This is a genomic window from Maribacter aestuarii, from assembly GCF_027474845.2.
In the GTDB taxonomy this organism is placed as follows: domain Bacteria; phylum Bacteroidota; class Bacteroidia; order Flavobacteriales; family Flavobacteriaceae; genus Maribacter; species Maribacter aestuarii.
This window is the reverse complement of the sequence record NZ_CP107031.2, coordinates 1-57131: the sequence shown is the minus strand read 5'-3', so window position 1 is coordinate 57131 and position 57131 is coordinate 1. Positions and strand designations below refer to the sequence as shown.

The following is a 57131-nucleotide window of genomic DNA, read 5'->3' as shown; positions in this document are numbered from 1 at the left end:
CGAATATAGGCCCTCGGATAAACTAAGGATTAGTGCACTCTATTTTAATAGGAGGGAAGAGGGGCGAATCCAATTTGTAACCATTGATCCTACAACTTTTGAAAGTCAATACCGTAATACTGAGGAAACGGTAAATTTTGACGGTTTTGAATTTGAGTTACAAGCTAAGCCGTTGGAGAATTTAAGCTTGAGCGCTAATTATACTTACACAAATTCTGAAAATGGTTTAGCGCTCAGGATTCCAAAAAACAAAATTAATGCCAGCATAGGCTATGACTTAAATGACCGTACATATATATCCTTGGCGTATCAGTATGTCGCGGAACGAACCGATACGGATTTTTCTACTTTCACATCCGTCGATTTGAATCCATTTAGTCTTATGGACCTGTATATTAAGCATGACATTAGCCCAGCTGTCCGATTCTTTTTATCCATAAACAACATACTTAACGAGGAATATGTGGAGATAATCGATTTTACAAGCAAGGGTCGAAACATGCGGTTAGGAATGCGGTTGAAGCTATAGACTAAAAGTAAAAAAAGAGCGGCACTAAGCCGCTCTTTTAGAATTGTTTCTACTTATTGGTTATGTTGATAATGCGTATCGTCTATCATCCTATCTTTTAATAAGGTAAACATTTTAGAGCTAGTCATTGTCTCTACAGGGCTATTAACCGTGAAATCACTTTTCCCGGTGGCACCAGTAATTTCTTGAATTGCCCTTGCCAATAGCGGTTCGTTGGCATCCCCCAGAATTCCTAGATTACCCAAATCTTCTTTCTGCTGAATATCGGGTACTAATCCATCCGTGTAGTCTGAAAATCCCTCGGCATTTTCGTTTCGGCCCAATAAAGGTTGTATGGCCCATTGAACATCCGGATTAATCATATTTACCCTGCTAGGCGTGTATAAGTAGGAGTTGTCCCGATCATCTACCAAGGTAGTAGAAAATTCATTCTTACCCCTAGTAACATCTCCAATTTGAACTACATCGATATAAGGTTCAAGGCTGTTTATTAACAGCTCACTGGCTGATGCCGATCCGTTAGTGGTCAAGACGTACAACTTGGAAAGCCCTAATGCATCAATAGATCTGCTGCCCACCTTATCAGCAAAATAAACTTCTAACTGACTTTGCGATAATTGATCTTGAATCTTCTCGTTATAGCGTTTTCTAAGGAAAAGATCGGAAGTGTTCGTACCGTATATCATGCTTGCCAATAGACGAGTCGTATTGACAGAACCTCCAGGATTGTACCTAAGGTCCAATACCAAACTTGTGATGCCAGCAGACTTAAGGGCGATTATAGCGTCATATAGGTCGTCATCATATTCATTTGTAAATTGATTGTACATGATGTAGCCAATACTCTCACCATTTATTTCAAAAGATTTTGAAATGTAAACGGGGTTCTCTGCCAACGCTTCTTGCTTGGTAAGTTCAATCTCATTGTCGTTAGGCATTACCTCACCGTTGGAAAAATCGGCCATATTTAGGGTGTACGTGTTATTCTCTCCGAACAACAGCCCAATGTAGTTGTCCAAAGTTAATGTTTGGCCATCTACTCCTGTAAATAAATCCCCCCTATTAATTGGCTTCGTGGCTGCATCGGAATTTGGGATAATATAACGTACATATCCAAAAATCTCTTCACTATCCTGTTTTCTGATCAAACCAAATTCTAAACCGTTGCTTCTTGATATTCCAGCCAAGGAATTCGTTAGCACCCTATAATCTGAATTATAAAAGCTAAATCGATCTTCTATATATAGGAGTTTACTGTCAAAAAAATCACCTGGGTCGTCACCCGACAGAAGGAACTCAGTATAGGCTTCACTGCCTTCGGGGGTATTGGCAAATCTGTCATCGGCTAAATCGGGGACATTTCCCTGCCAGAAGTACCAAAGGTTCATCGCCTTCCACATAAAATCCTGAACTTCAACATCCGCTGAGGAATTTGGGTCTACCGTATTCGGTACATTTATGTCATCGTCCTTAGAACAGGAAAACGCAGTAGCAATCAATAAAAAAACTAAAATCTTTCTCATGAGTAAATCAACGCAATTAATAGGCAATTATTCTTGTGGCGTAAAGGCTTTAATATCAACCTCTTTGAGATTATCCATAATAAGTGCGGTGTTCCTCTCATCAAATAGTTTGGAACTTGAAACTATATTTGATGGTATTTGAACCTCAAAACTCCTTTTGGCACTAACACCGGTAATCTCTTGTATTGCCCTCGCAAGCAAAGGTTCATTGGGGTCACCAAGTACGCCTAAATTGGTAATGTCCTCTTCTAACTCTATGTCCGGAACTAAACCGTCCGTATAATCAGAAAAACCTACACTGTTTTCAAGTTGGCTAATAATCGGTTGAATCCCCCATTGATTATTTGGATTTATTTCATTCTCTCTATCTGTATTATAAACATTGCCATTTTCAAAATCATCCACAAAGAGCAAAGAACCTTGATTTTTGCCAACGGTAGTCGTGCCGATATGCACAACATTTAAATAAGGTTCTAATCCTACCATGACCAATTCACTAGCTGAGGCGGATCCCCCTGTGGCCAAAATATACACTTGATTAAGATTTAACGAGTTTAACATCTCGTTCATGCCACCATTTGCGGTACCCGTGGTACTAACAAAATTGTTATCCAGTTCGCCTGGCTCAAATTGTGCTTCAATTTTCGAATTATAAGTAGTCCTAAAAAAAGCTGATCTGTATTGGGCCCGTGGATTAGACTGGCCAAAATAGTTGCCGTAGTAACTCTACCTCCTGGATTATACCGCAGGTCTAAAACCAAATCTGTAATGTTTTGGTTCTTAAATTCAGCAAATACTTGGTTTAATGCATCACCAGAATCCAAAGAGAATAAATTATACATCAAATAGCCTATTCTTTTATCTCCAAATGTGAGTACATCATCCACCAAGATAGGGTCTTCCACAAGTCCTTCTTGTTTTGTTAAAGTTACTTCCTTGCCGTTAGGTGTAATTGTATTATTTTCAATCGTCGCCATGTCTAATGTATAGGTGTCGGCATCTCCGAACAACAAATCGATGTAATTACTTCTATTCAATCTAGTTCCATTTACACCAATAAATATATCGCCTCTCTTGATATCCTTTGAGGAAGCATCTGAATCTTTAACAATGTATTCTACGAAACCAAAGATATCTTCAGATTGACCAATCAGTGAAAGCCCAAATTCTAATCCATTACTTTTGGAAATTCCTGCGATTCGGTTAGTAAAATCCTTATAATCATCACTCCATGCAGTAAATCGGTCACCTGAAAAAACCAGTTTGTCCTGAATAAAGGTATTTGGATTAGGCGTTGCAGCCAAAAAATCTTCGTATGCCGTTTGAGTGGCAAAACGGTCATCCGCTAAATCAGGTACGTCACCCTGCCAGAAATAATAAGCATTCATGGTTTGCCACATGAAATTCTGAACAACAATATTAACCTCTTCCGGGGTTTGTTCCTCCTGCTCCTCCTGTTGTTCCTCCTCTACGATAGGGGTATCGTCATCACTATTGCACGCACTAAAACAGATTCCTATACATAGTAATAATAAAAAATAATTTTTCATAGCTTTTTTTATATTGAAATACAAGATTACTTTTCCCAAGAATCGTTCCAATTTTAATAGGAAAAGAAAACAGGGGAATTATAATTACCGAATACTTACGTTATTAATTAGTATTAGGATGTTAAATTTACTTACATATCAAATAAAAAAAATTATTTGTAACAATATTCGTTGAATCTCGTCTTCCTTGTGTAGACATCTCTTATAGTTGTAGCGAACAACCGAACCATAATGAAACAAGCGGAATTTTTAAATGCAGTGTTGCCTTTTAAGGATAAGTTGTACCGATTAGCAAAACGCTTATTGGTATCTTCTGAGGAAGCTGAGGATGCCACACAGGAAGTTCTGTTGAAACTATGGTCTAAAAAGAATGCTATAAAAGGTTACAATAGTGTTGAAGCATTTGCGATGACGATGACGAAGAATTTCTGTTTGGACAGATTAAAATCCAAGCAAGCAGGGAACCTTAAATTAGTACATAGTAATTATGGTGATGACGGTTCATCCTTACAAACTCAACTGGAGGCAAAGGATAGCGTTAATTGGGTACAAAAGATCATGGAAGAGTTGCCAGAACAGCAGAAAATGGTATTGCAGTTAAGGGATGTAGAGCAATATGAGTACGATGAAATTGAAGAGCTTATGGACATGAAACCTACCGCAATACGAGTAGCCCTTTCCAGAGCTAGGAAAACCATTAGAGAAAAATTAATTGAAAAACACAGTTATGGAATTGGATAACATAGAAAAATTATTAGAAAAGTATTTTGATGCTAGCACGACGGTAGCAGAAGAAGAAACTTTACGGGCTTATTTTTCCAAAGATGATGTAGCTGCTCATTTGGAACCTTATACCCACATGTTTCAATATTTTACCAATGCCAAAGAAGAACGTTTTACCAAGCAGGTCCCCTTAAAACCTAGCGTAAATATTTACAAGTGGGGTTCCGTAGCTGCTGTAGCTGTTCTGATGTTTGGAATTTATTTTGGTAACGAATACCAACAAAAGCAGATCGCGGATCAAGAAAAGGCTCGGTTGGCCTACAACCAAACAAAAAAAGCTTTTGCCCTTTTAGCGGAAAATTTTAGTCGGGGTACGGAAAAGGTAGCCTATCTAAATGAGTTCGAGGAGACAAGGGATAAAATTTATAACAACAATTAAAATTAAAAATTAGACAGATGAAAAAGATAATAATAACGATAGTAACCGTAATGGTGTGTTACACCGGGTTTTCACAGTCCATGTTCGATAAGTACGAAGATTTGGACAATGTAAGCGCCGTGGTCGTAAACCAGAGTATGTTCAGGCTTTTGGCCAACATAGATGTCGAAGTAGACGAGCCCGAAGCAAAAGATTTTATGGATATAGCAAAAAGTCTCAAAAATCTTAAAGTATTCATTACGGAGGATAAAGATATATCCGCGGATATGATGGTTACCATGAACAAGTATTTGAAATCAAATTCCCTTGAGGAGCTTATGCGCGTAAAGGATAAAGATGCGAATGTAAAGTTCTATATAAAACAAGGTAAGGATGCCGATCATGTGAGCGAACTTTTAATGTTCGTTACCGGAATAAAAGATTCTGGAGTAGACATTAATGTAAACGGAAGGAAATTTGAAACGGTCCTTTTGTCCTTAACGGGTGACATTGATTTAAACAAGATTGGATCGCTCACGCGTAAAATGAACCTTCCTGAAGAACTTAATAAAGCAGGAAAGAAGCAATAACAAAAATCACATCGGCCTTAGTCGTTCATAATTAATTACGATTGGTCCGATAATTTAAATTCATCAATAACAAATCAAAAAACAACAGTCATGAAAAAAGCAGTAGTAGTATTATTAATGGCCATCGTGCCGGTATTCGGGTTTTCTCAATCTATTTTCGACAAATATGAGGACATGGATAACGTGGGTTCCGTAATCGTAAACAAGGGAATGATAGATCTCTTTTCAAAGGTAGGAGCGCTATCCGATGACAAAGAGGCACAAGAATTCATGGAAGTGGCCAAGGGTTTGCAAGGTGTAAAAGTCTTTATAACCGAGGATAAGCAAGTTGCAGCGGACATGAGCGGGACGGTGCAAAAGTATTTGAAGTCTTCAAAATTGGAGGAATTGATGCGGGTAAAGGACAAAGATGTCAACGTGAAATTTTACATCAAGAATGGCAAGAAGAAGGATCATGTATCGGAGCTATTAATGTTCGTCTCCGGGATGAACAATCTGGATGTAGATGTCAATGGAAGGAAATTTGAGACCGTTCTTGTAAGTCTTACAGGGGATATCGACCTAAATAAAATTGGATCGATTACCGATAAAATGGATTTACCTAAGGATTTGAATAAGGCTAAGGGTAAATAAAATCCTTTTAAGAAGTATTTACAGTAGCTATAAAATATAGAAATAATGAAAAAAATAAGTACCGTAGTCGTAATCTTTTTTGCCCTTGTACTATCTGCATGCTCCTCTACACAGAGCTTACAGGAGTATTACGTGGATAATACAGAGAATCCTAATTTCTTGTTTTTAGATGTGCCTGCAAGTATACTTAATTTGGAAGAGGCAAATTTAACCGAGACCCAAAGAGCAGCATTGAGCTCTTTAAAGAAATTAAACATCTTGGCATTCAAAAAAACAATTGAAAATAGCGGTGAATACAAAATTGAAAAGACAAATATAAAAGCTATTTTGGACCGAGAGGAGTATACCGAGTTGATGAAAATGAACACTGAGTTCGGCCGTGCAACCATTAAATATTTGGGTGCGGAGGATGCCATTGACGAGGTAATCATTTTTGGGGACAATAAAGAAAAGGGATTTGCTTTGGTAAGGGTCTTAGGGAAGAATATGAATCCTGCTAATTTTATGCAATTAATGCAGGCCGTTCAAAAATCGAGCTATAAAGGCGAAGGTTTAAGTGAATTGGGTGAACTTTTTAAGGGTTAAAAGAACTCAATAATATTGTAGAAAGTCCTTCTGTACAATAAGTACAGGGGGACTTTTGATTTTAAGATTCTATTGCTAAAGATTTCCTTTTCGATGTTTTTAGTATATTCAAATCTTGATAACTAAAAATAGTACTATGGAAAATTTATCGGGAGAAATCATTACAGGATACTTTTTAGAATATGGCCTACCATTATTAAAAGCTATATTGATTTTTGTAATCGGTTCGTGGGTTATTTCGAAAATCGTACGAGTGCTTAAACGGGTCATGGTCAAAAAGGATTACGATCTTGCCTTGCAAAAGTTTTTGGCCAACCTTTTATCCTGGATACTCAAGATTTTCCTCGTCATTACGGTAATATCTACATTAGGTGTGGAGACCACAAGTCTTGCAGCCGTAATAGCGGCAGGAGGTCTTGCTGTTGGATTGGCGCTGCAAGGGAGTTTGGCGAATTTCGCCGGTGGGGTACTTATCATAATTTTCAAACCTTATAATATTGGCGATTTGATAGAAGCACAGGGAGTTGTTGGCGTTGTAGAGGATATTGAAATTTTCAAAACCCACTTGATAACACCGGATAATAAACACGCGATTGTGCCTAATGGTTCGTTGGCTAACGGCAATATCATTAACTACACAAGAAGAGGGAAAATTAGGGTAGATACTGTAGTAGGCGTAGGCTATGATGAGGATATAAAGAAAACCAAGGAAGTACTTTTAGAAGTTCTAACATCAAACCCTAAGGTTTTGGAGGAACCGGCACCTTCTGTAAATGTTTTGGAATTGGGTGACAGCTCGGTCAATTTCGCAGTAAGACCATATTGTAAGCCGGAAGACTATTGGGATGTCTATTTTGCGACCGTGGAAGGTACCAAGTTGGCATTGGACAAAGCTGGTATAGAAATTCCTTATCCGCACGAAGTACAGCTAAACAAGTAATATTTTCCCAATTAGATAAAAAAAGACCAATGACAGCGGTCTTTTTTTCTAAAAGTAAAAAGGTACTGAATACCCTGTATTATTATTGTTTTTCCGTGTGAACGGTCAAGTTGTTTTTGCCAAAATCCAGAGTTCTGATAGGGAATGGAATATTGATATCCTTTTGATCGAAGTGAGATTTAATCAACTTTATGGCCTTATGCCTTGCCGCATGTTCTTGCTTGGAATTTATGCAATCTGCCCAAAACCGAACCATGAAGTTAATGGAGCTATCACCAAATTCGGTAAAGAAGAATTCTACTTGTTCGCCATCATTCTGTTTAAAGGTTTCTCCGATAATTTTCACTGTCAAATCCTCGACCATCTGAAGGTCAGATTCGTAACCCACACCACAATTAACGAATATCCGATTTCTGTCGTTTAGTGAATAATTGGTAAATGAACCATCTATAAATTTTGAATTGGGAATGACCACCATATTATTATCCGGTTTTCTTAATATGATGTTCCTTAGGCTAATTTCGGTTACAAAACCAGAAATACCGTCAGCTGTAATAAAATCGTTTATCTTAAGCTGCGGCATAAAAGACAGTATGAGTCCGCCAAAGGTATTGCTTAACGTACCTTGTAAGGCCAAACCAATGGCCAAACCAACTACCCCTGCACCTGCTAATATGCTGGTAAGTACTTTATCCAGGTCTAATACTCCGAGCGCTATAAAAAAGCCTATTAAAAGTATTACGACGAAAACCACTTTGGCTATGATCTCCTGTATAGAAACCTGTCCAATTTTCTTTAATATGGTCCGTTTCAATAATTTTCGAATTCCCCTAGCTATAAAATAGAATAGGAACATGACCAGAATAGCCATAATAAAATTCGGTAACTTTAAGATGATTGCATCCAACCAACCATCTAGCTTATCCCAAAGGTTGCTAACGGAATCTTCAACGGAGAAATTTGCTTGCATGTATTTTAATTTTTGTTCCGGCGATAATATAGCCATAAAGAATTATATGTTGAAATATACGCGGCCTTATCACCCATAATTAAGTGAACGGGCAAAAGAAAAGTGTAAATGAAACAAACACCTTTTAAATCCCCGTATAATTACTTGGTGTAATTTGTTTGAGTTCTGTTTTTATACTCTCGTTTACTTCCAAGGTATCTATAAAGTTGGCAATGGAATTTTGATTGATTTTCTCGTTCGTACGGGTCAAACCTTTTAATGCCTCATATGGATTTGGGTATCCCTCCCGTCTTAAAACCGTTTGTATGGCCTCTGCAACTACCGCCCAATTGTTCTCCAGGTCTTGTTCAAACTTTTCCTTGTTCAATAGTAACTTGTTCAAACCTTTTAGAGTAGATAGAAAAGCAATGATGGTATGTGCAAAGGGTACGCCAACGTTTCTTAGCACCGTACTGTCCGTTAGGTCCCGTTGTAATCTGGACACGGGAAGCTTAGCGGAAAGGTGCTCGAACAATGCATTGGCAATGCCTAAGTTACCTTCGGAATTCTCAAAATCTATTGGATTTACTTTATGCGGCATGGCGGAGGAACCTACTTCTCCCGCTTTGATCTTTTGCTTAAAATAATCCATGGAGACGTAGGTCCAAAAATCCTTATCCAAATCTAGAATTATGGTATTAATTCGTTTTAAGGCATCAAAAAGGGCAGCCATATGGTCATAATGCTCTATCTGTGTAGTAGGAAACGAATGTTGTAACCCGAGCCTTTCCTGTACGAAGTTTTGAGCGAAGTTCTTCCAATCTATTTTTGGGTAAGCCACTTTGTGGGCATTAAAATTTCCCGTTGCTCCGCCAAATTTTGCCGCGCTGGGAATATCGTTCAGTAGATTGAACTGTTCTTTTAACCGTACCATAAAAACCTCAATTTCTTTGCCTAATCTTGTAGGTGAGGCCGGTTGTCCGTGAGTACGGGCCAACATAGGAATCTCCGACCATTCCTTGGATAGTTCCTCTAATTTCTTAACAACATCAAAATAGTGAGGCACATAAACCTCGTTCATTGCTTCCTTAATCGATAGGGGAATGGCTGTGTTATTGATGTCTTGAGAAGTTAGCCCAAAATGGATAAACTCCTTATAAGAGGACAGTCCCAACTTGTCAAAGGCCTTTTTAATGAAATATTCCACAGCTTTCACATCGTGGTTTGTGGTTTTTTCAATTTCCTTGATTTCCTGTGCATCACTAGCATCGAAATTCAGATAGATTTCCCTGAGGGCTTTGATTTTTGAAGCCTCAAAATCAGCAAGTTGTGGTAATGGTATTTCGCAAAGGGCAATAAAATACTCCACCTCGACCCTAACACGATATTTCATCAAGGCTTCCTCCGAGAAATAGTCGGCTAATTTTTCCGTTTTGTTTCTATAGCGGCCATCAATAGGGGATACGGCACTTAATTCAGATAATGACATAGGGTCAGGATTGGATTGATTACGAGCGCAAAGATATCCATAAGCAAAAGAGTTTAAAAGGAAATCTCGCTTAGTTTAGTGCTTTTGCTCCCTTCTTTATTTTGGCTAGGGTCATTCTAGCACGTGCTTTATAGGCTGCACTACCGGCAGCATAGTTTTGCTCAAGAATGAGCTGAAGTTCTGGATGAATCCAGCTATATTTTTTTCCTAGAAGCAAAAGGCAAGTCATACTGTATGCTTTCGCCGCTACTTTATGATTTCCAATAAGCCAATCAAAACAAGCAGTGGTGATTCTTTCTAGATGATTTGCAGTCATTACTTTATTGATTTCGTTCTTGACTTCTGAAAAATAGGAGATGATTAAATATTCACAAACTTTCGCAACAGGTCTTACGGAAGAATCTAGATGAACTTCCGTGATTTTTGAAGTAAACAAATCTAAATGATTATATAAATAAGATAGTTTTTCTTTCGCCATATATTCTAAAATCCAGCATGCCTTTGATGAAATAGGATCATTTATCGTAAATGCAATTTTCAATAAGGGGGCAACAAGTTGTGGGTTATTTACGATTAATTGAGCCATTTCGCTACGTTTCTCCCTAGAGTGGTCCACATAATTTAACGCTTTATAGAGTTCTTCGCTTTTCATAAAATTGTAATTTTGAGTATACATTTCCCCCAAATGAAAATACTCAAAAAAATTCTTTTTTGTTGCTTCTCGTATTCGTTGCCCTACAGTTTTACAGACCAGAAAAGAACACATCACAAGGCAATCATGCATCAGTCTTTATAGCGGAAACTAATCCACCAAAATCTGTAAAAACAATACTTACAGAAACATGCTATGATTGTCATAGCAACAATACTGCATACCCGTGGTACAATAATGTTGCTCCATTTTCCTATTGGTTATCTGACCATGTAAATGAAGGAAAGGAACACCTTAATTTTTCGGATTGGGATAACTATTCAATAAAGCAGATAGACCATAAATTAGAAGAATTGATAGAGGAAGTATCCAAAGGCGAAATGCCCTTGAATTCCTATAAATGGATGCATAAAAGTGCTAGACTTTCCCAGCAACAGATTGATAGTATTGTTTCTTGGGCAGAACAGACTAGGATTCTTTATCAATTAGGGAAGCAACCAATTTAGGAATTCCTTCAACTGCAGTCTTTGCCATTACCGATAGGTTTTTGCGACTTTCTGAAATGGAAGGTTTTGGGTCGATAAAATGAATGGGAATATCTTGTCCCACAAAATCAATAAGGCTTGCTGCAGGATATACCTGCATAGAGGTTCCTACTATGATAAGAATATCGGCCTTAGAAGTAATGGCTATGGCATCGTCCAATAATGGTACCGCCTCTCCAAACCAAACGATATGCGGGCGTAATTGATAACCGTCTGCACACAAATCCCCCAAAACTATATCCTCTTTCCACTGCATAGGACTTCCACCAGGTTTTGTACTTCTTACCTTTAGCAATTCCCCATGTAAGTGTAGAACTTTTGAACTTCCCGCGCGTTCGTGAAGATCATCTACATTTTGGGTAATGATTGTTACGTCAAACTCAGATTCCAATTTAGTTAAGGCAATATGGGCAGGGTTAGGAGTGACCTTTGAAAGTTGTCTTCTCCTTTGGTTGTAAAAATCCAGTACCAAACTTGGGTTTCGTTGAAAACCTTCTGGAGTGGCTACTTCCATTACATCGTGTCCTTCCCACAGTCCGTTGGCATCCCTAAAGGTCCTCAATCCACTTTCCGCACTGATTCCTGCGCCGCTGAGCACTACTATTTTTTTCACGGTATATCAATTTTATATAAAAATATACTTTTTATTATCTTGGTTTAATGAACGAGGAGCTTTTGTCCTACTTAGAGGATTTTATATCTGAAGAAAGGAGAGACCGATTTATTTCGGTACTTGAACAAAGAACCAAATTCATTACCGTTGCTATAGAGGATGTTTACCAAATGCACAATACCAGTGCCGTAATAAGAAGTTGCGAAGCCTTCGGCATCCAAGAAGCCCACCTAATAGAAGGTAGGTTCGGCAAAAGGCTGGACAAGAATATTGCCATGGGCGCCCAACAATGGGTAGATTTACATAGATACGATTTGTGTACTGAAGCCATAGGGAACTTAAGGGGACTGGGGTATCAAATCGTTGCAACTACACCACACACCAAAGGTGTGCCACTTGCAGAGTTCAGCGTGGATTCTAAAATAGCCTTGTTCTTTGGAACAGAAAAAGAGGGCTTAAGTGAGGAGGTATTGTCCACGGCAGATTCTTTCCTAACAATCCCGATGGTAGGTTTTACCGAAAGCCTTAATATTTCCGTTTCGGCCGCCATTATACTTCAACAACTGACCACAAAACTGAAGCAAAGCAATTTACCATGGAAATTAAAACCTGGGGAAATTTTTGAAAAACGGTTGGATTGGACCAAAAAATCCATTAAAAGCATAGAGGAAATTCTGATAAGGTATTACCAGACTAAATAATTTTTTTACTACCTTGAGAGGGCAACCAACTAATTGATAAACAAATGACTACGTTAATTTATATTTTGTTAGGCATCTTTGCTCTAATCATTTTCCTCGCCTTAATTGCTCCCAAAACGTATAATGTATTTCGTACTATTGAAATCGACAGTCCTAAGACTAAAGTGTTTCCTCACCTTCGCTATTTGAACAAACAGCAGGAATGGTCTCCCTGGGCAAAAAAGGACCCCAATATGGAACGAAAATTTACTGGCACTGATGGTGAGGTCGGCGCCGTTAGCTATTGGAAAGGTAATAAGGAAGTTGGGGAAGGCGAACAGGAAATAACCAAAATAGTTGATGGAGAAAGAGTGGAGGGACAGCTACGGTTTTTCAAACCATGGAAATCAGAGTCCGACTGTTATATGCAATTAGAGGAAACTTCCAACGGAAAAAGCAAGGTGACTTGGGGTTTCTCCGGTAAAAATAAATTTCCAATGAGTATAATGATGCTAGTTATGAGTATGGATAAAATGGTAGGAAAGGATTTTGAAGAAGGTTTACAAACATTAAAAACTAAAATGGAAAGTTGAGATGGAACGAAATATGGTTGGCTGGTTTGAAGTTCCCGTAACGAACATGGAACGTGCCAAAAAATTTTATGAAACGGTATTTGATATATCCATTGCGATACATGAATTGGGTGATTTTATCATGGGATGGTTTCCCATGAGTCCAGATAAACCCGGTGCTACGGGTTCATTGGTGCAGCACAACATGTACGTTTCAAGCGACACTCATGGAACCCTGATTTATTTTTCCTGTAAGGATGTTGCAGATGAATTGAGTAGGGTAGTAGGTGCCGGAGGGCAAGTATTACAGCAAAAAACTGAAATTGGGGGCGGTCACGGTTTTATGGGATTGATAAGGGATACCGAAGGTAACAGAATTGCTGTCCATTCCAATCAGTAGTTTAAATATAGAAAATGGACGCTTCAGCTCTAGCGCCAAATCGAATGGGTAAAATTGTAGTTCCCACTCCTTTAGAAACATACATTGTAGTTTGGTCATTTTCATACCAGCCCTTTAAATATCTTCCACTTCCTCCTGGTTTGAAAAGTTCTTTACCAAAAAAAGTAATTTGCCCACCATGGGTATGTCCGGATAAAATCAATTTAATATTTACTTTTTCCGTTTTATTTATGCTGTCTATACTATCACGGTACTCAGGACAATGGTTAAGAACAATAGTTTCCAGAGTTTTATCTATATTTTCGCAAGCTTTCTTATAATCAGAATTACCTCCCATAAAATCATCGATACCCAGCAGGTTCACCGTTCTATTGTTCTTTTCAAGCCGATAATTTTCGTTGACCAAAATATGGCCATTGTACTCTTGAAATAGTTGGGTGAAATCTGTAATTGACATTCTACTGGAATATTCTTTATTACCCAGAATTACGATTTTAAGGATGTTACGATCTAAAAGATTGAGGAGCTCTTTCAGAATAGGTAATTTATTTTTCCTGCTTACCGTATCCCCAGTAAACACAATGGCATCCGGCTTTTCTTTATTGATTTTGTTTGCGATTGATTTATGGTAGCTTTTAATTTCGTTCAGGTGTAAATCGGATAATTGAATGAGCTTAATTTTATTATTTTGCTCTTCATCAACATCAAAAGAAGTCCAATCAATAATATATCTTTCAAACCAGAAACCGTTTAAAAAAAGAAGACCGGCCATTCCAGTCAGACCCAAGAATAATTTTAGGATAAATTTTCTTCTACCTATACGCATTTATCAGAATAAAAATTGGGACAGCTGTAAGATTTTTTCTTTACAAAATTAGGTAGCGAAGTTACTGCGAAGCCAATACAATCCCAAACCTCGTTTTGATCAGATTCCTTGTCAAATGGAACATCCTTGTTACATCGAATCAATTATAGAAATTAGCAGGGCACAATAAAATTTCAAGATTATACCCCTAATTTGTTGTTTGGATGTTATTGTGGGAAAAGGTTCGCCTTAAACCCTTAAAAATTTAGGGCATCAATTCTAAGAGTGCAATATCAAAATCATTGTCCAGTAAGACCTTACCATTTGCGACCACGACCTCTGTTTGCGAATATGTGTCAAAAAGCTTGGTTCCGTCACCAAAGAAACCCTTAACCCAGAGTGATTTTTTACCTTTAGGTAAATCTAGTCCCACCACTACTTTATCTTTATAGTCCCCGTCGGTATAGGCTCTACTGAAAACATAGGGGGTTTTACCCAGCCTTTTATGCTTACCGGCACCAATTGCAGGATGGTTGTTCCTAAATTGACCTACTTTTTGCCAATGTGCCAATATATCTTTTTTTCCTGGTAAGCTATCCAATTCTTCCCAGTTCATGTAGGAACGCAGGGTAGCATCACCTTGTGTACTGTCTATTACTAAACTGCGTGCCGTCTCATCACCATAGTAGACCTGGGAGGCCCCTGGAGTTAATAAAAGGACATTTGCAGTGCGCATGGGTTGCTTTCGCTCTTGGTCAAAAGGTTGACCGTCGTCGTGCGAAGTCAGATAATTGACTACACTTTTGTCCTTCAATGAGGTGTGCAGCAGTTTACTGTATTTAGTGAATATGGTCTCATAATCATTGTCAGCATCGTTTTTGAGCTCAAAATTTATCAAACTGTGGAAACCGTTATCAAAGTAATTTACCTTCTTGTCTCCAAAATCAAATTCCCTCCCACCGGAGATTCCATAGTTATAGACCTCACCGACCATGTAGAAGGGATTGTCATCTAAAATAGTATTTGGATGTTTTTTCTTCCATGTTTCAAAGGCGTAAGAGGCTTCCTTATAGAGCTCAGCCCAAGCATTCTCATTCACATGTTTTACAGTATCTACCCTAAATCCATCTATTCCTAGTTCGTGTATATAATCCGTTAGCCATTTAATGATATAGAACCTTGGGGCCCTTGGATAACCGGTACGATCAAAAAATAGTTGTAATTCGTCCAACTCAGCGCTAAGCCTACCTTCTTTTTTCCATTTTGCCAAGAGGGCATCAGGCAACTCTACAGCACTGTTGGAAGCAGTTAAGATATCAGGGAGATTATCTACCAACGTGCAATTCGTAGTGTTTTCATAGGTGGTGAATTGGCAAGTAGGATCTGTAATCACCCATTCTTTTGGCCAAACCGGGTCTTTTGGTGTAACCGGTCCGGTATGGTTTAAAACTACATCCATTAAAATCCTTATACCTTTGCCATGGGCGGTTTCAACGAGTTCCCTAAGATTTTCTTTAGTCCCAAAATTTGGATCCAATGTGGTCCAATCCTTTGTCCAATAGCCATGGTACCCATAAGTATTTCCAGTACCTTCATTAGTAGCTCCGTGGATTTGTTCAACGACAGGAGTAAACCAAATTGCATTGATACCTAAATCACTAAAATAACCTTCTTCAATTTTTTGGGTAATACCTTGTAAATCACCACCCATAAAACCTCGAAGGACTCCCGTCGAATCCGTACGTTCAAAGTTGATGTCATTCTCTGGATTGCCGTTGTTGAACCTATCTGTTAGCAGAAAATAAATATTTGCCCCGTCCCAAACAAAAGGAACTTTCTTTTCAGGTGCTACGGCAATATTTTCTGCAATGGGGATATCCTTAACAACTTCTTTTTTTTGCGACTCGCAAGCTGCAAAAAGAAAAAATAGTAAAGCGATGGTAAGTAGGTTTTTCATGTGCATTCTATTTGGGCTAAAGCTATAAAATGCGCACCGAACAGAAAAATTTTATTTTTTTCGGTTTAGAACCTTGAACTCTTCATAACAACTGCTAATGGCATCCAATATTTGGAGGTCATTCGCCGTGGTGATAAAAGATTTGGAGTAATTACAGTTGTTCAAGATGTCCTGTATATCTACTTTTTCCAATTGTAGTAGTTCAACAAGGGTCTCCCTATCGAATTTTGATGCCAAAAGATCACGTATTTGGTCATCTTCCTTCATCTGGCGTAACTTCCGCATATTATTAGGCTGCCTTCCAAAAAGATTACGGAGTAAGTCGGCCGGATTCAATATTGCCCCTAAAACCTTGGTAACTGCACTTGGATTTTTGTTTCCACCTTCATAACCTACAGAAAGGCCTGAGATACTATATTGATATGAATTATTTATAGGCAGGTTCTTTACGTCAATTTCCAAGTATCCTGTCAGCTGGTAGGGTCTAACAATTACTTCCTCTAGTGCATAGGCCAATTCTGTAAGGGCAATTTTTGTGTCCTCAAATTTGAACATGTCATTGGTGATTCTAATTTTTTGGGACTTAAAACCTAAAAAAGAAAGAAAAATATAAGGTGTCGTTTACGGCTGCCCTAATGGAGAATTCCCCTTTTTCATTGGTAATCGTTCCTACTACTTGATTAAGATTTACGACATGTACGCTTTCCATAGGTACATCGGTCTGTGCGTTCACCACTATGGCATTTATAGTGCTATCTTCTGAAGTTTCCTGGGCAAACCCTAAATACCCTAAAAGACAACAAATACCTATAAATAACTTACCCATGAATCAATATTCTCAAAATTGAAGGTACAAACAAAACAAAAAAATACGCCGAAGCGTATTTTTTAATATACAATTAACTAAAAGAAATCTCCTTTTCTTTTCTGACTTCTTCTTTTGCCTGAATTAGGACTAGAAGAGTTTCTTCGCTCCCTTCCCTTACTACGGCTTCTATCATCGTTTCTATTTCCATCGCGATCTCCCCTGCGTTTGCCTTTATCCCTAAAACCACCGCCGCTTCTGCGTTTACCGCCACCGCCTCCGGGATTTTTAGATACCTCAACATTCACGAAACGTCCGTCTACCTTAAATTCCGTAAAGGTGGAAAGAATTTTTTCCGTAGCCTCGGCATCGGTATTAAAGAATGAAAAACTATCCTTAACATCTACTTTAAATACATCATCTTGACCTAAACCTACAGTGTCTCGAATGAAGTCCTTCAAAGACATCCAATCATAACCATCTTTTTCACCAACGTTTACAAAATAGCGGACCGAACCGGATGTTGGAATTTCTCCTCTATTCTGTCTGTCCGAATTTCTTCCTCTGTCGCTAGTGTCAACGGTATTTAAATCCTTGGATTTATTGTAATAGTTATAAAAACGGGTAAATTCTACCGATACTATTTTTTTGATAAGTTCTTCGCGATCAATACCTTGTAACACATCATTGATTGCGGGGAGATAACTGTCTACGTCTTTATTAATCTTTGTGTCCTTAATCTTATTGGCCAAATGATATAATTGAATCTCGCATATCTCCATTCCAGTAGGAATGGTCTTGGAAATAAATTTCTGCTGAATTTTATTTTCTATAGCCTTAATTTTCCTAAGCTCACTTCTGGTAATGATAACCATGGAAATACCGGATTTACCCGCTCTTCCCGTTCGTCCACTCCTGTGGGTATAAGTTTCTATTTCGTCTGGAAGCTGATAGTTGATAACATGTGTTATGTCGTCTACATCTATTCCACGTGCTGCAACATCGGTCGCCACCAACATTTGAATTTGTTTCTTACGGAAGGAATTCATGACCAGATCGCGTTGGTTCTGACTTAAATCACCGTGTAAAGCACCGGCATTGTAGCCATCTTCTATTAATTTTTCGGCTACCTTTTGGGTATCGCGTTTTGTTCTACAAAAAATGACCGAGAAAATATCAGGATTGGTATCCGCCAACCGCTTCAGGGCAGGATAGCGATCTCTTCCACCTACCACATAGTATTCGTGTTGTACCGTAGAAGTACCGGCATTTTTAGTGCCCACGGTGATTTCCTTGGGATTATGCATGAATTTCTTGGCGATTACCGACACCTCTTTGGGCATGGTCGCAGAAAACAGCCAAGTAGATTTCTCGTTTGGAGTGTTGGACAGGATATCCTTTATATCCTCAAAGAATCCCATGTTTAGCATCTCATCGGCCTCATCAAGGATACAATAATCGATCTTGGAAATATCTACCAATCTACGGCTGATCATATCTTTCATACGTCCCGGTGTGGCTACGATGATTTGTGCCCCCCGTTTAATTTGTCTGGCCTGTTCCGTTATGCTGGCACCACCATAAACGGCTACTACATTGATGTTTCTTTCGTATTTGGAATACAATTGCAGTTCGTTAGTGATCTGCAGGCAGAGTTCCCGGGTAGGGGATAATATCAAACCTTGTGTGGTCCTACTGTCCCTTTCAATTTTTGAATCAGAGGAAAACCGAATGCGGCCGTCTTACCTGTTCCGGTCTGTGCGAGCGCAACCAAATCGGTTTCACTTTCCAATAAAATTGGGATTGCTTTTTCTTGTACTTCGGATGGGGTCTCAAAACCTAAATCCGTAATAGCATCTAATAAGGACTTTTGCAGTCCCAGTGCTTCAAACTTTGTCATAATATGTTATACTTAATCGCAAATATGAATGTTGCATAGAGCGATTACCGTATATAACCCATTAGACTCCGCGCAACACCTGCTATACCAGCGGCGTTTATTAAAGCGGCAAAGGTACTGCTAATTATTGGATAGTTTGATTTTATTACAATTGTTGGCTAAGGCGCAAGAAAATAGCCGTAAGTGGCATGCCAATTCCGATTACTCGAGTTACGCACATTTAAAGAATAAAGTTTTTCCTTTATGCTTTTGGAATGATACCCCCCGGAATATTTGACTACTTTATTATAGGTGATCATCATTTCCCCTTCCGGTTATCCGTTGACCATTTGGGAAATTTCCATGAGGCCTACAAAAAAGACAATGTACACACCTCCAACTGCTTCTGCACTCCCTGAGGCTACGGATACCTTGATAGTGTCCATTTTTTTTAGATTGTAACATCCATCGTATTTAAGAATTCTATCAGTTTAGTAAAAGCTTTCCCCCTATGTCCAATTTCATTCTTGACAGAAATGGGAAGTTGGGCGAATGTTTCAGTATAGCCCGATGGTTGAAAAATAGGATCATAACCGAAGCCATCGGTTCCCTTTTTTCAGTGCATATCTCTCCATCGACCGAGCCTTCAAAGAATTGGACTTTTTCCGATAGACGTAGGGCTATTACCGTTTTGAAACTTGCGGACCTGTCTTTTAGACCGTTTAAATTTTTAAGTAGCTTGTCCATATTGGCGTTGGCATCGTTTGCTTCGCCCGCATATCTGGCCGAATATACGCCAGGTGAACCGTTTAGTGCATTTACTATTAAACCTGTATCATCAGCAAAACAGGGAAAATTGTAATTTTTAAAAACAAAGTCGGCTTTTAATTTTGCATTTCCCTCCAGTGTATCGGCCGTCTCCGGGATTGGTACTGTGCAACCTATTTCATGCAGTGAAACTACTTTTATGTGTTTTGGAACCAGTAATTGTATTTCTCTTAACTTGTTATGATTATGTGTTGCAAATACTAACTTCATTTAAGCCGATAATTGGGAAACTCCTGTGCGTTACAAATCAAAAGTACTAATTTTATGCCATGGAATTAAAGCTGCCACCTGCACTTGTTGTTTTTATTTTTGCTTTTGCAATGTACTTGCTAAGTAGATTTTTACCTTTTGGTTATTTTGATTTTTTTGGTCGTTTGTTACTGGCCAAAATCCTAACTGGAACGGCAATTGTAATTCTCTGTGTTTCCTTGATTCAGTTTTTTAAATCCAAGACCACAATTGATCCTACTGCTCCTGCTAAGTCTAAAAAATTGGTAACGAACGGTTTTTACAAGTTTTCTAGAAATCCTATGTATCTGGCCATGCTGTTGCTTCTACTGGCACTAGGTCTAAAATTTGGTAATGCCTTTAATGTATTATTAGCTGCTGGATTTGTATCGTTCATGAACCGTTTTCAAATCATACCGGAAGAAAGAATGCTGTTGGAGAAATTTGGAAGAGAGTTTAAGGATTATTGCACGATAACAAGAAGATGGTTTTAAAAGTCAAAATATTAGCTCTATAGGTAATAAATTAATATATTAGCGAAATAGCTTATTATTCATAATATTAATATTCTAGTTAATAAAAATGATTGCAATAATTACAGGTGATATAATTGATTCTGAAAAGCACGCCTCTTCGGAATGGATGGAGCTGCTTAAAAACTTCTTCGCTCAGTTTGGTCCGTCTCCCATGAACTGGGAAATATATAGGGGAGATGAGTTTCAGTTAAAAGTAAACAAAGAAAACGCGCTTCTCACGGCCATCAGGATAAAGGCCCTCATTAAGTCGGTTAAGGGCTTGGATGTAAGAATGGCAATAGGAATTGGCCTCGAAACTTTTTTGGGTGCCGGGGTAACGGAGTCCAATGGTCCAGCCTATCAACTTTCCGGTCGTACACTTGAATCTTTGAAAGATAGTAAGATAAGCTTAAGTATTGCTACGGATAATGAATTCTATGACCGTACCCTAAATCTAATGTTACGGTTATCGCTAGATTTTATGGATGATTGGAGTGTGGTCTCCGCGGAAATTATGACATTGGTTTTGGAAAATCCGGAAGCATCCCAGAAAGAAATAGCGAAGCAGCTTGGTATAAAACAATCTGCAGTAAGTCAACGATTAAAACGGGCCCGTTTAGATCTTGTTGAGGAGTTATTGGCTTATTACCAGCACGTTTGTCCTGAATTCTAAAAAATGGAAATATTCATTAAACTTTTGTTAGCCCATCTCATAGGGGATTTTATACTTCAGCCCCAAAGGTGGGTTATTCACAAAGAGGCGAATAAAATAGCCTCCAAGTTCCTGTATTTTCATATACTCATTCATCTGGGCCTTTATTTTCTCGTTTTGTGGGACATCAGCTCATGGAAACTTGTACTTTTATTGACGCTTAGCCATTTTATAATCGATTTGCTAAAGTTGTATTCCGAACGGCTTTTTACGAATAAAAGTGTTCCTTTTTTCTTGGATCAGCTATTGCATATAGGAGTAATCTATGCTTGCTCGTTTTTTGGGGAATTGCCGGCACATACAATCGACCTGATTCAAAATATGAATTGGTCCTTGCTACTGGCGATAGTTTTTGTGACTTTTCCTTCCGCTATTATAATGAGTAAAATGTTAGAGCGCATGTCCTATCAAATTGAAACGAATCACAAATCTTTGCCAAATGCAGGTAAGTACATAGGAATCATAGAACGACTTTTTGTTCTGGTTTTTATTCTAGTAGGAAGATGGGAGGCAATTGGCCTATTGATAACCGCAAAATCGGTCTTTAGGTTCAACGACTTAAAAGAAAGTAATAACAGAAAACTAACCGAATACATCCTAATAGGTACCTTGGTGAGTTTCGGATTGGCCATACTAACAGGAATCTTATATACCCAGCTTTAAATTTGTAAAGGTAATTATCATGACTAGAATAATGCTCGTAGTTTTCATCGTCGTTTTTTCTTCATGTGGGGAGGATAAGAAAAACCAAAAGTCGGAATATAATGCATATGAAATCTCCGAGCGTTGGTCCAAGGAAAAAGCTAATAAATGGTACGCCGAACAACCATGGCTAGTGGGCGCAAATTTTAATCCAAGCACGGCTATAAATCAGCTCGAATTTTGGCAGGAAGATACCTTTGATCCAGAAACCATTGAAAGGGAACTTAAATGGTCGGCAGATTTGGGAATGAATCTGCATCGGGTATACCTACATAATTTATTATGGGAACAAGATTCTGTAGGATTTTTAAATCGTTTGGAAGAATACCTAAAAATGGCGGATTCTTACCAAATAAAAACGATGTTCGTCCTACTGGATGATGTTTGGCACCCTATACCCAAATTAGGGAAACAACCCGAGCCAATACCTCACGTACACAATTCGGGTTGGGTTCAGGCACCAGGGGCAGAAATATTGGGAGATACCATAAGGCATAGGGAATTAGAGCCCTATATTAAGGGTGTTCTTAGACATTTTGCAACGGACGATAGAATGTTGGTTTGGGATGTGTATAACGAGCCGGATAATGTTGCCAGCCAACCTTCTCGGAAGGAACTAGAGTTGAAAAATAAGGCTAAGTACTCACTACTTTTACTTAAAAAGGTAATCCGGTGGTCCAGAGAAGTAAATCCGGAACAACCGATTACAGCGGGTGTTTGGAAGGGAGATGTAAAGCATTGGGGAACACCCGATAGTCTGCCACCTCTGGACAGGTTTATGCTAGAGAATTCGGATGTCATATCCTTTCATGCGTACGATGGGGATGTTGAAGATGTGCGTATGAAAATAGAAGAATTGCAAAAATATGACCGACCGCTATTTTGTACTGAATATCTGGCTAGAGGGGTTGGAAATACGTTCGAAGCTGTCTTGCCTCTTTTAAAGGAGCATAAAATTGCGGCCATCAATTGGGGATTTGTGGCCGGTAAAACGAATACCATTTATCCTTGGAAAAGTTGGGATTCTACGTTTACCGCAGAACCGAAAATTTGGCATCACGACATCCTAAGGGCGGACGGAACTCCCTTTTCAGAAAATGAGGTTAATTTCATTCAGGAAATGACAAATAGCAATGCTCAATGAAAAGGACCCTTGGAATATTGATTCTTTTATTGGTTTTTAGGTCGTATTCCCAAACCAACTATTTCAAATCTTTTGATGGAACCGAGATTACGTATACCGATGAAGGTTTTGGTAAGGCCGTACTTCTAGTTCATGGTTTTATAGGCTCAGGAGCATCTTGGGAAAAAACGCCCCTGAAGAGTGACTTACTGGAAAAGGGGTATCGTGTTGTAGTTCCAGACCTGAGGGGCAATGGAAATTCAGGTAAGCCTCAAGATGATAAAGCATATCAAGATGAAGCGGAGGTAAAGGACTTAAAGGAATTAATGAGTCACTTGAATACTAAGGAGTACTATGCCGTTGGTTATTCTCGCGGAAGTATAGTATTAGCTAATTTATTGACCAAAGAACCTCGGATAAAAAAGGCTGTCCTAGGCGGTATGGGCATCGATTTCACCAATCCTGATTGGGATAGAAGGATAATGTTCATGGAGGCCTTTGCGGGAAATGTCACGAATGAAACGAATGATGCTGTAGAATATGCCAAATCTATAGGTGCTGATTTACGTTCCCTTCATTTACAGCAAAAATACCAACCGGTCACATCAATTGAAGAATTACAAAAACTAAAGGCCAAAATTTTAGTGATTGCAAGGGACCAGGACATGGATAACGGGAACCCTAAAGAACTACATGGAGTATCCAAAAAAAGCAAATTAGTCATCATACCTGGAACTCATAATGATGCTTACAAAACCTTGGAGTTTTCAAAAGCGATTCTAAGCTTTTTTTAATGAAAATAAATTGTCTAAAAATGTTAATTTTTTTCTATGAAATTTGATTTTTTGAAAAAAAAGGGAACGTAGTCTATCATCCTAGGGGTAATTGGTATTTTTGGCACAATTTACACCATATTTAACAACCCAAAGAGAGGACTTGAATTTATAATAGAAAAACGGGCAAACCTCATTGATAAAAAGGATGATGGTGTTATATTAAAGGTTTTGTTAAATGATTCAATAGATATTTCAAAACTTAATAAAGAAATTTCAATTTATGAAGTTTTAGTAAGGAACCAGGGAGGTGAGAATGTTAGAATTCATGATTTCGATTCTAGTTTAAATTTTGGTCTTTTGATAAGCGGAGGAGAAGTTCTTAAAACTCCAAAGATTATTGAATCTTCCGATTATGACTACTATAAAAACGTACTCGAAAAATTTTCTACCAACGAACTAGTTTTCAAGAAAAAGATTATCGATTCAGACAATTATTTTAAAATAAAATTTTTTGTTCTACATGGTCAAGATGAAGTTCCAATTATTAATTCAGTTGGAAGAATATCTGGACAAGGAATTATCCCGATATTGGATAGGTCTGTAACAGACGAAGAGCTGGCGCTTCAAAAGGATGAACGGATTTCATTGGTTTTTATTTCTTTAATTTTTACATTATTGGGTTTTGTTGGCTTAGTATATGCTTATTTAAAGAGTTTGAAAAATCAAAGATTAATCGCTGAACAAAATTATTTAATTGAAAATTCTTTAGTTGAAAGAGATGAGTTGCTTAAAGAGATACGAAAGCTCCGAAAAAACACAAAATGATTCAAATGTTTGTAATACAATTTTGTCCATTAAAATAGGAAGAAAAATTAATGAAAATGCGTAGGCATTTATACAGTAGTATAACTTTTGATAAGATTACTTTACTACGGGACAAATTAATTTTTACTTTTACTGCTTGTTTAAGTTGATAGTACAACAATGGTAGAAGAGGGTAGAAAATATGTATTTGACTTTGATAGTACCTTAACAAGGGTCGAGGCCTTAGATGTACTCGCCGAAATGACCTTGAAGGACAATGCCAACAAGGAGCAAATCATTGATGAAATACAAAAGATTACTAATCTTGGTATAGACGGTGATATATCGTTTACGGAATCTTTAGAAAGACGTATAAAACTGTTAAACGCCAATAAGTCGGATTTAAAAGGGCTCGTAGAGGAATTGCGTCAGAAAATTTCAAAATCTATCGCATCGAACAAAGATTTCTTTGAAACCTATGCGGATGATATTTATGTAATTTCATGTGGTTTCAAAGAGTTTATAGACCCTATCGTAGCGGAATATAATATACCATCAGACAGGGTATACGCCAATACTTTCCGTTTTGATGACGATGGAAATATTATCGGATTTGATGAAAGCAATGTACTATCTCAACATAATGGAAAAATAGAATGCCTTAAACAGATGGATCTGGACGGTGAAGTCCAGGTCATTGGTGATGGCTATAGTGATTATGTAATGCGCGAGGCCGGTATTGCGGATAAGTTCTTCGCCTATACCGAAAATGTACACCGAGAAAAGGCCGCCAATAATGCGGACCATATTGCACCTAATTTAGATGAATTTTTATTTGTGAACGATTTGCCAAGAAATATATCTTACCCCAAGAACAGAATCAAAGTGCTTTTACTGGAAAATGTGCATACCGCAGCATTTGACAATCTATCAGAAGATGGGTTTTCAGTTGAATTGATAAAGCACAGTCTGCCCGAGGATGAATTGATAGAAAAAATCAAAGGAGTACATGTGCTGGGCATACGCTCTAAAACTCAAGTGACCAAAAAAGTTTTGGACGCGGCGGATAAACTTTTGGTTGTAGGTGCCTTTTGTATCGGAACTACTCAAATTGAATTGGAATACGCAAAGAAAAGAGGCGTTGTGGTCTTTAATGCTCCCTATAGTAACACTCGTTCGGTCGTGGAGCTTGCCATCGGGCAGATAATCATGCTCATGCGCAGTGTTTTTGCTAGAAGCACTGAAATCCATAATGGCCAATGGCAAAAGACCGCTGCCGGTTCAAGGGAGGTACGCGGTAAGAATCTTGGAATTGTTGGTTACGGTAATATCGGGAAGCAATTATCCGTTTTGGCGGAAGCCATTGGTATGCGTGTTTATTACTACGATATAGAGGACAGTTTGGCACTTGGTAACGCAAAAAAGTGTGATACCTTGGAAGATTTGCTGAATATTTCCGATGTTGTAACCCTTCACATTGATGATAACCCTGCTAACAAAAATTTTATTGGGGAACGGGAAATCAATCAAATGAAAAATGGAGCGATGCTCATAAACCTCTCCCGTGGTTTCGTAGTGGATATTGATGCCTTGTCAGCTGCTTTAAAGAGCGGAAAAATAGCTGGAGCCGCAATAGATGTTTATCCAGAGGAACCTAGGAGCAATGGTGAATTTAAAACGCCACTACAAGGTTTGCCAAACGTTATTTTAACACCGCATGTAGGAGGAAGTACAGAGGAAGCGCAAAGGGATATTGCCGATTTTGTACCCAATAAAATAATGGACTATATTAATTCCGGAAATACCGTAGATGCGGTAAACTTCCCTAATATTCGTTTGCCAAAGCAAAACAAAGCGCACCGTTTCCTTCATATCCACAAAAATGTGCCGGGAATCATGGCCAAAATAAACAAGGTGTTGGCCGAGTACGAACTAAATATTTCTAGTCAGTATTTATCCACCGACAATGAGGTAGGCTATGTAATTACCGATTTGGATAAGGAATACAACAAGGATGTGATCAAAGCATTGAAAAAAGTAGAGAATACGATTAAGTTCCGAGTGCTCTATTAGATTTAAGATTAGACTTTATTGATGGTGATAGGGCTCGTTCTTTAAGATGGTAAAGGCCCTGTACACTTGTTCTGTTACAAATAAGCGAATCATTTGATGTGAAAATGTCATTTTGGAAAGACTTATTTTTCCAGCGGCAGCGGCATAAATTTCTTGACTAAAACCATAGGGGCCACCGATTAAAAAAACCAATTGTTTAATTCCGGAATTCATTTTCTTTTGCAGATAGGATGAAAATTCAATTGAGCTTAAGAGTTTTCCTTTTTCGTCCAATAAAACCAGAACGTCAGTAGGATTTAATTTTTTTAGGATGAGTTCCCCTTCCTTGGTCTTTTGTTGGTCCTCGGAGAGATTTTTGGAATTTTTTAAATCAGGAATCACCTCTATTTCAAACTTAATATAATATTGCAGTCGCATCTCATAGACATTTATTAAGCTCTGAAGCGCCTTACTGTCCGTTTTGCCAATGGTCAATAGTTTAATTGTCATGTTCCAAAAGTAAATCAATTTCGCAAATGGATTCGTATTTTAGCAACTGCCAATAGATCACAATGATATCAGACGCGCAATTTAACAAGGAAATACAGGGAATAATCGAAAATGCCATCCGTGAGGATGTGGGTGATGGCGATCATAGCTCGTTGGCCTGTATTCCTCATGAAGCAAAAGGTAAGGCTAAGTTATTAGTAAAAGATGAAGGGGTAATTGCGGGGGTGGAGTTTGCTAAAAAAGTATTCTCTTATGTGGATGACCAATTGGAAATTGAGACCCTAATTGAAGATGGAAGTCTTGTTAAATACGGCGATATTGTTTTTTATGTGAACGGGCGTTCGCAGAGTATTCTTAAAGCAGAACGGCTGGTCCTTAATGCCATGCAGCGCATGAGCGCAATCGCCACGAAGACTAATTTTTTTGTGGAATTATTGAAGGGTACTGGGACTAAAATATTGGATACCAGAAAAACAACCCCAGGCATTCGCGCTTTGGAAAAGTGGGCGGTAAAAATTGGGGGAGGGGAGAACCATAGGTTTGCCCTGTACGACATGATAATGTTAAAGGACAATCATATTGATTTTGCAGGCGGAATTACCAATGCAATTGCCAAGACCAAGAAATATTTGAAGGATACCGACAGAGATTTGAAAATAATCGTGGAAGCTCGAAATTTGGATGAAATACGGGAAATTTTAAAGTCGGGCGGAGTGTACCGTATTTTAATCGATAATTTTAATTATGAAGATACACGCAAAGCAGTAAGCCTCATAGGAGATGCTTGCCTTACCGAATCATCAGGAGGAATAAATGAGGATACCATTCGCAAATATGCGGAATGTGGGGTGGATTATATTTCATCTGGGGCTTTAACACATTCCGTCTATAATATGGATTTAAGTCTAAAAGCAGTGTAGATGTCGACCGAAATTGAGGAAAAACTAGAAAAAATACCTGTTGTAGACTGGTTTGTCCGTATTCTTAAGAAGATAAAATTACCCGGTTTTGAAGGGCTCTCAGCATATGATTTAACGGAAATGTATGTGAGCGGCATCTTAAAAGGTGCCATTTCCACGCGTGCAAGTGCTATAGCTTTTAGTCTTTTCCTTGCATTGTTTCCGTTGTTGATATTTATGGTAACCCTAGTACCGTTTTTGGTGTCCTATATAAGTTTAGAAAATGCCGATTTTGAAATTCAATTTCAAATGTTCCTGGAATCTTTTCTACCTACTGCAACAGGTGAATATTTTGGAGAAGTTTTTCAACAGATAAAAGATCAAAAAAGGGGAGGACTCCTGTCTTCTGCCTTTCTCTTGTCCATTTTTCTGGTTGCCAACGGTGTAAACTCGATATTTGGCGGATTTGAAACTTCCTATCATATTGAACTTACACGGAATTTTTTTAGACAATATCTATTCGCGTTAATGGTAGGCTTGATTTTGGCTATTCTTATTATAGTAGGTTTTGTAGCTTTTATTTATTTTGAATTCTATGTGTTGGGCTACTTATCGGAATTTGCCGCAAGACAGGGAGGTTATGTGTTGGGCAAGGATGAGATAATAGGCGTGCAAATTGCCAAAGTATTGTTCTTTGTAATCCTTTCGTATTTTACGACCGCCACACTTTATTACTTTGGTACACGAGAAGGGAAACAAGCAAGGTTTTTCTCGGTGGGTGCGTTGATGACGACCATTCTATTTTTAATCACTTCGTATCTCTTTGGTATTTATGTGGAAAAATTTGCTAGATACAATGAGTTATATGGTGCATTGGGAGGATTATTAATTCTGATGGTCTACATTTGGCTAAATTCCAATATCTTGTTGCTTGGTTTTGAACTTAATGCTTCCTTGAACTCCTTGAGGAAGATTACTAAAAAAGAAGAATGATATACCCCCGTCTAAGTCTCTTGATTCTCTTATTTTTATGTACATCTACTTTTGTTAACGCCCAGAGCGTATTTGGGAAATGGAAAACTATAGATGACCGAACGGGTAAACCAAAAGGCATCATTCACATTTATAAAAAGGAGGGAAAGATGTATGGCTACGTTGAAGAAATATTGGAAGAAGGAAAGAAAGATGCGGTTTGTATCAAGTGCGATGGAGAATTGAAGGATGAACCAGTCGTGGGTATGGAAATCATTACTGCTGGCGAAAAAAACGAGGACGGGGAATGGAAAGGAAAAAGACTATTCGACCCGGAGCAAGCTATGTCTTTTCGCTTTAGAATATGGCTAAATCCAGATGACCCCAACGAACTTAAAGTACGCGGTTATCTCGCTTTCATTTATCGAACGCAAACGTGGTTACGTGTGGAAGGTTAATATGTATGGCGAACTTTATCAACGTTATTTTGCCTATTCCTTTGGAAAGGCACTTCACTTACAGCATAAGTGGTGAAGAAGCCCTGATTCTAAGGCAGGGCATGCGTGTCGCAGTACCATTTGGCAAATCAAAAATATATACCGGACTCATATCAAAGGTACACCAAACCCCTCCCGAAGTCTATGAGGCCAAAGAGATTCATCAAGTTCTGGACGATACTCCTATAGTAACACAAATCCAATTGCGACATTGGCAATGGATTGCGGATTACTACATGTGTACGCTAGGCGAGGTGGTCCGAAGCGCACTGCCCGGCGCTTTTTTGTTGGAGAGTGAAACATTGGTATTGCGTAATATGGAAGTGACCGTAGACGAGCTAGAACTTGGGGACAACGAGTTTCTAGTATTTGAAGCATTACAGCATCAATCTGTATTAAAAGTGCATGAGGTGGCCGCCATAGTCGATAGAAAAAATGTAATGCCCATATTGCATCGGCTTTTAGAGAAGAATATTATCAAACTCAAAGAAGAAGTTTATGAGCAGTACAAACCTAAGTTGGTGCGTTATGTTCGGTTAGGAAACGAATTCACGTCGGACCTTGCTCTGGAAAAGCTATTGGAGACCCTAAAAAGAGCCCCGAAACAGAGTCAGGTAGTATTATCTCTTTTTCAACTGCAGGGCAATACTATGAAACCAATTTCTATTGCGGATTTGGAGAAATTCAGTGGAAGTTCCAGTGCTATTATTAAAGCTTTGGTAGATAAAGGTATTCTGGAGGAATATTTTATTAGAAAGGACCGAGTGAATTATGATAACACCGAAGAAAATTTAGAAACAAAGGACCTGAACGAATATCAGGAAAAAGCCTTAGAGGATATTTCACAAGCTTTTGAAGATAAAAAAGTTACACTCCTAAAAGGTGTGACCTCCTCGGGAAAGACCGAAGTCTACGTAAAACTCATCGATGCATGTATCGCTAAAAATAAACAAGTACTCTATTTATTGCCTGAAATAGCGCTCACCACGCAACTCATCTCCCGGTTACAGGAATACTTTGGTGAAAACATTGCTGTCTATCACTCTAAATATACCGTTCAGGAAAGAGTAGAGGCCTGGAACAATGTTTTGCATGACAAGCAAAAGGCTCAAATTGTAATAGGTGCTCGGTCGGCCTTGTTCCTACCGTTTCAAAATTTGGGCTTGGTAATAGTTGACGAAGAGCACGAAAGTTCCTTTAAACAGTTTGATCCCGCTCCCCGGTATCATGCAAGAGATGCGGCTATAGTGTTAGGCAAATTTCATGATGCAGATGTCCTATTGGGTTCGGCAACGCCAAGCATCGAGAGTTACTATAATGTGCAGTTGGGAAAATACGGATATACGGAGATAAATAGACGCTTCGGAAATGTGTTAATGCCAGATATGGAACTTGTGGACATTAAGGAGGCACAACGAAAACGGAAGATGAAAGGTCATTTTTCCGAACGTTTACTTGAGGAGGTTACACAATGCCTAGATACTGGGGAGCAAATTATTCTATTTCAAAATAGACGGGGCTACGCTCCGATATTGGAGTGTTTAACCTGTGGACATACCCCTCAATGCCCAAATTGTGATGTAAGCCTCACCTATCATCAATATAGAAAACAAATTAGGTGTCATTATTGTGGACATCACGCCGCATTACCGGAATCATGTCAGGCTTGTGGAAGTCCAGATTTGGATACTAAAGGTTTCGGGACGGAGCAGATAGAGGAGGAGGTAAGGAAACTCTTTCCAGAGGCAAAAGTAGGCCGTATGGATTTGGATACGACCCGTGGTAAGCATGCGTATGAAAAAATTATCACAGCCTTTGAACGGCAGGAAATGGACATACTCATCGGAACACAAATGCTGACCAAGGGATTGGATTTTAGACATGTAAGCCTTGTCGGCGTTATGAACGCGGATGCCCTCTTAAATTTCCCAGATTATAGGGCGCATGAACGTAGTTTCCAATTATTGACGCAAGTTTCTGGAAGGGCGGGCAGGACCAAGAAAAGGGGCAAGGTCATCATACAAAGTTATAATCCGTACCATCAAATTTTAAAACAAGTTACTACAAGTGACTATGAAGCCATGTTTAATGAGCAATTGTATGAACGTGAGCAGTACAGGTATCCTCCCACCAACCGTATTATAAAGATTACGTTCAAACATAAAAATTTCAATATTCTCAACGAAGCTGCGGATTGGTTCTGCGGGGCATTGAAAAATAATTTTGGAGGCACCGTACTGGGGCCCGAGTATCCACCTGTTGCCAGAATCCGAAATCAATATCTGAAACATCTTTTGGTCAAAATTGGCAAAAAGGAATCATTAGCCACCACGAAGAATAATATTAGGAGAATAGAAAAATCATTCAATGCAATTTCTATGTACAGAAGTGTCCGTGTCATTTATAATGTAGACCATATTTAAAAAGAAAAACCGCCATAAAGGCGGTTTTCATATTGAGTAAGATTATATCATATGCTATACGTTGCTTAGTGCTTCGGCCAATTCCGTTTTTTTGTTTCTACTTAAAGGAATGGAACGTCCACTAACTTCAACATTCTTACTGTTGAATTTTTCAACTTTTTCCAAGTTAACGATATAGGATTTGTGGATTCTTAAAAACTTGTCTTCCGGCAATTGCTTTTCGAAAGATTTCATTGTTGATAAAATTACAATATTAGCTTCGTCGGTAACCAATTTTATATAGTCACCAAGCGCTTCTATCCACTTGATATCGTTTAGGATAACTTTTCTTTTCTTAAGATTACTCTTCACAAAGATGTGCTCTTCGTCTTCGGTAACCCTGTTCATTTGCTCATATTTTGCAACGGCTCTTTTAACAGATGCATCAAAGCGTGCCATGGTAATCGGCTTATGTAAATAATCCGTTACATCATAATCAAAAGCTTTAAGGGCATAATCGGGTTTACCGGTAATTAAAATTACCTGAGGGCTGTTATCCAGGGACTCGAGTAGGTCAAATCCTGTAATAATAGGCATCTCAACATCGAGAAAAATTAAATCTATCTCGTTGTTTTTAATTCCGTTCTTAGCTTCAATAGCATTGCTGTATTCCGCTACCATGGCCAAGTTGGGATGGTTGTTTACCAACTTTGCGACGGCCATCCTTTGCATGGATGAATCGTCAACGATAATACTTCGTAATTTCATAGGGCTGATTTGTGGGGTTAAATCATCGACAAATTACCGAAAAAACACGCTTAACTGCAACAAAAGATGTAAACAATGTAGTGTTGATCGTATAATTGGCAATGAACATGGGTTTTAAGATTTGGTTCAATATTTTTAATCTTGCTTCTTCCTATAACGAAGAATTTCTTCATTTCTTATAATTATTTTAAAATAATAGCTATTTTTGCACTCCTTAAAACAAATATAATATGAACCATTACGAAACTGTTTTCATCTTGAATCCCGTTCTATCTGATGTTCAGATAGAGGAAACAGTTAAGAAATTTGAAGATTTCTTAATTAAGAATGGAGCCAAAATGGTAGCCAAAGAGAATTGGGGCCTAAAAAAATTGGCTTATCCCATCCAAAACAAAAAAAGTGGGTTTTACCACTTGTTCGAATTCACTAATTCCGGTGAGGTAGTTTTGCCTTACGAACAGGAGTTTAGAAGAGACGAGCGTGTGATGCGCTTTTTGACCGTTAAATTGGACAAACATGCCATCGCATGGGCAGAAAAGAGAAGAACAAGAAACAAAACCGCTAAAGCTTAAGAATTATGGCAACATTACAACAACAAGCAAAAGGTAAAAAGGATGGGGAGATAAGATATCTAACCCCGTTGAACATTGAAACCAACACAAAGAAGAAGTATTGCAGGTTTAAAAAGTCTGGTATTAAATATGTAGACTATAAAGACCCCGATTTCTTAATGAAGTTGGTGAACGAACAGGGTAAACTATTGCCTAGAAGACTTACAGGTACTTCATTAAAGTATCAGAGGAAAGTGGCTCAGGCCGTAAAGAGAGCTCGTCATTTGGCTTTAATGCCATACGTTGGTGATTTATTAAAATAAAAGAAAAGAATCATGGAGCTTATATTAAAGAAAGACGTAGAGAACTTAGGTTTTAAAGACGATGTGGTAAACGTTAAAAACGGATACGGTAGAAATTACCTTATTCCTAACGGTTTGGCCGCTATGGCCACAGCATCGGCTAAAAAGGTGTTGGCCGAGAACCTAAAACAAAGAGCACATAAAGAAAAGAAAATTGTAGATGCTGCGAATAAGACTGCTGATGCTTTGAAAGCATTGGAGATGAAAATTACCGCAAAAACAGGAGCTGGCGATAAGTTGTTTGGTTCTGTTACTACAATTGATTTAGCTGCAGCCTTAGAAAAAGAAGGACACTCAATCGATAAGAAATTCATCAACATACAAGGTGGTTCTGTGAAAAGGACTGGACCATACAATGCACAGATTCGCTTGCATAGGGATGTTGTTGTAGATTTCCCTTTTGAGGTAATCGCAGAGCAAAAATAATTATTACAGAAAATAAGTTTATAGACCTTTCAGTTTTCTGAAGGGTCTATTTTTTTGATGTCCTATGAAATACACGAGACTCACAAAAGAGCAATTGGAAGAACTTCACCCAGAATTCATAAATTTCTTAGCTACACAATCTATTACCAGTGACGAATGGTCTAAGATCAAGACCGAAACTCCAAGGGTAGCTGAAGATGAACTTGATGTGTTCAGTGACTTGATTTGGGAAGGGGTCTTGAGTAAAGTGGCCTATCTGGAAAATATTTCTGCGCAACAGATGAACCTGTTTTTCTTAACGGATAAGGAAATGAAGTTGATTGCTGTTAAGGTAATGAACCCAAAAATTGACCTAACCACTAAAGTCGGGTTTAATTGGTTCAAGAAGAACTGGCAATCCGATTTCGTTGAATATCTAACCGCATCCAAAGCTTACACGGAGGATAAAAACTTGGATAAATTTAAGCTGATTCAACAAGGAGGCATAATTACCAAGGGAGAACTGTACCGATGGTTCGAAAAAATGATAGAAGTCTCCTAAATACTCAAATAATACGCTTTAATCCTCCAGGTTTATCTAATGAGTAATAACCTCTTTTGAGTAGACCTAAAAAGAGTTTTTAAAAAGCCCGACTTGTCCCCAACCGCTAAAGAATTATCTTTGTTTAAGAACTAAGTAACCAAATGGCACAAAAACCATCTATTCCAAAAGGAACCCGGGATTTTTCCCCTTCTGAAATCGCAAAAAGAAATTATATATCGGATGTCATAAAAAGTCATTTCGAAACTTTTGGTTTCCAGCCTATAGAAACTCCTTCCTTTGAAAACTCCGAGACTCTTATGGGAAAATACGGGGATGAAGGTGACCGTTTGATTTTCAAGATTTTGAATTCGGGCGATTTTATTAGTAAGGTGGATGATTATACCTATAGTTCCAAAGATTCCAAATCACTTGGCCCGAAGATAACCGAAAAAGCCCTGCGCTACGACCTTACCGTACCCTTTGCCCGTTATGTGGTTATGCATCAAAACGAACTGGATTTTCCATTTAAGCGTTATCAGATTCAACCGGTTTGGCGAGCAGATAGGCCACAAAAGGGCCGTTTTCGAGAGTTTTTTCAATGTGATGCGGATGTCGTAGGTTCGGATTCGCTTTTACAGGAAGTGGAACTGATACAGCTCTACGATGCGGTTTTCACCGATTTACAACTGGAAAGTGTTACGATTAAACTGAATAACCGAAAAGTCCTAGCTGGTATTTCCGAAGTCATTGGAGCCAAACATTTGCTGGTTGATTTTACCGTTGCTTTGGATAAATTGGATAAAATAGGGGAAGAGGGGGTTAAAAAGGAAATGTTGTCCAAAGGTATTTCTGAGGCTGCCATTCAAAAAGCTTCGCCCTTGTTTTCTTTAGGCGGTAGCAATACGGACCAATTACTGACCTTGGAAAATATGCTCGAGCAGTCCGAAGAAGGGAATAAGGGTGTTGAGGAGCTCCGATTTATACTGGAAACCATCACGTCATTAGGCTTACAGTCCGCAAAGTTGACTATTGATGTTACCTTGGCCAGAGGTCTAAACTATTACACGGGGGCTATCTTTGAGGTTTCGGCGCCAGATGGTGTCGCCATGGGTTCCATTGGGGGAGGCGGTCGTTATGATGATCTTACCGGAATTTTTGGCTTAAAGGATGTAAGCGGGGTTGGAATTTCCTTTGGATTGGACCGCATCTATTTGGTGTTAGAGGAACTTGGTCTCTTCCCGGAGTCCGTGGATAAATCGTTGGACGTCCTCTGTCTGAACTTTGGAACTAAAGAAGGCCTTGCAGCACTCAAACTAACCACGGTATTAAGAAAGGCTGGTATTAAGGCCGATTTGTACCCATCGGATGCCAAAATTCAAAAACAATTCAAGTATGCCAATAATAGGAACGTCCCTTATGTAATCCTTCTGGGAGAAGAGGAGTTGAAAGAACAGTCCTTTGTAGTGAAAGATATGGCCAGTGGTACGCAAAAGACCTATTCCTTGAATGCTGTTCAAGATTTTATAGCTAACCTATAGCCGTCCTAATAGTTCTTATTATAGTATTATAGTAGTGAGTATCGTGCGGTACGTATTTATCCGTTTTGATATCGGCCAAGACCTCCTTCTCGAATTTATCGATATCGATTAAAACTAAGTTCTCAACCTCGCTGTCCTGCTTCCGAAGTTTTAATAGTGGAATTTTCAGCTCAGAAATATAGGTATGATGGAATTCACGATCAATCAGATGCTGGCTATGTTGTTGAATGGATTTAAATATGCCTATTTTCTCCAGTCGTCCGATTTTTATGTCAAGTCCGATTTCTTCCTTCACCTCACGAATGGCGGCAAGTTCAATAGCTTCTCCCGCTCCTACGTGTCCGGCAACTGAAACATCCCATAATAAGGGGTGTGTGTCTTTATTTTTTCCCCGTTGCTGGATGAGTATCTCACCGTTCGCGGTGTAGAACCAAATATGGACCGTAGGATGAAAAAGTCCCATGCGATGTGCATAGGACTTGAGTTTTTTTCTCCAGTAAATTTCCCTTCGGCGTTTAGAATATCTATAATTTCATCCATCGGGTTTGCTGATTATTGTCTCCCAGAAGAAGTCTAGTCGAAATAACTAAAAGTTTCTCCCTCTTTAATGTTCAAAAGCGTTTCATAAATCAATCGAATCACATTTTCTACATCATCCTGGTGTACCATCTCCACGGTTGTATGCATATAGCGTAATGGAAGAGAAATGAGTGCAGAAGCCACACCGCCGTTGCTATAAGCAAAGGCATCTGTATCCGTACCAGTTGCCCTGGACGCCGCCATGCGCTGAAAAGGTATTTTATTATTTTCTGCGGTCTCAATAATACGTTCCCGTAGTTTATTTTGAACTGCAGGAGCGTATGAAATCACTGGTCCAGCACCTATTTCCGTATGACCCTGGGTTTTCTTCTCAATCATTGGCGTGGTGGTATCGTGGCAAACATCGGTGATAATCGCGACGTTAGGCTTAATCGTTTGTGTGATCATTTCGGCACCACGTAGTCCAATCTCTTCTTGAACGGAATTCGTTATATAAAGTCCAAAAGGTAATTTCTTTTTGTTCTCATGTAATAGCCGGGCTACCTCGGCAATCATAAATCCACCAGCTCGGTTATCTATCGCCCTACAAACAAATTTATCTTTATTGAGTACATGAAAGGTATCAGGATAAGTAATGACACAACCTACATGAACCCCTAGCTTTTCTACGGCCTTCTTATCCTTGGCCCCTACATCGATACATATGTTATCCAACTTTGGGGCTCGCTCTTCCTTATTGTCACCTTTTCGGGTATGTATTGCCGGCCACCCGAACACACCTTTTACGATTCCTTTCTTGGTGTGGATATTCACCCATTTCGAGGTAGCTATTTGATGGTCGCTACCGCCGTTACGAATTACGTAAATCAATCCATTATCCGTAATGTAATTGACATACCATGAAATTTCATCGGAATGTCCTTCTATGACTACCTTATATTTCGCATCAGGATTTATAACACCTACGGCGGTACCATAAGTATCCGTAATAAAAGTATCCACGTACGGTTTTAGATAGTTCATCCATAACTTTTGCCCTTCCCATTCATAACCGGTAGGGGCTGCATTGTTCAGGTATTTTTCAAAAAAATCCAAGGACTTTTTGGTAATAATTTTCTTCTCAGCCATTAACATAAATTTATGCTACAAACTTAGCAATAATCATGTGTATTTAAATACTATACCTTTTAATTATCCTTAATTTTGGCAGGACTTTTGCAAATTATCAGTACATGCGAGGTATATTTTCAATTTTGGCGATGCTATTGGTCCTTGTTTCGACGAGAGCCCAAGTAGAGGAACAACCTTTAGATTCGGTGTCGGAAAAGCTCATCATCATTGCGGGGGATTCCATAATGCGAGGCTCTATTGCTTTGGAGGAGGCCTATATTTTTGGGAGATTAAAATTTAACTCTTACGACGACAAATTACGCTATTATATCCTGAGGCGTAAAACCCATAAAGTGTATCCGTATGCAAAATTGGCAGCAGAGCGTTTGGTATCCTTGAACGATAGTTTAAAATATATCAAGAAAAAAGACATCGTAAAAGATATACAAAAAAGGTGCAGAAGTATATAGAAGAGGAGTTTTCCGAGGAATTAAAAAAATTAACGCGGACAGAAGGACAAATTCTTGTAAAACTAATCTACAGGCAAACGGGGACCACCGCGTTTGATTTGGTTAAAGAACTTAGAAGCGGATGGCGTGCCTTTTGGTACAATACGACCGCAAGACTCTTTAAAATAAGTATTAAGGAGGAGTTTCATCCCGACCAAATCGAGGAGGATTATTTAATCGAGGATATTCTTCAACGTGCTTTTGCTAGCGGCAAATTAGAGCGCCAAGAAACGGTACTCGACTACAACTACGACGACTTGTACAACAAATGGAAACGAACTGATAAAAAGGAATGATTATTTCTTTTTACTGAAAAGTGAATTCATAATGGTGTGGATTCCTTTAAACCCCATGCCTATGGCCGCTATGCCCAAAATAAGCCCAATTATTAGCACAGGCCAGTATAGCGGATGTTCTTCATTTTTAAAGGCCTGCCAAATGATAATGGGAGCCATAAACATAAGTGCTACCGTGTAGGCTAATTGCTTCAAACCCCTTACGAGTAAATCCTTGTCCGTATTCATTCTATAGTCAATCTATTTTTATGCTCCTGAACTATGGCAAAATAACCTAGCGCAAAAATATCGGGTTGTGCTACATTGTCAAAGGTGTCTATGTTGTCCAAGTCGGTTACATCTATGAAGTTCCCCCGGACCGTAGCAACAGGAGTTTCAAAAATTCCAAAGGTCCCTTCCGACTGTTCGATTAATAGATCCATATAATTATAAAATCTCCTGTCAGCTCCCAAGATACTAACTTCTATGGCCGTTCCTTGTTCTAATTCTTTTTCATAAAAGTAGGAAAAGCTATATACCTGATTCTTATAAAACTGGTCATCCGTGGTAAGGTATTCTCCAAAACCAAAATCAAAGACGTAAAAATTATCTTGATCTTCAATATCCTTGAAAGCGATTATTATTTCTGTCTCCTCTTCATCAAATAAAGTATTGGAACCTTGAGTAAGAGAGTCTATTGGAGGTGCTGTGGAAAAGAAAGTTTGTGCCAAATACACGGCGTCTTCATGTTCTATATACAGCGAAAAGCGGATGTTCTCTTGAAAAAGGGAATTTGGTATAGGGTCAACCGTATTGTAAACCCCAAAATTATTAGCGATATCCTCAAACTCAATAGCACCCGTTTCACGAATTAAATCGTCTTCTATCTCTTCGTAAATGATAATGATGTTATCTAATTTGGTCAACGGTACGGTACCAAAAAACCCATCTGTTAGGCTAACTTCTATGGCCACTGGCGTTGAAGTTTCATTCATGTCTACACGGATAAGCGCATCGATAATTAATCTCGGTTCTTCAGAAGGAATTTCTACCTCAATGACATCTTCGCAACCAATTAGCGCTAAAAGGAGGATAAGTAAGAAAAACCTATTTCTATGTCGTAAGTACATTTATTCAATGGTTATGGTCTCTTTAAATTCCTGCACGACCGCAAAATATCCAAGGGCGAAGTTGTCATTTTCTCCTACGTTGTCAAAAACCTCCATGTTGTCTATATCAGTAACATTGATAATATTCCCCCTTACCGTAGCGGCTGGTGTTTGAAATGGTCCTTGATCGCCGCCGGATTGCACTATCAGTTGATTCATGTAGTTATAAAATGGTTCATCCACGCCCAGAATACTGATTTCTAATGTTCTTCCTGCTTCGATTCCGTCATCATAGAAATAGGAAAATTCAAACGTCTGTCCTTGATAAAATTCGTCCTCGGTTACCAAATACTCATCAAAATCAAAATCGAATAAATAAAAATCGTCGCGATCTGCATTATCCGTAAAGGATACCTTTATTTCGGTCTCATCCCCAGTAAATAGTGTACCATCACCTTGTTCAAGATCATCAATAGGTACAGAAGGCACAAATCTCGTGGATGCAAGGTAACGTTCTTCCCCGTATTCAATATTTAAGAATAGATTGCCAGAAGTAAAAAAAGATGTGTTCTTCGAGCCTTGAAAAACTCCTGGTTCAGTTTCCCTGAAAATAATAAAGTTTTGGTCCAATGGACTCGTAGGTTCGTAATCCAAATTCTGAATAATCATTTGATCGACATCTGCAACGTCATTACTATCAAAAAAAGAACTGCTCAAACCGACTTTTATAGTTGCCGTGGTAACGGCTACAGAGGTATCTAGTCTTATTAAAGCATCTACAGTTAATCTTGGAGGTTCGGAAGGTGCATCTACTTCAATGACGTCCTCACAAGAAAAAAGTGATAACACGATTATCAGAAAAAAGTATATCCTTTTCATCTTCTAAAATTTAAAGTTGTAGGTAACAGCAGGAACTATTCCGAAAATAGAAGTCCTAATGGCTTCATTTACCCCTGTATCTTGGTTTCTCCTAAAGTTAATCGAGGCGGCATTTCTTCTATTATAGAGATTATATACGCTAAAAACCCATTCTCCCTTTACCTTTCTGGTTTCATTCTTTTTCGGGGTCAGTGTCGCAGAAATATCTATACGATGGTAATCTGGCAAACGTTGTTGGTTTCTAAGGCCATAATAAGGAACGGTTAATCCTTGGAATTCAAATTGTCCTATTGGATAGTTCGTGGGTTGTCCCGTCTGGTAAACGAAATTGGTGTTGAAGCTCCATTTGTTGTTCAGGTCATAACTTGCAAAAACAGAAACATCATGTGTTTTATCATAGGGCGTATTGTACCACTCTCCAAAGTTGATGCCGCTTTCCAAATTACTTCGGCCATTATCTACAAAAGGTGCCCTGCCTGGGGTCCTTTGTTCAGATTTAGAAAGGGTATAAGCTAACCACCCCTGAAATTTACCCTCGTTTTTTCTAAGTAGAAATTCCAATCCGTAAGCCCGTGCTTCTCCGTTGAGTATAACCTGTTCAATAGCATTGTTGGCTATTAGATTGGCACCGTCTATGTAATCTATCCGATTCTGTATATCCTTGTAAAAAACTTCACTTTCAACCGTATAATCACCTCCTTTAATATTCCTGAAATAGCCAAAAGCGTACTGGTCCAAGATTTGGGGTTTTACAAAAGGCCCGCTTGGGGTCCAGACATCTAAAGGGGTAGGGGAGCTCGTGTTGGAAAGTAGATGCAGGTATTGGGCCAAACGTGTGTAACTCGCTTTAACAGAACTATTATCGTTAATGGTATAGGCTGCCGAAACGCGTGGTTCAAAGTTATTAAAAGAGGCCAGACTACCGCCTCTTCCTGGCGTTGATACACTAATGGGGTCCGCCTCCTGATAAACTAATAGAAAAGGGTCAAATAATACTGGATTATCATTTAGATATACGTTCAGTTCATCTTGCCCTAATCGGTTGAAATAACTAAACCTAAGGCCATAACCGAGGCTTAAATTATCCGTTACTTTCTGTTCTATATCAATGTAGGCCGCAAATTCATTGGCATATTTTTGAATCAGCTGTTCTTCCAATATGCCCGAATCCGCATTTGAGGGTTCTATTTTTCCTGGGTTAAATTGATAATAGATGTTATTAATACCGTAATTGATTTGTAGCTTATCATTGAGATAATGCTTTAAATCATACTTGACGTTGAAATTTCGAATACCAGAATTCCAATTGAATCCAACAAAATCTAATTTTAAACCGTAATAGTAATCGGAATATATCAGCGACAGGTTCGAGAATAGTTTATCCGAGAACAAATGATTCCATCTAAAATTACCTACGGCATTGCCATAGGTATTCACGAAGCTTTCACTAATGCCAAAGACGTCGCGTCCAAAGTATCCGGAAAGGAAAATATTATTGTTGGGATTTATCTTATAGTTCAATTTTGTATTTAAATCGTAGAAGTATGCGGTATTATCAACATCAAATAGCGGGAGAAATAGATGGGCATAAGATGCCCTCCCACCAATTAGGAATGCAGCTTTATCTTTTTTAATGGGGCCTTCTACCAACAATCGACTCGCAACAGCCCCAATTCCACCATTGATTTTTAATTCCTTACTATTCCCTTCTTTTTGAAAGATATCCAAGACGGAAGAAACTCGTCCCCCGTAGCGGGCCGGGATTCCACCTTTGTATAATTTAATGTCCTTTATGGCATCCGGGTTGAAAACCGAGAAAAAACCGAATAGGTGTGAGGAGTTAAAAATGGTCGCCTCGTCCAGAAGAATCAGGTTTTGATCAACTGCTCCACCACGAACATTAAACCCTGATGCTCCTTCCCCTGCGTTCGTTACGCCGGGTAATAAAAGAATGGATTTTATAACGTCGGCTTCCCCAAGAATAACAGGTATTTTCTTTATGGTTTCTACGGATAAAGTATTTACGCTCATTTGCGGCTTACGTATATCCATTCGCTCTACATTTTCCGTAACCACAACTTCTTCCAGTTCCTCAGCTTCCTCGTCTAACTGAAAGTCGATTTTGATGTTTTGGTTTAGCACGACAGTCTTACTCACGTCCTTAAAACCTAAATAAGTCACCACAATTTGATATTCCCCTTCTGGAAGTGTAATGGAGTAGAAGCCGTATTCATTTGTAGTAACCCCTGTATTTAGCTCAGGGAATACAAGTGTTACACCAATTAAAGTTTCATTACTCGCCGTTTCGGTAACGGTACCGCTTATCGTATATTTTTGCTGGGCTTGACTAAAAACACTGAAACATAATAAAAAGAGTAGGGGTAATGCATTCCTAAACCCATTCATAGTAACTTTTTTTATAAAAATAATGAGAAATAGAACATATATCTAATGCTCCATGCCTTTAATAACAAAAAAAAGACCTTCTTTAAAGAAGGTCTTTTTTTATCATTGAATTATTTTATATTGAATCTAAAATTTCATTAAAAGAAGTACTTGGCCGCATTGCTTTCTCAACTAAGTGGGGCTTAGGCTTATAATACCCACCAATATCCTGCGGACTTCCCTGGGCATCCAGCAATTCAGATAGAATTTGATGTTCCTTATTTTCAATTGCCGTGCTGATTCTAGAAAAAGTATTTTTAAGGTCTTCATCCCGTGATTGCTCTGACAAGGCCTCGGCCCAATACTTAGCCAAGTAAAAATGACTTCCTCGGGTATCCAATTCCTTGACTTTTCTGGATGGGGATTTATCGTTATCCAAAAATTTCTCCGTAGCGGTGTCTAATGCATCTCCTAAAACCTTTGCTTTAGCATTATTATTTTTTTCCCCATAAAACTCAAGGGAAACCCCAAGTGCTAAAAACTCTCCTAAAGAATCCCATCTTAAATGACCTTCTTCTAAAAATTGCTCCACATGTTTAGGTGCCGAACCGCCTGCTCCAGTTTCAAACAACCCTCCGCCATTCATCAATGGAACTATGGAAAGCATTTTGGCACTGGTGCCTACTTCTAGGATTGGAAAGAGATCCGTAAGGTAATCCCTTAATACATTTCCTGAAACAGAAATGGTGTCCTCACCCTTTTTCAGACGCGCCAATGTAAAAGTAGTCGCTTCAATTGGCGACATAATATGAATATCCAAACCTGCGGTATCCTGGTTTGGCAAATAGGTATTAATTTTTTTGATCAATTCAGCGTCATGGGCTCTATTTTCATCTAACCAAAACACGGCCGGCACGTTGGTAGCTCTTGCACGGGATACGGCAAGTTTTACCCAATCCCTTATAGGAGCGTCTTTCACCTGGCACATGCGCCAAATATCTCCTTTCTCGACTTGATGCTGTAGAAGTGTTCTTCCAGTATCGATATCCATTACTTCGACACTTCCGGGTGACGAAATTTCAAAAGTCTTGTCATGAGACCCATACTCTTCGGCCTTTTGTGCCATAAGCCCAACATTTGGAACTGTACCCATGGTGGTTGGGTCAAAGGCACCGTGCTTTTTGCAAAAATCAATTGTAGCTGAGTAAATTCCGGCATAGCTACTATCTGGAATAACTGCTTTGGTATCTTGTGATTTTCCTTCAGCGTTCCACATTTGACCTGAATTCCGAATCATAGCCGGCATTGAGGCATCGATTATAATATCACTAGGAACGTGAAGGTTGGTAATACCTTTATCCGAATTTACCATGGCAAGGTCGGGACCATTATCCAATACGGTATTGATATCTTGTACGATTGGAGACTTTTTATCTTCTGATAATTTCTCCAATTTCGCATAAAGTACCTCCAGTCCGTCATTTGGATTAACACCAAGTTGCTCAAACGTGTCTGAATACTTCTCAAAGACCGGTTTCAAAAATGTTTCTACTACGTGTCCGAAAATTATGGGGTCGGATACCTTCATCATTGTGGCCTTCAGATGCACCGAAAAAAGAACATTCTTCTCCTTTGCGTCTTTTACTTGTTCCTTTAAAAATTGGAGTAAAGCGCTCTTGCTCATAACCGTAGCATCGATTATTTCACCAGCCTGAAGCACTATTTTATCTTTGAGCACAACTTCTTCGGTACCGGTACGCAACAGAATTTTAACAGAACACGGCTTATCTATGGTCAGCGACTTTTCGTTGGAATTGAAATCACCTTCTGACATCGTCGCCACGTGAGTTTTGGAATTTGAATCCCAAGCTCCCATGCTATGTGGGTTCTTTTTAGCATAGTTTTTTACTGCCCTTGGCGCCCTACGGTCAGAATTACCCTCTCTAAGAACTGGGTTTACGGCACTACCTTTTATTTTATCATACCTACCCTTAATCTCCTTTTCCTTCTCATTACTTGGTTCATCGGGATAGTTGGGCAGCTTGTAGCCTTTACCTTGAAGCTCAGTTATTGCCTCCTTTAGTTGCGGTACGGAAGCACTTATGTTGGGTAGCTTGATTATGTTCGCCTCCGGTAATTTTGCCATTTCTCCCAATTCGTCTAAATCGTTGGAGATTATTTGGTTGGATTCTAAGAAATCGGGAAACGCGGCAATGATTCTTCCCGCCAAGGATATATCTTTTGTTTCAATCTCAATTCCAGAAGTTTTGGTAAAAGCTTTTACGATAGGTAAAAACGAGGAAGTAGCCAATGCCGGTGCCTCGTCAGTCTTAGTATAAAATATTTTAGACATTAATGTTGGTTTTGTTTCAAGCGGAGCAAATATACAATTTTATCTAGGCTTGCGGAGGCGTATAGGGTCGAATATTTAGGTACTTTCTATATAACAAAAGCCATATCATTGTACGAGTACATTGATATGGCTTTTTAGAATTAGTTTACAGACATGTTGTTTTAACTTTGGGGTTAAAACTGCAACCATTGATTGCCTCTGCGTCACTATTTCAACGTTTGAGATATGTTTCGTTCTTCGGTATTGAACCAAGCAACTACTTCATATTTCTTTTTGTTGTCTTAACGAGTTCATAACTTGAAATTTCTCGTGGGAGTCCTCTCAAAAAACAAACCATCCTTAATAAAATTCAAAAGCGACAGCCTTCGAGTTTATTAATCGCTCCAATAAATTTCTAACCATTTAAGTTATAGACCTATTTTAGCTAAACAACAACATAAAGAACGTAAACTCTATGGTGATTTCGATTGACATCCTTAACGATGCTTCATCTTAAACACATTTAAATGTAGGAATAAAAACTGACACCTTCAAATTTTTGCAACAAATTTATAGTCAACAACTTATAAACCATAGTTATTCACATTTGTTCACAAAAAAGGGCTGATGTACATCAGCCCTTTTGATTTTCTTTGGAATGGTATTTGTTAAGACCTTACTTCTTTTATTCTTGCCTTCTTACCAGTTAAACCTCTAAAGTAATAGATACGTGATCTACGTACTTTACCTTTTTTATTGACTTCTATTTTTTGAAACGCGGGTAAATTAACGGGAAAGATTCTTTCTACGCCAACTGTTCCAGACATTTTTCGGATAGTGAAAGTTTCAGTGGATCCAGTGCCTCTTCGCTGGATTACAACTCCTTTAAAAAACTGTGTACGTGTTTTTTCACCTTCCTTAATTTCATAATAAACGGTAATCGTATCCCCAGCTGAAAATTTAGGAAATTCTTTTTTGGCTACGAATTCGTCCTGTACATACTTAATTAATGATTCCATGTCATTATTATATTGGAATTAAATCAAACTAACATTCACGATTATCGTCAGAGGTTAATTTAACAGAGTGCAAAAATAGTTTTAAAATTAAAACCTACAAGTATTTATAGGGGATTTTTATAGGAGTTGACTTGTTTTTTGATACTATAGTAAATCTGGACGCAATCTTTCAGTCCGCTCTTGGGCCTTTTCCTCTCTCCATGCCTCAATTTTTCCGAAATTACCGCTGAGGAGTACATCGGGCACTTTCATTCCCTTATATTCTGACGGCCTAGTATATACAGGCGGCGCTAAAAGCCCATCCTGAAAGGTGTCCGTAAGGGCGGAAGTCTCATCGTTCAGCACCCCCGGCAATAAACGTATTATGGTATCACATAATACCGCGGCGCCCAATTCCCCGCCCGAAAGTACATAGTCCCCAATTGAAATTTCCCTAGTAATAAAAGCATCCCTTACTCTTTGATCCACTCCTTTATAGTGACCACAGAGAATAATTATATTTTTTAAAAGTGATAGACTATTGGCCGTTTGTTGATTTAAGGTCTCACCATCCGGAGTCATATAGATGATTTCGTCATAATCTCTCTCCGAAGTAAGTTTTGAGATACATTTATCAATTGGTTCAATCATTAAGACCATACCGGCCCCTCCGCCAAACTGGTAATCGTCGACCTGATTGTAACTCTTGTCCGTATAATCCCTAATGTTATGGAAATGTACTTCTACGAGTTCCTTTTCAATAGCTCTCTTGAGAATGGAGGCATCAAACGGACTTTTAAGTAGCTCAGGTAGAACAGTTATGATATCAATGCGCATTTTTATAGGGCAAGAGGATTATTCTGCTGACCAAAAATAATGAAAACAATGTGAATCTTTTTTCCAATCCAACCTTTCATACAACTTCTGGGCGGGATTGTCCACCGCCGTCTCCAATGCAAGTCCTTTGTAACCGTTTGCTATACAGTAGGATTTTGATTTTTCTAACAGGGCTTGGCCAACTTTCTTTTTTCGGTATTCCTCACTTACAAAAAGGTCGTTAAGGATAAGGCTCTTTTGTAAGGAAACTGAAGAAAATGTAAAATAAAGCTGTACAAACCCCACAGGCAAGTCATTTTCATAGGCAAGAAAAATTATAGATTCTTCTTTTGATAATCTGTCTTCCAAAAATTTCAGCGCTTTCTCCAAATTTGACTCTTGACCGTAGAACATACGATAAGAATCGAATAAGGGAGCAATGTCCCGAAGATGACCTAAATCTGCTTTTTTAATAATTATCATTATATATTAAAAAAAAGCTCCTAAAAGGAGCTTTAAATTATTTTGATTTTTTTTGACGGTTCAATTCGTCCTGAAGTTGCCTGCTAATTTTTTGTTCCCGTTCCAAAGCCCTTCTTCTATGGTCTTCGTATTCCACTTCCAATTCCGAAAGGTTTTGTTTGGCTTCCTGTGTTAAAATATTGCTGTTTCTAAACTTATAGATAAATGCCCCTAGAAGTACGAACAACCCTGCAATAATAGTCCATAGGATAAAATTATAGGTGCCTTTAGATACTTGAATCCCAAGAAAGGACATGCTGTCCTTTTCTTCGGTTACCGCCGCAAGATTGGTGGTAGTCTCATCCAGTTTTTTATTGAGGGAGCTTATTGTAGTTTCATGTCCGGCAATCGTTGCCTTTAGTTCGCCGGTTTTCTTATTCATTTCCGCAATGGAATCCAACACATTTTTCCTTAATTTATAAAGATTGGATTCTTTAACTACTTCATAACGAACCCCATCTGCCCTGTAGTTACCAGACCTCCTAGCAATGTAATCAAATTGGCTACTTATAGGTCCCTCATCTAGGGACAACTTTTCTGTATCGTTCGATTCTTGTGCATACTGGAGGTTTACTGCTAGTAGGAGCATCAGTACAAATAGTATTTTGGAAATTTTCATGTAAATAAAATTGCTGTTAAAAATGATTTAGAGCAGACTAAAGTAATTTAATATTGTCAATTTATAAAAAAAAAGGCCTAAAGGTTATCCTGCTTTATAAACCTACGTAAAAACAACGGATATGGATTTTATTTCATTACCTTAATAGTAGGTATATCTACGAACCTTAGAGATATACTTCGCCAACCGAATTACCTGATGCGAATAACCGTATTCGTTATCATACCAGATGTAGAGAATAATGTTTTTACCGCTTGCCGTAACTATCGTAGCCTTACTGTCATAGATGGCCGGAGCAGAAGTCCCAATGATGTCGGTAGATACCAACTCTTTACTCATTGAATATTTAATTTGCTCCACCAAATCTCCTTCCAGAGCGTATTTTTTCAATATTGTATTAATGCCACTGAGGGAGGTTTTATTTTTAACCTCTAGATTTAAAATTGCCAACGAACCATTTGGTACGGGAACACGAATAGCATTGGAACTCAGTTTTCCCTTCAACGAAGGAAGCGCTTTAGCGACTGCCTCACCTGCACCAGTTTCGGTGATAACCATATTGAGTCCGGCTGCCCTACCTCTCCTATACTTTCCGTGCATATTGTCCACTAAGTTTTGATCATTGGTATAGGCGTGTATCGTTTCTAAATGACCTTTCTTAATTCCTAGGGAATCATCAATAACCTTTAAAACAGGGGTTATCGCGTTGGTGGTACAAGATGCTGCTGAGAAAATTTTGGTCTTATCCGGATCATATTCCAAATGATTTACACCATGAACAATATTAGGTATTTCCTTCCCAGGCGCTGTCAATAGTACATGGCTTGCTCCTTTTGCCTTAAGATGTCTAGAAAGTTGTGTCCTGTCTCTAAAAGCTCCGGTATTATCAATAATCAGTGCATTAGAAATACCGAATATTGAATAGTCTATTTCCTCGGGAGTTTCAGCACTTATAACATGAACGGTAGTGCCATTAATGATAAGTGCATTATTCTCAGCATCCACCGCAACAGTTCCCATAAAATTACCATGAACGGAATCTGTTCTTAATAGGCTGGCCCTTTTTTCAAGTATTTCCAGATTCGATTCACCTCTAAGAACAATTGCCCTTAAGCGCAATTGATTGCCCTTACCGGTCTTGGACATAAGCTCTCTGGCTAAAAGGCGACCAATTCTACCAAAGCCGTAAAGCACTACATCCTTAGGTTCTATACTATCGGTTTTTTCCGCCCCCTTCAATTTGTCAATTACAAAGGCCTTTACGTTGTTAAAATGATTATCATCGGAGTGATATTCATAGGTCAATTTTCCAATATCTAATTTGGAAGGAGGTAATTTGATATCGTTGATAGCACGAAGAATTTCAACAGAATCAAAAATAGAAATTGGTTTTTGCACAAATTCTCCAGCATATTCATGCAGTTGAATTATATCACTAACATTTTTATCTATTACTTGGTTTTTAAATATGACTATTTCAATTGACTTGTCATACCAAAGGTCACTGGTTATTTTAATGAATTCGGTTGTTGCTTTTCTTCTATCGGCTTGGAAGGCCAATTCCTTTTCGTAGGATACTTTTTGAGTCATAACTGGAAATAGGTTGAATTTTTTGCAAAATTACTAATTTCAAACGTTTTCGTTGATTTTTTGACAAAAAAGAGGCGCTACAAAATGTAGCGCCTCTTTTAATTTCTTCATATCATTTATTGGAAAATAAGTCGCTCCTTTTCTCCATCCTCATTAAGCATAGTGATTACGGTTTTACCATACCTTGTGATCGCTCCAAAGGCATTTTTGGCGTCCGTAATATCCTTAATTACCACGTCATCCACTTGAACGATCACCTTTCCATCAAGCCCATAGCCTCTATAACGTTCAGGAACACCGGTAATTTTTACCCCGACTTTAGTTTTGAACTTTTTCTTGTCTTCATCGGAAAGATTTTTCACTTCCATGCCCATTTCAGGAACAACGATGGTCTGTCTTTCCATTAGTGTAACGGAAACAATTACATCCTCACTGCCCCTATTAATCATCACTTCAACAATATCGCCAGGTCTTTTCGTGGACAAATAACCCGTTAAATCTGGATATTTTCTTATTTTAATATCGTCGATCATTTTGATAATATCGCCTTCCCGTAATTTTGCTTCCGCAGCTCCGGTGCCTTCTTCCACACCAGAAACATATACCCCCTCGATTTCGTTCAAACCTTTCTCTATCGCATATGGAGTATTTACGGGAGCAACGCTGATACCCAATATTCCCTTCTGTACGTTTCCATACTCCAAAATGTCATCTATGACCTTTTTGGCGATGTTGCTGGGTACTGCAAAGGAATAACCCACATAAGAACCGGTCCGGGAGGATATGGCCGTATTTATGCCAATAAGATCGCCATTTGTATTGACCAATGCTCCACCAGAATTTCCTGGATTTACAGCCGCATCGGTTTGTATAAAGGATTGGTTAGATCTGGTGTCCAAACTTCTTGCCTTGGCACTTACGATACCAGCGGTAACCGTAGAGGTAAGGTTAAAGGGATTTCCGACCGCTAGAACCCATTCGCCTATTTTGGTATTATCAGAATCTCCAAAGGCCAAGTAAGGTAATTTATCGTCCGCATCTATTTTTATCAATGCAATATCAGAATTTGGATCACTGCCAATCAACTCCGCTTCATAGGTTCTGTTATTATTCAGGGTTACTTGTAGCTGATTCGCATTGGCGATCACATGATTGTTGGTAACAATATACCCGTCCTGCGAAATAATGACGCCAGAACCTGTACCTACTTGAGGGGCGGTAGCACCGCCACCGGAACCATAGATGAAATCGAATATTGAATTAGAGCTTCTGCCAGTAGTAACGTTTTTAACATGGACCACGGCATTAACCGTGTTTTCTGCAGCTAATGTAAAGTCCACTTCATTTATTCCAGCTCCTTTTGCCGATGTCGGCGTAAAACTTGTATTAATAATACTGCTGTCAGGTTCTGTGGATATTACCGCATATTTATCATTTTCAAAAAAAAGTTTATAAGCTCCCAAGGTAATTGCTCCCGCAAATACCGAAACCAATAATAGGCTTCCAATTCTCTTCATAATTCTTTATGTTTTTAACTTATTTGATGTAAAATTAACAGATTTCGCTGCTCTTTTTTTGAGTTTAACGACTTTTTAACTGCCAAGAAACCCTTAATAAAATACTATCTTTGTTCATTAGATTGCACCATGAATACTACATTTTATAAATATCAAGGAACGGGCAATGATTTCGTAATTATTGATAACCGTTCAAACACATTTCCCAAAAATGATACCAATTTGGTGGCATCGTTGTGTAATCGGAAATTTGGTATCGGTGCAGACGGATTATTGCTGTTGGAAAATGACAAATTGACAGATTTTCGAATGGTGTATTACAATGCCGACGGAAAAGAAGGGAGTATGTGTGGCAATGGTGGACGGTGTATAGTGGCTTTTGCCAATTTTTTAGGCATTATTGCCGTAAAAACTACTTTCATTGCCGTGGATGGCCTGCATGAAGCATCAATCAAGGGTGCAACGGTCAGCTTGAAAATGAGGGACGTGGATGAGATTAAAAGTAAGCCAAACGCCCTGTTCTTGGATACAGGTTCTCCCCATCATATTCAGCTGGTTGATAATCTGTCCGACTACAATGTGGTTAAAGAAGGTGCTAGATTGCGATATGGGATATACGGCGAAGCGGGAAGCAATATTAACTTTGTTTATGAACAAGGTCCCAATGCGTTTTCTATTCGAACCTATGAGCGCGGAGTCGAGAATGAAACACTTTCCTGTGGAACGGGGGTGACGGCGGTTGCACTTGCCATGCATAGTTTGGGAAAAACCAAATCAAACGAAGTAAGTGTTAACACACTCGGTGGGGAATTGAGTGTCCAATTCGAATATGCCAATGAAAAGTATTCCGAAATTTATCTTATTGGGGAGGCCAAACAGGTATTTAAAGGTGATATCTCATGGTGACTTTAAAAAGCGATAAAATCTATCTAAGGGCCTTGGAGCCAGAGGACTTGGAATTTCTGTACCAGTTGGAAAATAATATGGACGTATGGGAGATTAGTGGTACCGTAACTCCCTATTCTAAAAATGTGCTTCAGTTTTATTTAGAAAATGCCCATAGGGACATCTATGATGTAAAACAACTTCGTCTGGTTATATGTAGTCAGGATAAGGAACCTTTGGGATTGATTGATTTGTTCGATTTTGACCCGAAGAACAAACGGGCAGGTTTAGGCATAGTGATCGTTGATGAAAAGAACAGGAATAAAGGCATTGGAGCAGAATCAATTGCACTTTTATGCAATTATGCATTTGAGGTATTAGACCTAAAACAGCTGTATGCCAATATATTAGAGGAAAACCGGGGAAGTATTCATTTGTTCGAAAAGATGGGTTTTAAATCGGTTGGGGTCAAGAAAGACTGGATATTCTCGAACGGACAATATAAAAACGAAATCTTATTTCAAAAACTGAACAACTAATGTACATCAAACGCATTTTATTGGCAATTGCCTTAATTGGACTTATCGCAGGGGGTATTTTCGCTTATATGGTCTATGGCACTTTTTTTAATCCGAACACCAATTTTAATAATAAAGAAGCTTTTGTCTACATTCCTTCCTCAGCATCATTTGAAGAAGTTACCCAGCTACTAGAACCATTACTATTAGATTTGGATGCCTTCGCTTCCGCAGCGGAAAGAAAGGGTTATGCACAGAATGTAAAAGGCGGCAAATACCGCATTACCAGGGGAATGAACAATAATGAAATTATCAATTCCTTGAGAAGTTCCAATATACCCGTAAAAGTTTCATTTAATAATCAAGAGCGGGTAGAGGACTTGGCGGGTAGGATTGCAGAACAAATAGAAGCGGATAGTGCGAGTCTTTTAAAGGCTTTTAAAGATACCGAGTTTTTAAAATCCAATGGGTTCAATATGGAAAATCAATTATCGTTGTATATCCCCAACAGTTATGAGTTCTTCTGGAATACGAACGCCGAAGACTTTAGAAATCGGATGTTGAAGGAGTATAAGCGTTTTTGGAACGAGGATAGGATTGCCAAAAGTAAAGCCCTCGGAATGGAGCCTAATGAAGTTGTTGCCTTGGCATCCATAGTACACAAGGAAACGGCCAAGGTAGAGGAGCGACCAAAAGTAGCAGGCCTGTACTTGAACAGAATAAAAAGTGGAATGCTGTTACAGGCAGACCCAACGGTGATTTATTCCATCAAGAAAGAAACCGGAAATTTTGATACTATAATTAAACGGGTGCTGTATAAAGACTTGGAATCAGAATCACCTTACAACACATACAAATATCCTGGTGTACCCCCTGGCCCTATTACCATGCCCGATATTAGCGCTGTGGATGCCGTCTTGAACCCGGAAAAACACAATTATTATTACATGGTTGCCAATGTAGAAAATTTTGGATATCACATGTTTGCTGAAGATATGGCGCAACACAACCGAAATAAAGTGCAGTACATCCGATGGATTAATGCTCAGAAAATAAATAGATAACTCAATAGTCGGAATTTTAAGACATGTTAACTAAAATCGGATATTTTTAACAAATCCTTGCCAAACTCCTATAATTTCCCCTCTAACTTTGCCCTTGTAATTTAAGCGAGCGCTTTTTTGCTGTAAGTCTTAAGAAAAATAAGGTATGAGAAAATGGATATTAATTTATTTTCCCCTTATCGTGATTTTTGTTCTATACGGCTTTAGTCCTTTCCAGAAGAATGTGAAAGTCCCTGAATCCCTGAGAACAAATGAACCTACTGCGGTTTTATTTCCCCAAAATGAAACGCTATTGAACAATTTAGAAATTACTCCACCATTTTTAGGGAGTGAGTACGTTGGTTTTAAGGAGGCTCTAGCCTTTAAGGAATCTCAAGGAAATTATTTTGCCATCAATACATATGGGTATCTTGGCAAATATCAGTTCGGTATAAATACTTTGGAACTCGTTGGTGTTTACAATGGCCCTAAATTTTTAAATGATCCCATATTACAAGAAAAGGTGTTCAACGTAAACATATCTCGAAACAAGTGGATCTTAAGAAGGGATATAAAGCGATTTGTTGGGAAGCACATTAAGGGTGCCGAAATAACGGAATCTGGAATTTTAGCAGCGGCCCATCTGGCCGGTCCCGGAAATGTGCAAGCGTATTTGAGGTCCTTTGGAAAGACAGATGTAATGGATGGTTACGGTACTTCAATTGCCAATTACATTAAAAAGTTTTCAGGATATGATATATCCATGATTCCGGCTGAAAAGAATCCTCGAATTTAAAATATGAATTAAAAATCAAAATGGGAAACCTTGGCTTGATTGCCAAGGTTTTTTTATGCCTGGATGATAAAGATTGTGGGTCTCTTATGTAAATCTACTACAACATTTTTCCATGATGCCGCGGTCTCCGTATGAATGAATTCGGAAGTTAAAGTAATGTCTGAAGCTACGCAGACTAATGTATTTCCTGCCAATGTTCGCTGCAGTTCCTCTAATAATTTATTATTGCGATACGGTGTTTCTATAAAAATTTGGGATTGCCGCTCCTCTCGTGATCTTTTCTCTAATCGCTTAATTTCTTTTTTCCTTTCAGAACTATCAATAGGTAAATAACCGTTAAAGGCAAAATTCTGCCCGTTCAAACCGCTGGCCATCAAGGCCAGTAGGATAGAAGACGGCCCAACCAGAGGTACCACCTGTATTTGTTTTTCATGGGCAATTTTTACCACTGCCGCTCCAGGGTCGGCAACACCGGGACAACCTGCTTCCGATAAGATTCCAACATCAAATCCGTTAAAACAGGGGTCCAGAAAACTTGGTATTTCAGATGCATCGGTAAATTTGTTAAGTGCAAAAAGCTGTAAGGATGGTTGTGATTTTCTTGGACTTATTTTTTTTATAAAATGTCGTGCTGTTTTTTCGTTTTCTACAACATAGTAATCAATACTTTCTATGGCGCGCTTTATGGATATGGGCAATACTTCCAAAGGTGGACTATCTCCCAAAGTAGAGGGTATTAAATAAAGTTTTCCTTTTGATGTTTTACTCGCCATAGTGTTTTCTAAAGTTCCTTTGCAATACGATTACAAGCATCGTTTATGAGCTGATATACATGTTCAAAACCATCTTCACCCCCATAATAGGGGTCTGGCACTTCATTTATAATGGCATCCCCATTGCTTAGCAATAAACGGACTTTTTTTGCTTGTTCCTTAGAGCGACTCACTCCTATGATATTCTCATAGTTGCTCTTGTCCATAGAGAAAATCATGTCAAAATCCTCTAGGTCTTGAGCCTTAAGCTTTCTACAAACTTGATTGCTTATGTCCAGACCATGTTTTTTAGCTACTGCAATAGACCTCTTGTCCGGTGCCTTTCCCACATGATACCCAGCAGTACCGGCAGAATCTACAAATACATGACTCAAATCAATTTTGCTTTTAAGCACGCCTTCGGCTAACGGTGACCTACAGATGTTTCCAAGGCATACCATTAGCACTTTCGTCTTCATGTAGGATTTAGGAGAATTTTTTGGTAAGGTCGTCTATATACTTTCGGAATTGTTTATCCGTTTCGGCAAGGTTGTCAACTGTCTTGCATGCATGTAGGACAGTTGCATGGTCTCTTTTACCAATTTGCGACCCAATACTGGCCAAAGAGGCCTTTGTAAATTTTTTGGCAAAGAACATTGCTAATTGGCGCGCTTGTACGATATGTCTTTTCCTAGTCTTTGATTGTAGGGTGGCCACATCCATTTCAAAGTAATCGGATACTACTTTTTGAATATAGTCGATGGAAACTTCACGTTTCGTGTTTTTCACAAACTTCTCTACCACTTGTTGAGCGAGTTCCAAAGTAACTTCGCGTTTGTTTAAGGTGGATTGTGCTATTAGGGAAATAATGGCCCCTTCCAGCTCTCTTATATTCGTTTTGATATGTTTTGCTACATATTCTACAATGTCATCCGGTATCTCAACGCCGTCCCTATACAATTTGTTATTAAGGATGGATATCCTTGTCTCATAATCCGGACTTTGCAGTTCTGCGGACAATCCCCACTTAAAACGGGACAATAAACGCTGTTCAATATCCTGCATGTCTACCGGTGCTTTGTCCGATGTAAGGACGACTTGCTTACCGTTTTGATGCAGGTGGTTGAAAATATGGAAAAACACATCCTGTGTTCCGGATTTACCGGAAAGAAATTGAACGTCATCAATAATAAGAACATCTATGAGTTGATAAAAATGAATGAAATCATTTCTGGTGTTCTTCTTAACTGATTCAATATACTGCTGCGTAAATTTTTCAGCGGATATATACAGAACAGTACGTTCCGGGTACTTATCCTTTATTTCTACCCCAATGGCATGTGCCAAATGGGTTTTCCCCAATCCTACTCCTCCAAAAACCAATAACGGGTTAAAGGATGTGCCTCCAGGTTTGTTGGCTACGGCCATACCGGCAGATCGGGCCAACCTGTTGGAATCACCTTCCAAGAAATTGTCAAAGTTATAATTGGGGTTTAACTGCGATTCTATTTTAATGTTACGTATTCCCGGAATAACGAAAGGATTCCTCAGTTCAGGATTTTTGGATTTAATGGGAACGTCCATTTCTTGGGGGCTCATCGTGCCTCTATTTGAACTTGGTATTTTTTCGGTAAAAGGTTCTTTGTTACCGTAAGTGTTCTCCATGCGGATGATATAAACCAATTTCGCGGATTCTCCAAGTTCTTTGGTCAAGGCAACTTTTAAAAGTTTTACGTAATGTTCTTCGAGCCACTCGTAGAAAAATTTGCTGGGCACCTGAATGCTTAAAGCATTGTCCGTTAACTTGATGGGCTTAATAGGTTCAAACCATGTTTTGAATGCCTGCGGTTGGATATTATCCTTGATAAATATCAAACAGTTTTTCCAAACGGAATTTGCAGTAACACTCAT

General features: G+C 38.7%; 58 protein-coding genes and 4 pseudogenes (1 of these 62 running past the window's edge). 32 read left to right on the top strand and 30 right to left on the bottom strand.

Features of this window, described 5'->3' with window-relative positions:
• Positions 1–529 carry the 3' portion of a TonB-dependent receptor plug domain-containing protein gene (locus N8A89_RS00310; RefSeq protein WP_289644701.1) on the top strand. Its footprint begins 1349 nt before the window's first position, so the window shows 529 of its 1878 coding nt (coding positions 1350–1878); its start codon lies beyond the left edge, outside the window; its stop codon occupies positions 527–529.
• A gap of 53 nt (positions 530–582) precedes the next feature.
• On the opposite strand, the gene N8A89_RS00305 is transcribed toward N8A89_RS00310, so the two are convergent.
• The 3 genes from N8A89_RS00305 to N8A89_RS00295 are packed head-to-tail and all read right to left on the bottom strand — an operon-like array spanning position 583 to position 3602.
• Positions 583–2052 (bottom strand): S41 family peptidase, encoded by a 1470-nt coding sequence (locus N8A89_RS00305; protein WP_289644700.1) that lies wholly within the window; start codon positions 2050–2052, stop codon positions 583–585.
• A gap of 27 nt (positions 2053–2079) precedes the next feature.
• Complete coding sequence (locus tag N8A89_RS00300) at positions 2080–2622, bottom strand: S41 family peptidase (RefSeq protein ID WP_289644699.1); 543 nt, start codon at positions 2620–2622, stop codon at positions 2080–2082.
• On the bottom strand, positions 2619–3602 hold the full coding sequence (locus N8A89_RS00295; protein WP_281540442.1) for a S41 family peptidase: 984 nt from the start codon (positions 3600–3602) through the stop codon (positions 2619–2621). The genes N8A89_RS00300 and N8A89_RS00295 overlap by 4 nt, the downstream gene beginning before the upstream one ends.
• A gap of 231 nt (positions 3603–3833) precedes the next feature.
• Here N8A89_RS00295 and N8A89_RS00290 point away from each other — a divergent pair, with 231 nt between their 5' ends.
• The 6 genes from N8A89_RS00290 to N8A89_RS00265 all read left to right on the top strand — a co-directional run bounded on the left by N8A89_RS00290 (position 3834) and on the right by N8A89_RS00265 (position 7491).
• Positions 3834–4343: an RNA polymerase sigma factor gene (locus N8A89_RS00290; protein ID WP_281540441.1), complete on the top strand. Its 510-nt coding sequence runs from the start codon at positions 3834–3836 to the stop codon at positions 4341–4343.
• Positions 4330–4764 carry a hypothetical protein gene (locus N8A89_RS00285; protein WP_281540440.1) on the top strand — a complete coding sequence of 145 codons (435 nt, stop codon included), beginning with the start codon at positions 4330–4332 and terminating at the stop codon, positions 4762–4764. The genes N8A89_RS00290 and N8A89_RS00285 overlap by 14 nt, the downstream gene beginning before the upstream one ends.
• A gap of 17 nt (positions 4765–4781) precedes the next feature.
• Positions 4782–5333 (top strand): DUF4252 domain-containing protein, encoded by a 552-nt coding sequence (locus tag N8A89_RS00280; RefSeq protein WP_281540439.1) that lies wholly within the window; start codon positions 4782–4784, stop codon positions 5331–5333.
• A 90-nt stretch (positions 5334–5423) separates the two neighbouring features.
• On the top strand, positions 5424–5966 hold the full coding sequence (locus tag N8A89_RS00275; RefSeq protein WP_281540438.1) for a DUF4252 domain-containing protein: 543 nt from the start codon (positions 5424–5426) through the stop codon (positions 5964–5966).
• A 45-nt stretch (positions 5967–6011) separates the two neighbouring features.
• Positions 6012–6551, top strand: coding sequence for a DUF4252 domain-containing protein (locus N8A89_RS00270; RefSeq protein WP_281540437.1), 540 nt, complete (start codon positions 6012–6014; stop codon positions 6549–6551).
• Between the two features lie 136 nt (positions 6552–6687).
• The gene (locus N8A89_RS00265) at positions 6688–7491 is read left to right on the top strand and encodes a mechanosensitive ion channel family protein (protein WP_281540436.1); all 804 of its coding nucleotides are present in this window, start codon (positions 6688–6690) and stop codon (positions 7489–7491) included.
• Positions 7492–7573: 82 nt separating this feature from the next.
• On the opposite strand, the gene N8A89_RS00260 is transcribed toward N8A89_RS00265, so the two are convergent.
• The 3 genes from N8A89_RS00260 to N8A89_RS00250 all read right to left on the bottom strand — a co-directional run bounded on the left by N8A89_RS00260 (position 7574) and on the right by N8A89_RS00250 (position 10581).
• On the bottom strand, positions 7574–8461 hold the full coding sequence (locus tag N8A89_RS00260; protein ID WP_281540435.1) for a mechanosensitive ion channel family protein: 888 nt from the start codon (positions 8459–8461) through the stop codon (positions 7574–7576).
• A gap of 124 nt (positions 8462–8585) precedes the next feature.
• Entirely contained in the window at positions 8586–9929 is a 1344-nt protein-coding gene (gene purB / locus N8A89_RS00255) for an adenylosuccinate lyase (RefSeq protein WP_281540434.1), read from the bottom strand.
• Positions 9930–9999: 70 nt separating this feature from the next.
• A complete protein-coding gene (locus N8A89_RS00250; protein WP_281540433.1) occupies positions 10000–10581 on the bottom strand; it encodes an adenylosuccinate lyase in 582 nt (193 codons plus the stop codon).
• A gap of 59 nt (positions 10582–10640) precedes the next feature.
• On the opposite strand from N8A89_RS00250, the gene N8A89_RS00245 reads away from it, so the two are divergent.
• Entirely contained in the window at positions 10641–11087 is a 447-nt protein-coding gene (locus N8A89_RS00245) for a heme-binding domain-containing protein (protein ID WP_289644697.1), read from the top strand.
• Here N8A89_RS00245 and N8A89_RS00240 read toward each other — a convergent pair.
• On the bottom strand, positions 11050–11739 hold the full coding sequence (locus N8A89_RS00240; RefSeq protein ID WP_281540431.1) for an SIR2 family NAD-dependent protein deacylase: 690 nt from the start codon (positions 11737–11739) through the stop codon (positions 11050–11052). The genes N8A89_RS00245 and N8A89_RS00240 overlap by 38 nt on opposite strands.
• Positions 11740–11786: 47 nt before the next feature.
• On the opposite strand from N8A89_RS00240, the gene N8A89_RS00235 reads away from it, so the two are divergent.
• The 3 genes from N8A89_RS00235 to N8A89_RS00225 are packed head-to-tail and all read left to right on the top strand — an operon-like array spanning position 11787 to position 13391.
• A complete protein-coding gene (locus N8A89_RS00235; protein ID WP_281540430.1) occupies positions 11787–12440 on the top strand; it encodes a TrmH family RNA methyltransferase in 654 nt (217 codons plus the stop codon).
• 44 nt (positions 12441–12484) lie between these two features.
• Entirely contained in the window at positions 12485–13012 is a 528-nt protein-coding gene (locus N8A89_RS00230) for an SRPBCC family protein (protein WP_281540429.1), read from the top strand.
• Position 13013: 1 nt separating this feature from the next.
• Positions 13014–13391: a VOC family protein gene (locus N8A89_RS00225; protein ID WP_281540428.1), complete on the top strand. Its 378-nt coding sequence runs from the start codon at positions 13014–13016 to the stop codon at positions 13389–13391.
• Between the two features lies 1 nt (position 13392).
• Here the strand turns inward: N8A89_RS00225 and N8A89_RS00220 are convergent, their stop codons facing one another.
• From N8A89_RS00220 to N8A89_RS00200, 5 genes and pseudogenes are all read right to left on the bottom strand, one after another.
• Positions 13393–14217, bottom strand: coding sequence for a metallophosphoesterase (locus tag N8A89_RS00220; protein WP_281540427.1), 825 nt, complete (start codon positions 14215–14217; stop codon positions 13393–13395).
• A 244-nt stretch (positions 14218–14461) separates the two neighbouring features.
• Positions 14462–16153, bottom strand: coding sequence for an alpha-amylase family glycosyl hydrolase (locus N8A89_RS00215; protein ID WP_289644696.1), 1692 nt, complete (start codon positions 16151–16153; stop codon positions 14462–14464).
• A 51-nt stretch (positions 16154–16204) separates the two neighbouring features.
• Positions 16205–16979 (bottom strand): annotated as a pseudogene (locus tag N8A89_RS00210) (carboxypeptidase-like regulatory domain-containing protein).
• A gap of 77 nt (positions 16980–17056) precedes the next feature.
• Positions 17057–18858: pseudogene (locus N8A89_RS00205) on the bottom strand (DEAD/DEAH box helicase).
• Between the two features lie 430 nt (positions 18859–19288).
• A pseudogene (locus N8A89_RS00200) lies at positions 19289–19875 on the bottom strand (non-canonical purine NTP diphosphatase).
• A gap of 59 nt (positions 19876–19934) precedes the next feature.
• Here N8A89_RS00200 and N8A89_RS00195 point away from each other — a divergent pair.
• From N8A89_RS00195 to serA, 7 genes are all read left to right on the top strand, one after another.
• Positions 19935–20387 carry a methyltransferase family protein gene (locus tag N8A89_RS00195; protein ID WP_281540424.1) on the top strand — a complete coding sequence of 151 codons (453 nt, stop codon included), beginning with the start codon at positions 19935–19937 and terminating at the stop codon, positions 20385–20387.
• 88 nt (positions 20388–20475) lie between these two features.
• On the top strand, positions 20476–21081 hold the full coding sequence (locus N8A89_RS00190) for a SatD family protein (RefSeq protein ID WP_281540423.1): 606 nt from the start codon (positions 20476–20478) through the stop codon (positions 21079–21081).
• Between the two features lie 3 nt (positions 21082–21084).
• A complete protein-coding gene (locus N8A89_RS00185) occupies positions 21085–21783 on the top strand; it encodes a DUF3307 domain-containing protein (protein WP_281540422.1) in 699 nt (232 codons plus the stop codon).
• A gap of 19 nt (positions 21784–21802) precedes the next feature.
• Positions 21803–22966 carry a glycoside hydrolase 5 family protein gene (locus N8A89_RS00180; RefSeq protein WP_281540421.1) on the top strand — a complete coding sequence of 388 codons (1164 nt, stop codon included), beginning with the start codon at positions 21803–21805 and terminating at the stop codon, positions 22964–22966.
• Positions 22963–23739, top strand: a complete 777-nt coding sequence (locus N8A89_RS00175) for an alpha/beta fold hydrolase (protein ID WP_289644695.1) — start codon at positions 22963–22965, stop codon at positions 23737–23739. Before N8A89_RS00180 ends, N8A89_RS00175 begins: the two co-directional genes overlap by 4 nt.
• 210 nt (positions 23740–23949) lie before the next feature.
• On the top strand, positions 23950–24546 hold the full coding sequence (locus tag N8A89_RS00170; protein WP_281540419.1) for a hypothetical protein: 597 nt from the start codon (positions 23950–23952) through the stop codon (positions 24544–24546).
• 159 nt (positions 24547–24705) lie between these two features.
• Entirely contained in the window at positions 24706–26598 is a 1893-nt protein-coding gene (gene serA / locus N8A89_RS00165) for a phosphoglycerate dehydrogenase (protein ID WP_281540418.1), read from the top strand.
• A gap of 15 nt (positions 26599–26613) precedes the next feature.
• Here the strand turns inward: serA and rlmH are convergent, their stop codons facing one another.
• Positions 26614–27087: a 23S rRNA (pseudouridine(1915)-N(3))-methyltransferase RlmH gene (gene rlmH, locus N8A89_RS00160; RefSeq protein WP_281540417.1), complete on the bottom strand. Its 474-nt coding sequence runs from the start codon at positions 27085–27087 to the stop codon at positions 26614–26616.
• 62 nt (positions 27088–27149) lie between these two features.
• On the opposite strand from rlmH, the gene nadC reads away from it, so the two are divergent.
• The 4 genes from nadC to priA are packed head-to-tail and all read left to right on the top strand — an operon-like array spanning position 27150 to position 31878.
• Complete coding sequence (gene nadC, locus N8A89_RS00155; RefSeq protein ID WP_281540416.1) at positions 27150–28007, top strand: carboxylating nicotinate-nucleotide diphosphorylase; 858 nt, start codon at positions 27150–27152, stop codon at positions 28005–28007.
• The gene (locus tag N8A89_RS00150) at positions 28008–28979 is read left to right on the top strand and encodes a YihY/virulence factor BrkB family protein (RefSeq protein WP_281540415.1); all 972 of its coding nucleotides are present in this window, start codon (positions 28008–28010) and stop codon (positions 28977–28979) included. It begins immediately after the preceding gene.
• A complete protein-coding gene (locus tag N8A89_RS00145) occupies positions 28976–29416 on the top strand; it encodes a DUF2147 domain-containing protein (protein ID WP_281540414.1) in 441 nt (146 codons plus the stop codon). The genes N8A89_RS00150 and N8A89_RS00145 overlap by 4 nt, the downstream gene beginning before the upstream one ends.
• A gap of 5 nt (positions 29417–29421) precedes the next feature.
• On the top strand, positions 29422–31878 hold the full coding sequence (gene priA, locus N8A89_RS00140; protein WP_289644694.1) for a replication restart helicase PriA: 2457 nt from the start codon (positions 29422–29424) through the stop codon (positions 31876–31878).
• Between the two features lie 54 nt (positions 31879–31932).
• On the opposite strand, the gene N8A89_RS00135 is transcribed toward priA, so the two are convergent.
• Positions 31933–32625 carry a LytR/AlgR family response regulator transcription factor gene (locus tag N8A89_RS00135; protein ID WP_281540413.1) on the bottom strand — a complete coding sequence of 231 codons (693 nt, stop codon included), beginning with the start codon at positions 32623–32625 and terminating at the stop codon, positions 31933–31935.
• Positions 32626–32855: 230 nt separating this feature from the next.
• Here N8A89_RS00135 and rpsF point away from each other — a divergent pair, with 230 nt between their 5' ends.
• The 5 genes from rpsF (at position 32856) to hisS (ending at position 36025) form a co-directional block, all read left to right on the top strand.
• Positions 32856–33197, top strand: a complete 342-nt coding sequence (gene rpsF / locus N8A89_RS00130; protein ID WP_281540412.1) for a 30S ribosomal protein S6 — start codon at positions 32856–32858, stop codon at positions 33195–33197.
• Between the two features lie 5 nt (positions 33198–33202).
• Positions 33203–33499 carry a 30S ribosomal protein S18 gene (rpsR, locus tag N8A89_RS00125; protein ID WP_072990975.1) on the top strand — a complete coding sequence of 99 codons (297 nt, stop codon included), beginning with the start codon at positions 33203–33205 and terminating at the stop codon, positions 33497–33499.
• 12 nt (positions 33500–33511) lie between these two features.
• A complete protein-coding gene (rplI, locus tag N8A89_RS00120) occupies positions 33512–33964 on the top strand; it encodes a 50S ribosomal protein L9 (protein WP_281540411.1) in 453 nt (150 codons plus the stop codon).
• Between the two features lie 64 nt (positions 33965–34028).
• Positions 34029–34505 carry a DUF6495 family protein gene (locus N8A89_RS00115; RefSeq protein ID WP_281540410.1) on the top strand — a complete coding sequence of 159 codons (477 nt, stop codon included), beginning with the start codon at positions 34029–34031 and terminating at the stop codon, positions 34503–34505.
• Between the two features lie 143 nt (positions 34506–34648).
• Positions 34649–36025 carry a histidine--tRNA ligase gene (gene hisS, locus N8A89_RS00110; protein ID WP_281540409.1) on the top strand — a complete coding sequence of 459 codons (1377 nt, stop codon included), beginning with the start codon at positions 34649–34651 and terminating at the stop codon, positions 36023–36025.
• Here hisS and N8A89_RS00105 read toward each other — a convergent pair.
• Positions 36015–36488, bottom strand: coding sequence for an NUDIX hydrolase (locus N8A89_RS00105; RefSeq protein ID WP_347343943.1), 474 nt, complete (start codon positions 36486–36488; stop codon positions 36015–36017). The two genes, hisS and N8A89_RS00105, sit on opposite strands and share 11 nt — an antisense overlap.
• A gap of 110 nt (positions 36489–36598) precedes the next feature.
• Positions 36599–37693 carry a M42 family metallopeptidase gene (locus N8A89_RS00100; protein ID WP_281540408.1) on the bottom strand — a complete coding sequence of 365 codons (1095 nt, stop codon included), beginning with the start codon at positions 37691–37693 and terminating at the stop codon, positions 36599–36601.
• A 245-nt stretch (positions 37694–37938) separates the two neighbouring features.
• On the opposite strand from N8A89_RS00100, the pseudogene N8A89_RS00095 reads away from it, so the two are divergent.
• A pseudogene (locus N8A89_RS00095) lies at positions 37939–38480 on the top strand (DUF4294 domain-containing protein).
• Here N8A89_RS00095 and N8A89_RS00090 read toward each other — a convergent pair.
• The 11 genes from N8A89_RS00090 to N8A89_RS00040 all read right to left on the bottom strand — a co-directional run bounded on the left by N8A89_RS00090 (position 38481) and on the right by N8A89_RS00040 (position 51226).
• On the bottom strand, positions 38481–38708 hold the full coding sequence (locus N8A89_RS00090; protein ID WP_281540407.1) for a DUF6095 family protein: 228 nt from the start codon (positions 38706–38708) through the stop codon (positions 38481–38483).
• The gene (locus N8A89_RS00085) at positions 38705–39589 is read right to left on the bottom strand and encodes a DUF4249 family protein (RefSeq protein ID WP_281540406.1); all 885 of its coding nucleotides are present in this window, start codon (positions 39587–39589) and stop codon (positions 38705–38707) included. The genes N8A89_RS00090 and N8A89_RS00085 overlap by 4 nt, the downstream gene beginning before the upstream one ends.
• On the bottom strand, positions 39590–40447 hold the full coding sequence (locus N8A89_RS00080; RefSeq protein WP_281540405.1) for a DUF4249 family protein: 858 nt from the start codon (positions 40445–40447) through the stop codon (positions 39590–39592).
• Positions 40448–40450: 3 nt separating this feature from the next.
• A complete protein-coding gene (locus N8A89_RS00075) occupies positions 40451–42853 on the bottom strand; it encodes a TonB-dependent receptor (RefSeq protein ID WP_281540404.1) in 2403 nt (800 codons plus the stop codon).
• Positions 42854–42968: 115 nt separating this feature from the next.
• Positions 42969–45185 (bottom strand): NADP-dependent isocitrate dehydrogenase, encoded by a 2217-nt coding sequence (locus N8A89_RS00070; protein ID WP_281540403.1) that lies wholly within the window; start codon positions 45183–45185, stop codon positions 42969–42971.
• A gap of 647 nt (positions 45186–45832) precedes the next feature.
• The gene (gene rplS / locus N8A89_RS00065; RefSeq protein WP_281540402.1) at positions 45833–46183 is read right to left on the bottom strand and encodes a 50S ribosomal protein L19; all 351 of its coding nucleotides are present in this window, start codon (positions 46181–46183) and stop codon (positions 45833–45835) included.
• A gap of 144 nt (positions 46184–46327) precedes the next feature.
• Entirely contained in the window at positions 46328–46999 is a 672-nt protein-coding gene (gene trmD / locus N8A89_RS00060; RefSeq protein WP_281540401.1) for a tRNA (guanosine(37)-N1)-methyltransferase TrmD, read from the bottom strand.
• Positions 47000–47017: 18 nt separating this feature from the next.
• Positions 47018–47461 carry a GNAT family N-acetyltransferase gene (locus tag N8A89_RS00055; protein ID WP_281540400.1) on the bottom strand — a complete coding sequence of 148 codons (444 nt, stop codon included), beginning with the start codon at positions 47459–47461 and terminating at the stop codon, positions 47018–47020.
• Positions 47462–47498: 37 nt separating this feature from the next.
• Entirely contained in the window at positions 47499–48089 is a 591-nt protein-coding gene (locus tag N8A89_RS00050) for a tRNA (guanine-N1)-methyltransferase (protein ID WP_347343942.1), read from the bottom strand.
• Positions 48090–48260: 171 nt separating this feature from the next.
• Positions 48261–49709 carry a glyceraldehyde-3-phosphate dehydrogenase gene (locus tag N8A89_RS00045; protein WP_281540398.1) on the bottom strand — a complete coding sequence of 483 codons (1449 nt, stop codon included), beginning with the start codon at positions 49707–49709 and terminating at the stop codon, positions 48261–48263.
• A 116-nt stretch (positions 49710–49825) separates the two neighbouring features.
• Positions 49826–51226 carry a S1C family serine protease gene (locus N8A89_RS00040; protein ID WP_289644692.1) on the bottom strand — a complete coding sequence of 467 codons (1401 nt, stop codon included), beginning with the start codon at positions 51224–51226 and terminating at the stop codon, positions 49826–49828.
• A 129-nt stretch (positions 51227–51355) separates the two neighbouring features.
• Here N8A89_RS00040 and dapF point away from each other — a divergent pair, with 129 nt between their 5' ends.
• From dapF to N8A89_RS00020, 4 genes are all read left to right on the top strand, one after another.
• Entirely contained in the window at positions 51356–52132 is a 777-nt protein-coding gene (gene dapF / locus N8A89_RS00035; RefSeq protein ID WP_281540397.1) for a diaminopimelate epimerase, read from the top strand.
• The gene (locus N8A89_RS00030) at positions 52126–52650 is read left to right on the top strand and encodes a GNAT family N-acetyltransferase (protein WP_281540396.1); all 525 of its coding nucleotides are present in this window, start codon (positions 52126–52128) and stop codon (positions 52648–52650) included. Before dapF ends, N8A89_RS00030 begins: the two co-directional genes overlap by 7 nt.
• Positions 52650–53693, top strand: coding sequence for an endolytic transglycosylase MltG (gene mltG, locus N8A89_RS00025; RefSeq protein WP_281540395.1), 1044 nt, complete (start codon positions 52650–52652; stop codon positions 53691–53693). Before N8A89_RS00030 ends, mltG begins: the two co-directional genes overlap by 1 nt.
• 145 nt (positions 53694–53838) lie before the next feature.
• Entirely contained in the window at positions 53839–54468 is a 630-nt protein-coding gene (locus N8A89_RS00020) for a hypothetical protein (RefSeq protein ID WP_281540394.1), read from the top strand.
• A 53-nt stretch (positions 54469–54521) separates the two neighbouring features.
• Here N8A89_RS00020 and N8A89_RS00015 read toward each other — a convergent pair whose 3' ends face one another.
• Genes N8A89_RS00015 through dnaA form a run of 3 tightly spaced genes read right to left on the bottom strand, consistent with a single transcriptional unit; the run spans position 54522 to position 57131 of the window.
• The gene (locus tag N8A89_RS00015) at positions 54522–55241 is read right to left on the bottom strand and encodes an SAM-dependent methyltransferase (RefSeq protein ID WP_289644691.1); all 720 of its coding nucleotides are present in this window, start codon (positions 55239–55241) and stop codon (positions 54522–54524) included.
• Positions 55242–55249: 8 nt separating this feature from the next.
• On the bottom strand, positions 55250–55699 hold the full coding sequence (locus N8A89_RS00010) for a low molecular weight protein-tyrosine-phosphatase (RefSeq protein WP_281540393.1): 450 nt from the start codon (positions 55697–55699) through the stop codon (positions 55250–55252).
• A 7-nt stretch (positions 55700–55706) separates the two neighbouring features.
• A complete protein-coding gene (dnaA, locus tag N8A89_RS00005; protein WP_281540392.1) occupies positions 55707–57131 on the bottom strand; it encodes a chromosomal replication initiator protein DnaA in 1425 nt (474 codons plus the stop codon).

What these genes read in the sequence shown, in the direction of transcription:
- N8A89_RS00010 (WP_281540393.1), bottom strand. Translation starts at nt 55,699, where the DNA reads ATGAAGACGAAAGTGCTAATGGTATGCCTTGGAAACATCTGTAGGTCA.
- N8A89_RS00300 (WP_289644699.1), bottom strand. Translation starts at nt 2,622, where the DNA reads ATGAACGAGATGTTAAACTCGTTAAATCTTAATCAAGTGTATATTTTG.
- rplS (WP_281540402.1), bottom strand. Translation starts at nt 46,183, where the DNA reads ATGGAATCATTAATTAAGTATGTACAGGACGAATTCGTAGCCAAAAAA.
- serA (WP_281540418.1), top strand. Translation starts at nt 24,706, where the DNA reads ATGGTAGAAGAGGGTAGAAAATATGTATTTGACTTTGATAGTACCTTA.
- rplI (WP_281540411.1), top strand. Translation starts at nt 33,512, where the DNA reads ATGGAGCTTATATTAAAGAAAGACGTAGAGAACTTAGGTTTTAAAGAC.
- N8A89_RS00215 (WP_289644696.1), bottom strand. Translation starts at nt 16,153, where the DNA reads ATGAAAAACCTACTTACCATCGCTTTACTATTTTTTCTTTTTGCAGCT.
- rlmH (WP_281540417.1), bottom strand. Translation starts at nt 27,087, where the DNA reads ATGACAATTAAACTATTGACCATTGGCAAAACGGACAGTAAGGCGCTT.
- N8A89_RS00115 (WP_281540410.1), top strand. Translation starts at nt 34,029, where the DNA reads ATGAAATACACGAGACTCACAAAAGAGCAATTGGAAGAACTTCACCCA.
- N8A89_RS00230 (WP_281540429.1), top strand. Translation starts at nt 12,485, where the DNA reads ATGACTACGTTAATTTATATTTTGTTAGGCATCTTTGCTCTAATCATT.
- N8A89_RS00220 (WP_281540427.1), bottom strand. Translation starts at nt 14,217, where the DNA reads ATGCGTATAGGTAGAAGAAAATTTATCCTAAAATTATTCTTGGGTCTG.
- rpsR (WP_072990975.1), top strand. Translation starts at nt 33,203, where the DNA reads ATGGCAACATTACAACAACAAGCAAAAGGTAAAAAGGATGGGGAGATA.
- N8A89_RS00070 (WP_281540403.1), bottom strand. Translation starts at nt 45,185, where the DNA reads ATGTCTAAAATATTTTATACTAAGACTGACGAGGCACCGGCATTGGCT.
- N8A89_RS00020 (WP_281540394.1), top strand. Translation starts at nt 53,839, where the DNA reads ATGAGAAAATGGATATTAATTTATTTTCCCCTTATCGTGATTTTTGTT.
- N8A89_RS00175 (WP_289644695.1), top strand. Translation starts at nt 22,963, where the DNA reads ATGAAAAGGACCCTTGGAATATTGATTCTTTTATTGGTTTTTAGGTCG.
- N8A89_RS00265 (WP_281540436.1), top strand. Translation starts at nt 6,688, where the DNA reads ATGGAAAATTTATCGGGAGAAATCATTACAGGATACTTTTTAGAATAT.
- priA (WP_289644694.1), top strand. Translation starts at nt 29,422, where the DNA reads ATGGCGAACTTTATCAACGTTATTTTGCCTATTCCTTTGGAAAGGCAC.
- dnaA (WP_281540392.1), bottom strand. Translation starts at nt 57,131, where the DNA reads ATGAGTGTTACTGCAAATTCCGTTTGGAAAAACTGTTTGATATTTATC.
- purB (WP_281540434.1), bottom strand. Translation starts at nt 9,929, where the DNA reads ATGTCATTATCTGAATTAAGTGCCGTATCCCCTATTGATGGCCGCTAT.
- N8A89_RS00225 (WP_281540428.1), top strand. Translation starts at nt 13,014, where the DNA reads ATGGAACGAAATATGGTTGGCTGGTTTGAAGTTCCCGTAACGAACATG.
- N8A89_RS00080 (WP_281540405.1), bottom strand. Translation starts at nt 40,447, where the DNA reads ATGAAAAGGATATACTTTTTTCTGATAATCGTGTTATCACTTTTTTCT.
- rpsF (WP_281540412.1), top strand. Translation starts at nt 32,856, where the DNA reads ATGAACCATTACGAAACTGTTTTCATCTTGAATCCCGTTCTATCTGAT.
- N8A89_RS00085 (WP_281540406.1), bottom strand. Translation starts at nt 39,589, where the DNA reads ATGTACTTACGACATAGAAATAGGTTTTTCTTACTTATCCTCCTTTTA.
- N8A89_RS00145 (WP_281540414.1), top strand. Translation starts at nt 28,976, where the DNA reads ATGATATACCCCCGTCTAAGTCTCTTGATTCTCTTATTTTTATGTACA.
- N8A89_RS00100 (WP_281540408.1), bottom strand. Translation starts at nt 37,693, where the DNA reads ATGGCTGAGAAGAAAATTATTACCAAAAAGTCCTTGGATTTTTTTGAA.
- N8A89_RS00135 (WP_281540413.1), bottom strand. Translation starts at nt 32,625, where the DNA reads ATGAAATTACGAAGTATTATCGTTGACGATTCATCCATGCAAAGGATG.
- N8A89_RS00055 (WP_281540400.1), bottom strand. Translation starts at nt 47,461, where the DNA reads ATGATAATTATTAAAAAAGCAGATTTAGGTCATCTTCGGGACATTGCT.
- N8A89_RS00090 (WP_281540407.1), bottom strand. Translation starts at nt 38,708, where the DNA reads ATGAATACGGACAAGGATTTACTCGTAAGGGGTTTGAAGCAATTAGCC.
- N8A89_RS00285 (WP_281540440.1), top strand. Translation starts at nt 4,330, where the DNA reads ATGGAATTGGATAACATAGAAAAATTATTAGAAAAGTATTTTGATGCT.
- trmD (WP_281540401.1), bottom strand. Translation starts at nt 46,999, where the DNA reads ATGCGCATTGATATCATAACTGTTCTACCTGAGCTACTTAAAAGTCCG.
- N8A89_RS00235 (WP_281540430.1), top strand. Translation starts at nt 11,787, where the DNA reads ATGAACGAGGAGCTTTTGTCCTACTTAGAGGATTTTATATCTGAAGAA.
- N8A89_RS00030 (WP_281540396.1), top strand. Translation starts at nt 52,126, where the DNA reads ATGGTGACTTTAAAAAGCGATAAAATCTATCTAAGGGCCTTGGAGCCA.
- N8A89_RS00075 (WP_281540404.1), bottom strand. Translation starts at nt 42,853, where the DNA reads ATGAATGGGTTTAGGAATGCATTACCCCTACTCTTTTTATTATGTTTC.
- N8A89_RS00190 (WP_281540423.1), top strand. Translation starts at nt 20,476, where the DNA reads ATGATTGCAATAATTACAGGTGATATAATTGATTCTGAAAAGCACGCC.
- N8A89_RS00305 (WP_289644700.1), bottom strand. Translation starts at nt 2,052, where the DNA reads ATGAGAAAGATTTTAGTTTTTTTATTGATTGCTACTGCGTTTTCCTGT.
- N8A89_RS00280 (WP_281540439.1), top strand. Translation starts at nt 4,782, where the DNA reads ATGAAAAAGATAATAATAACGATAGTAACCGTAATGGTGTGTTACACC.
- N8A89_RS00270 (WP_281540437.1), top strand. Translation starts at nt 6,012, where the DNA reads ATGAAAAAAATAAGTACCGTAGTCGTAATCTTTTTTGCCCTTGTACTA.
- N8A89_RS00180 (WP_281540421.1), top strand. Translation starts at nt 21,803, where the DNA reads ATGACTAGAATAATGCTCGTAGTTTTCATCGTCGTTTTTTCTTCATGT.
- N8A89_RS00295 (WP_281540442.1), bottom strand. Translation starts at nt 3,602, where the DNA reads ATGAAAAATTATTTTTTATTATTACTATGTATAGGAATCTGTTTTAGT.
- N8A89_RS00040 (WP_289644692.1), bottom strand. Translation starts at nt 51,226, where the DNA reads ATGAAGAGAATTGGAAGCCTATTATTGGTTTCGGTATTTGCGGGAGCA.
- N8A89_RS00185 (WP_281540422.1), top strand. Translation starts at nt 21,085, where the DNA reads ATGGAAATATTCATTAAACTTTTGTTAGCCCATCTCATAGGGGATTTT.
- N8A89_RS00150 (WP_281540415.1), top strand. Translation starts at nt 28,008, where the DNA reads ATGTCGACCGAAATTGAGGAAAAACTAGAAAAAATACCTGTTGTAGAC.
- N8A89_RS00045 (WP_281540398.1), bottom strand. Translation starts at nt 49,709, where the DNA reads ATGACTCAAAAAGTATCCTACGAAAAGGAATTGGCCTTCCAAGCCGAT.
- N8A89_RS00260 (WP_281540435.1), bottom strand. Translation starts at nt 8,461, where the DNA reads ATGCAAGCAAATTTCTCCGTTGAAGATTCCGTTAGCAACCTTTGGGAT.
- N8A89_RS00050 (WP_347343942.1), bottom strand. Translation starts at nt 48,089, where the DNA reads ATGCTCCTACTAGCAGTAAACCTCCAGTATGCACAAGAATCGAACGAT.
- nadC (WP_281540416.1), top strand. Translation starts at nt 27,150, where the DNA reads ATGATATCAGACGCGCAATTTAACAAGGAAATACAGGGAATAATCGAA.
- N8A89_RS00105 (WP_347343943.1), bottom strand. Translation starts at nt 36,488, where the DNA reads ATGGGACTTTTTCATCCTACGGTCCATATTTGGTTCTACACCGCGAAC.
- mltG (WP_281540395.1), top strand. Translation starts at nt 52,650, where the DNA reads ATGTACATCAAACGCATTTTATTGGCAATTGCCTTAATTGGACTTATC.
- N8A89_RS00015 (WP_289644691.1), bottom strand. Translation starts at nt 55,241, where the DNA reads ATGGCGAGTAAAACATCAAAAGGAAAACTTTATTTAATACCCTCTACT.
- N8A89_RS00250 (WP_281540433.1), bottom strand. Translation starts at nt 10,581, where the DNA reads ATGAAAAGCGAAGAACTCTATAAAGCGTTAAATTATGTGGACCACTCT.
- hisS (WP_281540409.1), top strand. Translation starts at nt 34,649, where the DNA reads ATGGCACAAAAACCATCTATTCCAAAAGGAACCCGGGATTTTTCCCCT.
- N8A89_RS00195 (WP_281540424.1), top strand. Translation starts at nt 19,935, where the DNA reads ATGGAATTAAAGCTGCCACCTGCACTTGTTGTTTTTATTTTTGCTTTT.
- N8A89_RS00290 (WP_281540441.1), top strand. Translation starts at nt 3,834, where the DNA reads ATGAAACAAGCGGAATTTTTAAATGCAGTGTTGCCTTTTAAGGATAAG.
- dapF (WP_281540397.1), top strand. Translation starts at nt 51,356, where the DNA reads ATGAATACTACATTTTATAAATATCAAGGAACGGGCAATGATTTCGTA.
- N8A89_RS00275 (WP_281540438.1), top strand. Translation starts at nt 5,424, where the DNA reads ATGAAAAAAGCAGTAGTAGTATTATTAATGGCCATCGTGCCGGTATTC.